Source organism: Xenorhabdus sp. TS4, assembly GCF_014467265.1.
GTDB lineage: Bacteria > Pseudomonadota > Gammaproteobacteria > Enterobacterales > Enterobacteriaceae > Xenorhabdus > Xenorhabdus ehlersii.
The window spans coordinates 1-57,671 of record NZ_NKHQ01000054.1 but is presented as its reverse complement, the minus strand read 5'-3'; the positions used below and the strand labels follow the sequence as shown (position 1 = coordinate 57,671).

The 57,671-nt window shown below is 43.5% G+C and carries 42 protein-coding genes, 4 pseudogenes and 1 CRISPR repeat array (1 of these 47 running past the window's edge); of the genes and pseudogenes, 21 read left to right on the top strand and 25 right to left on the bottom strand.

Annotated elements, in window-relative coordinates; all coding sequences use genetic code 11:
• Positions 1 to 3,027: a CRISPR direct-repeat array (repeat unit 29 nt; unit sequence CGGTTTATCCCCGTACTCACGGGGAACAC) (it extends 1,277 nt beyond the left edge of the window).
• Positions 3,028 to 3,478: 451 nt separating this feature from the next.
• The 3 genes from gntR (at position 3,479) to gntU (ending at position 6,586) form a co-directional block, all read left to right on the top strand.
• Positions 3,479 to 4,474 carry a gluconate operon transcriptional repressor GntR gene (gene gntR / locus Xets_RS13425; protein WP_187651863.1) on the top strand — a complete coding sequence of 332 codons (996 nt, stop codon included), beginning with the start codon at positions 3,479 to 3,481 and terminating at the stop codon, positions 4,472 to 4,474.
• A 220-nt stretch (positions 4,475 to 4,694) separates the two neighbouring features.
• Positions 4,695 to 5,252, top strand: a complete 558-nt coding sequence (gene gntK / locus Xets_RS13420) for a gluconokinase (protein ID WP_099130750.1) — start codon at positions 4,695 to 4,697, stop codon at positions 5,250 to 5,252.
• The gene (gntU, locus tag Xets_RS13415) at positions 5,249 to 6,586 is read left to right on the top strand and encodes a gluconate transporter (protein ID WP_187651859.1); all 1,338 of its coding nucleotides are present in this window, start codon (positions 5,249 to 5,251) and stop codon (positions 6,584 to 6,586) included. The genes gntK and gntU overlap by 4 nt, the downstream gene beginning before the upstream one ends.
• A gap of 77 nt (positions 6,587 to 6,663) precedes the next feature.
• Here the strand turns inward: gntU and Xets_RS13410 are convergent.
• The 7 genes and pseudogenes from Xets_RS13410 to Xets_RS13380 all read right to left on the bottom strand — a co-directional run bounded on the left by Xets_RS13410 (position 6,664) and on the right by Xets_RS13380 (position 12,880).
• Positions 6,664 to 6,947 (bottom strand): annotated as a pseudogene (locus tag Xets_RS13410) (type II toxin-antitoxin system RelE/ParE family toxin).
• Positions 6,937 to 7,187: pseudogene (locus Xets_RS13405) on the bottom strand (type II toxin-antitoxin system Phd/YefM family antitoxin). Before Xets_RS13405 ends, Xets_RS13410 begins: the two co-directional pseudogenes overlap by 11 nt.
• An 87-nt stretch (positions 7,188 to 7,274) precedes the next feature.
• A complete protein-coding gene (locus Xets_RS13400) occupies positions 7,275 to 8,483 on the bottom strand; it encodes an SGNH/GDSL hydrolase family protein (protein WP_187651858.1) in 1,209 nt (402 codons plus the stop codon).
• Positions 8,470 to 9,606, bottom strand: a complete 1,137-nt coding sequence (locus Xets_RS13395; RefSeq protein ID WP_187651857.1) for an SGNH family hydrolase — start codon at positions 9,604 to 9,606, stop codon at positions 8,470 to 8,472. The genes Xets_RS13400 and Xets_RS13395 overlap by 14 nt, the downstream gene beginning before the upstream one ends.
• Positions 9,593 to 11,014, bottom strand: a complete 1,422-nt coding sequence (locus Xets_RS13390) for an MBOAT family protein (protein WP_187651856.1) — start codon at positions 11,012 to 11,014, stop codon at positions 9,593 to 9,595. The genes Xets_RS13395 and Xets_RS13390 overlap by 14 nt, the downstream gene beginning before the upstream one ends.
• Positions 11,015 to 11,174: 160 nt before the next feature.
• Positions 11,175 to 11,948 (bottom strand): protein bax, encoded by a 774-nt coding sequence (locus tag Xets_RS13385; RefSeq protein ID WP_187651855.1) that lies wholly within the window; start codon positions 11,946 to 11,948, stop codon positions 11,175 to 11,177.
• A gap of 596 nt (positions 11,949 to 12,544) precedes the next feature.
• Positions 12,545 to 12,880 (bottom strand): DUF3761 domain-containing protein, encoded by a 336-nt coding sequence (locus Xets_RS13380; RefSeq protein WP_244208648.1) that lies wholly within the window; start codon positions 12,878 to 12,880, stop codon positions 12,545 to 12,547.
• Between the two features lie 126 nt (positions 12,881 to 13,006).
• Between Xets_RS13380 and Xets_RS13375 the strand changes: the two genes are divergently transcribed.
• Positions 13,007 to 13,753, top strand: a complete 747-nt coding sequence (locus Xets_RS13375) for an SDR family oxidoreductase (RefSeq protein WP_187651854.1) — start codon at positions 13,007 to 13,009, stop codon at positions 13,751 to 13,753.
• A 128-nt stretch (positions 13,754 to 13,881) separates the two neighbouring features.
• Here Xets_RS13375 and Xets_RS13370 read toward each other — a convergent pair whose 3' ends face one another.
• The 6 genes from Xets_RS13370 to Xets_RS13345 form a co-directional block, all read right to left on the bottom strand.
• The gene (locus tag Xets_RS13370; RefSeq protein WP_099130743.1) at positions 13,882 to 14,232 is read right to left on the bottom strand and encodes a SymE family type I addiction module toxin; all 351 of its coding nucleotides are present in this window, start codon (positions 14,230 to 14,232) and stop codon (positions 13,882 to 13,884) included.
• A gap of 628 nt (positions 14,233 to 14,860) precedes the next feature.
• The gene (locus tag Xets_RS13365; protein WP_099130742.1) at positions 14,861 to 15,439 is read right to left on the bottom strand and encodes a TerD family protein; all 579 of its coding nucleotides are present in this window, start codon (positions 15,437 to 15,439) and stop codon (positions 14,861 to 14,863) included.
• Between the two features lie 52 nt (positions 15,440 to 15,491).
• Complete coding sequence (locus Xets_RS13360; RefSeq protein WP_099130741.1) at positions 15,492 to 16,520, bottom strand: TerC/Alx family metal homeostasis membrane protein; 1,029 nt, start codon at positions 16,518 to 16,520, stop codon at positions 15,492 to 15,494.
• Positions 16,521 to 16,547: 27 nt separating this feature from the next.
• A complete protein-coding gene (locus tag Xets_RS13355; protein WP_099130740.1) occupies positions 16,548 to 17,003 on the bottom strand; it encodes a tellurite resistance TerB family protein in 456 nt (151 codons plus the stop codon).
• Between the two features lie 31 nt (positions 17,004 to 17,034).
• On the bottom strand, positions 17,035 to 18,162 hold the full coding sequence (locus Xets_RS13350; protein ID WP_099130739.1) for a TerD family protein: 1,128 nt from the start codon (positions 18,160 to 18,162) through the stop codon (positions 17,035 to 17,037).
• Complete coding sequence (locus Xets_RS13345) at positions 18,162 to 18,749, bottom strand: TerD family protein (protein WP_099130738.1); 588 nt, start codon at positions 18,747 to 18,749, stop codon at positions 18,162 to 18,164. The genes Xets_RS13350 and Xets_RS13345 overlap by 1 nt, the downstream gene beginning before the upstream one ends.
• 345 nt (positions 18,750 to 19,094) lie before the next feature.
• Between Xets_RS13345 and Xets_RS13340 the strand changes: the two genes are divergently transcribed.
• From Xets_RS13340 to Xets_RS13320, 5 genes are all read left to right on the top strand, one after another.
• Positions 19,095 to 20,273, top strand: coding sequence for a phosphoribosyltransferase domain-containing protein (locus Xets_RS13340; protein WP_099130954.1), 1,179 nt, complete (start codon positions 19,095 to 19,097; stop codon positions 20,271 to 20,273).
• On the top strand, positions 20,266 to 21,039 hold the full coding sequence (locus tag Xets_RS13335; protein ID WP_099130737.1) for a hypothetical protein: 774 nt from the start codon (positions 20,266 to 20,268) through the stop codon (positions 21,037 to 21,039). The genes Xets_RS13340 and Xets_RS13335 overlap by 8 nt, the downstream gene beginning before the upstream one ends.
• Entirely contained in the window at positions 21,032 to 22,111 is a 1,080-nt protein-coding gene (locus Xets_RS13330; protein WP_099130736.1) for a cysteine protease StiP family protein, read from the top strand. The genes Xets_RS13335 and Xets_RS13330 overlap by 8 nt, the downstream gene beginning before the upstream one ends.
• Positions 22,111 to 23,034, top strand: coding sequence for an HpcH/HpaI aldolase/citrate lyase family protein (locus tag Xets_RS13325; RefSeq protein WP_187651862.1), 924 nt, complete (start codon positions 22,111 to 22,113; stop codon positions 23,032 to 23,034). Before Xets_RS13330 ends, Xets_RS13325 begins: the two co-directional genes overlap by 1 nt.
• A gap of 142 nt (positions 23,035 to 23,176) precedes the next feature.
• Positions 23,177 to 23,662, top strand: a complete 486-nt coding sequence (locus Xets_RS13320; RefSeq protein WP_099130734.1) for a tellurium resistance protein TerW — start codon at positions 23,177 to 23,179, stop codon at positions 23,660 to 23,662.
• Between the two features lie 73 nt (positions 23,663 to 23,735).
• On the opposite strand, the gene Xets_RS13315 is transcribed toward Xets_RS13320, so the two are convergent.
• The 6 genes from Xets_RS13315 to Xets_RS13290 all read right to left on the bottom strand — a co-directional run bounded on the left by Xets_RS13315 (position 23,736) and on the right by Xets_RS13290 (position 31,173).
• The gene (locus Xets_RS13315; RefSeq protein ID WP_099117792.1) at positions 23,736 to 24,230 is read right to left on the bottom strand and encodes a TIGR00645 family protein; all 495 of its coding nucleotides are present in this window, start codon (positions 24,228 to 24,230) and stop codon (positions 23,736 to 23,738) included.
• Positions 24,231 to 24,390: 160 nt separating this feature from the next.
• Positions 24,391 to 25,164 (bottom strand): 2,3-dihydro-2,3-dihydroxybenzoate dehydrogenase, encoded by a 774-nt coding sequence (gene dhbA, locus Xets_RS13310; RefSeq protein WP_099130733.1) that lies wholly within the window; start codon positions 25,162 to 25,164, stop codon positions 24,391 to 24,393.
• Positions 25,161 to 26,039: an isochorismatase family protein gene (locus tag Xets_RS13305; protein ID WP_099130732.1), complete on the bottom strand. Its 879-nt coding sequence runs from the start codon at positions 26,037 to 26,039 to the stop codon at positions 25,161 to 25,163. The genes dhbA and Xets_RS13305 overlap by 4 nt, the downstream gene beginning before the upstream one ends.
• Positions 26,040 to 26,058: 19 nt before the next feature.
• Positions 26,059 to 27,681 (bottom strand): (2,3-dihydroxybenzoyl)adenylate synthase, encoded by a 1,623-nt coding sequence (locus Xets_RS13300; protein WP_099130731.1) that lies wholly within the window; start codon positions 27,679 to 27,681, stop codon positions 26,059 to 26,061.
• Complete coding sequence (locus tag Xets_RS13295) at positions 27,678 to 28,868, bottom strand: isochorismate synthase (protein ID WP_187651853.1); 1,191 nt, start codon at positions 28,866 to 28,868, stop codon at positions 27,678 to 27,680. Before Xets_RS13295 ends, Xets_RS13300 begins: the two co-directional genes overlap by 4 nt.
• A 118-nt stretch (positions 28,869 to 28,986) precedes the next feature.
• Complete coding sequence (locus Xets_RS13290) at positions 28,987 to 31,173, bottom strand: TonB-dependent siderophore receptor (RefSeq protein ID WP_099130729.1); 2,187 nt, start codon at positions 31,171 to 31,173, stop codon at positions 28,987 to 28,989.
• A gap of 309 nt (positions 31,174 to 31,482) precedes the next feature.
• Here Xets_RS13290 and fes point away from each other — a divergent pair, with 309 nt between their 5' ends.
• The 8 genes and pseudogenes from fes to Xets_RS13250 all read left to right on the top strand — a co-directional run.
• Positions 31,483 to 32,787: an enterochelin esterase gene (fes, locus tag Xets_RS13285; RefSeq protein ID WP_099130728.1), complete on the top strand. Its 1,305-nt coding sequence runs from the start codon at positions 31,483 to 31,485 to the stop codon at positions 32,785 to 32,787.
• A gap of 46 nt (positions 32,788 to 32,833) precedes the next feature.
• Positions 32,834 to 33,088 carry an MbtH family protein gene (locus Xets_RS13280; RefSeq protein WP_099130727.1) on the top strand — a complete coding sequence of 85 codons (255 nt, stop codon included), beginning with the start codon at positions 32,834 to 32,836 and terminating at the stop codon, positions 33,086 to 33,088.
• A 43-nt stretch (positions 33,089 to 33,131) separates the two neighbouring features.
• On the top strand, positions 33,132 to 41,717 hold the full coding sequence (locus Xets_RS13275) for an amino acid adenylation domain-containing protein (RefSeq protein WP_370588240.1): 8,586 nt from the start codon (positions 33,132 to 33,134) through the stop codon (positions 41,715 to 41,717).
• Between the two features lie 47 nt (positions 41,718 to 41,764).
• Complete coding sequence (gene entS, locus Xets_RS13270; RefSeq protein ID WP_099130726.1) at positions 41,765 to 43,051, top strand: enterobactin transporter EntS; 1,287 nt, start codon at positions 41,765 to 41,767, stop codon at positions 43,049 to 43,051.
• 299 nt (positions 43,052 to 43,350) lie between these two features.
• On the top strand, positions 43,351 to 46,473 hold the full coding sequence (locus Xets_RS13265; RefSeq protein ID WP_187651852.1) for an autotransporter outer membrane beta-barrel domain-containing protein: 3,123 nt from the start codon (positions 43,351 to 43,353) through the stop codon (positions 46,471 to 46,473).
• Positions 46,474 to 47,288: 815 nt separating this feature from the next.
• Positions 47,289 to 47,450 (top strand): annotated as a pseudogene (locus tag Xets_RS13260) (branched-chain amino acid transport system II carrier protein); the annotation flags it as partial.
• 38 nt (positions 47,451 to 47,488) lie between these two features.
• The gene (locus Xets_RS13255) at positions 47,489 to 48,802 is read left to right on the top strand and encodes a sodium-dependent transporter (protein WP_099130724.1); all 1,314 of its coding nucleotides are present in this window, start codon (positions 47,489 to 47,491) and stop codon (positions 48,800 to 48,802) included.
• 369 nt (positions 48,803 to 49,171) lie between these two features.
• Positions 49,172 to 49,270, top strand: a pseudogene (locus tag Xets_RS13250) (IS982 family transposase); the annotation flags it as partial.
• Here Xets_RS13250 and Xets_RS13245 read toward each other — a convergent pair.
• Positions 49,224 to 49,385, bottom strand: a complete 162-nt coding sequence (locus Xets_RS13245; protein WP_187651864.1) for a hypothetical protein — start codon at positions 49,383 to 49,385, stop codon at positions 49,224 to 49,226. The pseudogene Xets_RS13250 and the gene Xets_RS13245 overlap by 47 nt on opposite strands.
• A 177-nt stretch (positions 49,386 to 49,562) precedes the next feature.
• Here Xets_RS13245 and Xets_RS13240 point away from each other — a divergent pair, with 177 nt between their 5' ends.
• The 3 genes from Xets_RS13240 to Xets_RS13230 all read left to right on the top strand — a co-directional run bounded on the left by Xets_RS13240 (position 49,563) and on the right by Xets_RS13230 (position 53,258).
• Entirely contained in the window at positions 49,563 to 50,744 is a 1,182-nt protein-coding gene (locus Xets_RS13240) for a DUF2235 domain-containing protein (RefSeq protein ID WP_143707547.1), read from the top strand.
• Between the two features lie 95 nt (positions 50,745 to 50,839).
• On the top strand, positions 50,840 to 51,259 hold the full coding sequence (locus tag Xets_RS13235; RefSeq protein ID WP_255430639.1) for a hypothetical protein: 420 nt from the start codon (positions 50,840 to 50,842) through the stop codon (positions 51,257 to 51,259).
• Positions 51,260 to 52,100: 841 nt separating this feature from the next.
• Positions 52,101 to 53,258 (top strand): PfkB family carbohydrate kinase, encoded by a 1,158-nt coding sequence (locus tag Xets_RS13230; RefSeq protein ID WP_099134061.1) that lies wholly within the window; start codon positions 52,101 to 52,103, stop codon positions 53,256 to 53,258.
• Positions 53,259 to 53,393: 135 nt separating this feature from the next.
• On the opposite strand, the gene Xets_RS13225 is transcribed toward Xets_RS13230, so the two are convergent.
• From Xets_RS13225 to Xets_RS13205, 5 genes are all read right to left on the bottom strand, one after another.
• On the bottom strand, positions 53,394 to 54,131 hold the full coding sequence (locus Xets_RS13225) for a class I SAM-dependent methyltransferase (RefSeq protein WP_187651851.1): 738 nt from the start codon (positions 54,129 to 54,131) through the stop codon (positions 53,394 to 53,396).
• A gap of 348 nt (positions 54,132 to 54,479) precedes the next feature.
• Positions 54,480 to 54,743 (bottom strand): PAAR domain-containing protein, encoded by a 264-nt coding sequence (locus Xets_RS13220; RefSeq protein WP_099134059.1) that lies wholly within the window; start codon positions 54,741 to 54,743, stop codon positions 54,480 to 54,482.
• A gap of 222 nt (positions 54,744 to 54,965) precedes the next feature.
• Entirely contained in the window at positions 54,966 to 55,535 is a 570-nt protein-coding gene (locus Xets_RS24715; protein ID WP_255430638.1) for a hypothetical protein, read from the bottom strand.
• A 241-nt stretch (positions 55,536 to 55,776) separates the two neighbouring features.
• The gene (locus Xets_RS13210; RefSeq protein ID WP_187651850.1) at positions 55,777 to 56,262 is read right to left on the bottom strand and encodes a hypothetical protein; all 486 of its coding nucleotides are present in this window, start codon (positions 56,260 to 56,262) and stop codon (positions 55,777 to 55,779) included.
• On the bottom strand, positions 56,259 to 57,299 hold the full coding sequence (locus Xets_RS13205) for a hypothetical protein (protein WP_255430637.1): 1,041 nt from the start codon (positions 57,297 to 57,299) through the stop codon (positions 56,259 to 56,261). The genes Xets_RS13210 and Xets_RS13205 overlap by 4 nt, the downstream gene beginning before the upstream one ends.
• A gap of 30 nt (positions 57,300 to 57,329) precedes the next feature.
• Between Xets_RS13205 and Xets_RS13200 the strand changes: the two genes are divergently transcribed.
• The coding region (locus tag Xets_RS13200; RefSeq protein WP_187651860.1) for an IS5 family transposase at positions 57,330 to 57,671 on the top strand (342 nt) is incomplete at its 3' end.

The following is a 57,671-nucleotide window of genomic DNA, read 5'->3' as shown; positions in this document are numbered from 1 at the left end:
TTAGCCGGTTTATCCCCGTACTCACGGGGAACACAAAAAAAATTAAGGGCATTACCATTGTGTTACCGGTTTATCCCCGTACTCACGGGGAACACACGTGTCATCTGAATATGAGCTCATTTCCGCGCGGTTTATCCCCGTACTCACGGGGAACACATGCTCACTTTCGTGCCCTGTGATTTTTCGTACGGTTTATCCCCGTACTCACGGGGAACACATCTGGCAAGGTTTCTCCAAACTCCATAGTGGCGGTTTATCCCCGTACTCACGGGGAACACATCAACCATGATGAGTGACAGCGCCGGATGCGCGGTTTATCCCCGTACTCACGGGGAACACATCAACGCTAATGTTGTCTGGATGCCTAGCTACGGTTTATCCCCGTACTCACGGGGAACACACGCGGCTATAAAGCTGTTTGTACTCGCCGCGCGGTTTATCCCCGTACTCACGGGGAACACCAGCGCCCGGCACAGGCAGGCAACGGGGTTTGCGGTTTATCCCCGTACTCACGGGGAACACATTACCCACCAGAGCCAACCCGATGCCGGTGTCGGTTTATCCCCGTACTCACGGGGAACACCGGGGGAAATTATTCCAATAATGTTGTGTGAAACGGTTTATCCCCGTACTCACGGGGAACACAACAGCAGCAAATGGCGTTGCTCGGCTGTCGCCGGTTTATCCCCGTACTCACGGGGAACACTTTCTACTTTGAAACGTGGTGAAGCTAAACGCCGGTTTATCCCCGTACTCACGGGGAACACTGGGTGGTGTTAATAGCAACTTGTTCAGATAGCGGTTTATCCCCGTACTCACGGGGAACACAATATTTAAAGTGTTTCGCGAATGGCGAGCGGCGGTTTATCCCCGTACTCACGGGGAACACTCGTGGTTCGCTGAATGCGTCCCCTGGCACCGCGGTTTATCCCCGTACTCACGGGGAACACGAAATTCGAACCTGGGAGCATTTCAGTCAGTACGGTTTATCCCCGTACTCACGGGGAACACATCTGTCCATTCATACACGATATTGCCTACCCCGGTTTATCCCCGTACTCACGGGGAACACTAGTCAGTCTCTTGAGGGTAACCTTAATATTTCGGTTTATCCCCGTACTCACGGGGAACACCTCATGCAGCAAGAACCGCTGCCAGTGTCGCTCGGTTTATCCCCGTACTCACGGGGAACACTTACTATGATTTCCTATTTGATCACGCAATACCGGTTTATCCCCGTACTCACGGGGAACACGAACGCATGTCATTAAAATCAAAAGCCCCGGTCGGTTTATCCCCGTACTCACGGGGAACACTTGATACAGCAAAATCATTACCCGAAGTGAAACGGTTTATCCCCGTACTCACGGGGAACACGGCTGTGATTTGGCATTTCATTTATTAAATCCCCGGTTTATCCCCGTACTCACGGGGAACACTTAACAATGGGCATCTCAGTAATGAAAAATATCGGTTTATCCCCGTACTCACGGGGAACACAATCTGTGGCAGTCCAGTTACACCACGGCTCGCGGTTTATCCCCGTACTCACGGGGAACACGGGAGTCGCCAAATGATCACCGAAGTAAAAATCGGTTTATCCCCGTACTCACGGGGAACACGAGCGGGTCAGCGGGCAGGAATATGAAATCCGCGGTTTATCCCCGTACTCACGGGGAACACAGGTGGGTGTGTTCACGTAGTGAGCGCAACCGCGGTTTATCCCCGTACTCACGGGGAACACAACCAAAATATTCGCCCCCTCAAACGGCAACGCGGTTTATCCCCGTACTCACGGGGAACACAACGTATCTGGATCTCGTGGAATGCCGGGAATCTGGTTTATCCCCGTACTCACGGGGAACACATCGAGTAATTGAAACAAAGAGGGATGAATACCGGTTTATCCCCGTACTCACGGGGAACACCAATGATGGCATGAAACAGCAAAGCATATTGTCGGTTTATCCCCGTACTCACGGGGAACACGCTGTCCTGCAAACAGATTTACGGCGTTAACACGGTTTATCCCCGTACTCACGGGGAACACCAGCAATGCCATCATTATCACAGCAAGATAGCCGGTTTATCCCCGTACTCACGGGGAACACTGTAGTCACTGCCGTATTCGGCGCTTTGATTACGGTTTATCCCCGTACTCACGGGGAACACCGGTGTCGTCCCTTCGACGATATTAGGCGTACCGGTTTATCCCCGTACTCACGGGGAACACAGGTCAAAAAACTATGTGCAGTACCGGGCGGGCGGTTTATCCCCGTACTCACGGGGAACACGCGCAAGATCACCGGCAATAAACAGGTGGATGCGGTTTATCCCCGTACTCACGGGGAACACGTTCAGGGGGTAACCAGCACCGTCAATGCACTCGGTTTATCCCCGTACTCACGGGGAACACTTGAGTTGCCGGAAGCGACCAAAGCGTTAGCCCTGGTTTATCCCCGTACTCACGGGGAACACAATGGCCCATCAATTTTATTTTCAGGCGTTGACGGTTTATCCCCGTACTCACGGGGAACACTCTGGGTGGCATAATTTCACCTCATTCAGGTGCGGTTTATCCCCGTACTCACGGGGAACACCATGATCCTATTCAGTCGGTTAACTCGGTTCTCGGTTTATCCCCGTACTCACGGGGAACACATCAAGGTGCTCGCACAGGAAATCCGCGATGCCGGTTTATCCCCGTACTCACGGGGAACACTTTAACAGACAGCGCTGAAAAAGCGCACCATTCGGTTTATCCCCGTACTCACGGGGAACACTTGTATGCTCTGGATTTGTATTATTATAATTTCGGTTTATCCCCGTACTCACGGGGAACACAAAAGGACAAGGTAACTGGGGGGGTTCGTAACTGGTTTATCCCCGTACTCACGGGGAACACAATAAAGCGTAGATCCTTTCGTAATCTGACCTCGGTTTATCCCCGTACTCACGGGGAACACGAACAGATGATCGTTTACCTCATCGAAAATCACGGTTTATCCCCGTACTCACGGGGAACACACTAATTTTATCCATCTGTTTTATAAAAATTTTTTAGAGCGGAAAAATTCTACCATTTTTTTAGTCTATAAAGTCAGTCAAATTTTCTCTTTCATTCTTCCGATTTATCATCTGTAATTCAGATCACATTTCATCCATATTTTTAACTCTTACTTATCAATTTATGAGATTCCCATTGCTGAAATCGCAAAAGAACCTGTTGGTCTTAACTCAACAACAAAGAGAGTAAGAGTCTGAAAACTATTGCATTGAGTAGCGGGGATATCCACCAACATGTTGGAATATTCACTCAAGCACGTGTAAGTCATCACAGTTTCAGCAATTGCTGATAAATAAGATGCGAGTATATTGGCATTTTTCACTAGAAAGCGTGTTGTAATGATGTATAAATATGTTAAAACCGCGAGTTATTCCTCTGTACCTATCAATAACTGATTGCATTACATTGAAAATGAAGAAAAAACGCCCAGCTTTACAAGATGTTGCTGACCTCGTTGGGGTCACAAAAATGACGGTCAGCCGTTTTTTACGCAATCCCGATCAGGTTTCTGAAGCGTTGGGAAAACGAATAGCGGAAGCTGTGGAACAACTAGGTTATATTCCCAACCGTGTGCCCGATATTCTTTCCAATTCCACCAGCCGTGCAATAGGGGTTTTGCTTCCTTCATTGACCAATCAGGTCTTCGCTGAAGTTATTCGCGGTATCGAGCATGTGACTGATCGCAATGGATATCAGACCATGCTCGCCCACTATGGTTATTCTGCCCAGAAAGAAGAAGAACGTTTACTCTCCCTGCTTGCTTACAATATTGATGGCCTGATTCTGGCAGAACGCACGCATACTCCCAAAACGTTAAAGGTGCTGCAGACAGTAGGTATTCCTGTTGTCGAATTGATGGACAGTGTATCGCCTTGCCTTGATATTGCAGTAGGGATCGATAATTTTGCAGCGGCTCGTCAGATGACGATGGCGATGATCGAACGCGGTTGCAAAAACATTATTTATCTCGGTGCACGGCAGGATGAACGAACGATGATCCGTTTGCAAGGGTTTGAAATGGCGATGTTCAATGCTGGGCTTCAACCGAGAAAAATGATGACACCAGTCAGCTCTTCCTATTCATTAGGCGCGCAGCTTTTGCAGGAATCCTGCCAGAAATATCCTGAAATTGATGGCCTGTTTTGTACGAATGATGATATCGCCATTGGGGCGATTTTTGAGTGCCAGCGACAGGGGATTAAAATACCGGAAGAGATAGCGATAGCTGGCTTTCATGGCCATGATGTCGGCCAGGTAATGACTCCCAAGCTTGCCAGCGTGCTGACTCCTCGTGACTTAATGGGACGCAAGGCAGCGGAATCCTTACTTGCTCGTTTGAGGGGGGAGAAACTGGAACAAACTCTGATTGATGTTGGGTTTACCCTTTCATTGGGTGAAAGTGTTTAATTTTTGTAGCTCGAAATGATGTTTTCCCATTTTCAATTGCGATAAGCCTCACATTTTCCTTTTTTGATGGTCCTGATTGATTGCCCACCATCCAGCCCTGCTGCTAATGTTACCGGTAATTAGTTACCGGTAACACTTGGTGGGTAATATTTCCCTGCTAATTTTTTAGTGTAAATCAAATGGATATATAAGCGGTAAGATCTGTGTAAAGGAGTTTGATATGAGTGATACCCAACAACCAAACCACGTTTTTGTATTGATGGGGGTATCCGGCAGCGGTAAATCTGCGGTTGCCAGTGGTGTTGCCCGTGAACTAGGGGCTGCATTTCTGGATGGGGACTTCCTTCATCCCCGTGCCAATATTACAAAAATGGCACAGGGCCACGCCTTGAATGATGATGATCGTAGGCCGTGGTTGAAAGCACTCAATGATGCTATTTTTGCCATGCAACGCACCAACCCTATCTCCCTGCTCGTGTGTTCTGCCTTGAAAAAAAGTTATCGGGATATGTTACGTGATGGCAATCAACACTTGTCTTTTCTCTATATGAAGGGGGATTTTGACTTAATCGAAAGCCGCCTGAAAGCACGCAAGGGGCATTTCTTTAAACCACAAATGCTAATCTCTCAATTTGAGACACTGGAAGCGCCGACCAGTGATGAAAATGATGTCCATCACATTGATATAAAACCTGATCTTGATGAAGTCATCAAAAATGCGATTAAAGCTATTGACCATATCCAATCTATTAACCGTATTAGTGAGGGGCATTCATGAGTACTGTAACTCTGGTTCTGACGGCCATCGGCTCTGTTCTCCTATTATTGTTTCTGGTGATGAAAGCTAGGTTACATGCTTTTATTGCCTTGATGATGGTTTCTGTGGGGGCGGGAATTTTTTCTGGCATGCCATTGGAGAAAATCACTCAGACGATGCAAGAAGGTATGGCAGGCACTTTGGGCTTTCTTGCCATTGTTGTGGCTCTTGGTGCAATGTTTGGCAAGATCTTGCATGAAACGGGTGCCCTTGACCAGATTGCCGTGAAACTGCTGGGTAGCTTTGGTGAAAAGCGGGCCAACTATGCATTGGGTGTTGCCGGGCTTGTCTGTGCATTACCACTGTTTTTTGATGTGGCGGTTGTGTTGTTGATTGGCGTGGTATTTGCCGTTGCGCGTCGCACCAATGGCAATGTTGTGAAACTGGCGATTCCATTGTTTGCAGGTGTTGCGGCCGCGGCCGCGTTTTTGGTTCCGGGGCCAACTCCGATGGTGCTGGCTTCCCAGATGGGAGCCGATTTTGGCTGGATGATCCTGATTGGCCTGAGCGCCGCCGTTCCCGGCATGTTATTGGCTGGCCCAATATACGGTAACTTTATCAGCAAATATGTGACACTGGATTTACCCAAAGATCTGGGCACCCCAAGCATTGGCAAAAGCCAGATGCCTTCCTTTGGTTTCAGCCTGGCATTGGTATTGTTCCCATTGATATTGGTGGGCTTGAAAACCATTGGTGCACGTTTTGTTGATCAGCAATCAGCGCTATATCACTGGCTGGAATTTCTTGGTCATCCTTTCATTGCAATTTTGCTTGCTTGTCTAGTGGCGATTTACGGGTTGGCGATTCGTCGCGGTATGAGTAAGGATAAAGTCATGGAAGTCTGCTCTGCGGCGATTCAACCTGCGGGAATTATTTTGCTGGTGACAGGTGCAGGTGGTGTATTTAAACAAGTGCTGGTGGATTCAGGTGTTGGACCTGCATTGGGTAATGCGTTGATCGGTGCTGGCCTGCCAATCGCACTGGCGTGTTTTATTTTGTCAGGCGCGGTGCGTGTGATTCAGGGTTCGGCAACTGTCGCGTGTTTGACCACGGTAGGGTTGGTTCTGCCAGTGATTGGCGAACTGGGCTATTCTGGTGCGCAAATGGCGGCGTTGTCAGTATGTATCGCCGGTGGCTCTTTGGTTCTTAGCCATGTGAACGATTCTGGTTTTTGGCTGTTCGGTAAGTTTACTGGTGCGACAGAAGCGCAAACCCTGAAAACCTGGACGGTAATGGAAACCATTCTCGGCACAACCGGCGCGATGGTTGGCATGATCTATTTCGCTATGCTGTGATGTGTTAAAGCCTTTTTAAGCCATTTTTAATGGCACCTTATTTCATTATAAGGTGCTGTTTTACACGATTTCCCTTGCTATCCACGTTTGTTAGCTGCTAAATAAATCTCCTTTCCTGCTCGCTTACCAACAGTAATCACTAATAAAACAATCACATTATCATTGATTTCATATAGTAAACGATAGCCAGAAGAGCGTAATTTGATTTTGTAGCGATGGCTTCGGCCTCTTAATCGGGCTGAGGAGACTTGGGGGTTTTCTAGACGTTCAGCCAATTTCTTTTTGAACTGTTCACGAATAGGATGCCCTAGTTTTCCTATTCTTTTAGCGCCCGTTTTTCAAATTTGAGACTATAGGTCATTGGGATTGACGCTCACAAATTCAGGCGTTTTCATACGTTCATCTGCAATGTGATTTAATTCGGCATCTTCTGCAAGTTCCAGATAATCAGCGTAAGGCTCTGGGGGACACAATAAAATACAGGTTCATTGCGGTTTAGGATGGCAACGGCACCACCTTCACCATCTGCCACTGTTCCCATTGGATTGCGTTTCAAATCGGTAATACTGGCTGCTATTGTTGTCAGAATTTGATAAGACATATCGCTCTCATTGTTGAAATTTTATTCATTTTGGCACTTTTAAAAGCTTTATTTAAAGACTTTACGGCTTGCATATAGAAATTTTAATTATTCAACTAAATCCATAAACTGCTTATAAAGCGCTTCAGCACTGCGTTCATAACCGGCTGCGGAGAGGTGAATGTAATCAGGACGTGCGAGGTTTTGCTGTTCCCAACTTCTGACAGAACATGGCCCACCCATATATTCCCGCCAATCCCAAAGCAGGGTACGCTGTTGTTTGGCGATAGTTTGTTGAACCTGAATCACATTATCAAGCAAGGCAGGTTGTTGTTCTTCACAGCTTGCCCCGGTTTTATTTTTCAGCGAATCATTCGGCCCAATCAGCAGGATAACGGCTTGTGGTATGGCTCTGCGGATGTCTTGTATTTTAGCTGTCAAATCCTTCTGATAAGCAACCAAATCCAGTGAATCGTTAAAGGCTTCATTGGTGCCATAGGCGAGAATGACCATATCCGGTTTTATCTGTGCCAGCGTATTAATCCATTGCGGTTGCCATTTATCCAGCATATTAATGGTGGCGCCATTAATTCCCAATGCAGATAACATAATGCCAGGGGTTTGACGTGTTATCAGCCAGCCGCCAATTTTCAATTGTGTATCCTGTGGATAGAGATCAATGGGGAAACTAATGCTCTGTTCTGGTGAGAAATGCCATTCACTTTGTGTTGCGGGTAAATCTATGGTGGTAAATGGCGTTCTGATTTGAGTCTCTGTATGGGATTGATAGAGTGCACTCAGCCAATACTTGCCACGAGCAGAGGAAGACTTGAGTTGTATCGCACTCCCGGCACTCTCGGGAATAGCGATAAATCCACCCAGTGGATAATCTGCCCGATTCTCCTTACGGCTGCTTGAAAGCCACCAACCGGTTTTATCTTCAGAAAATTGTATTAAGGCGTTACGCTGGCCGGGAATGCTCATTGGGGGGATAAAACCCGGCCCTGCGTCGCCATAACGATTCTGCAATAAACTGCGCAACTTACCGGTAAAGAAATCGGCTGCCGTGTGTGAATCACCCAATTGTACAAAATGGAGTTGGCGAGTATCACTATGACGTAATTTATCTGTTAATAGCGCGAAATTGGGATCACCAAAATTTGTCAATTGTTGCTGACGGTGTATGTGTGTTGTTTGGAGGCCCGATGTAGGCTTAGATTTTTCTCCTTGGCACGATAATAGGCTTATTGAGAGCGCGATAGCCAGACTTGCACCTACTATCCGATAACATCCACGGAACATGTTAAATGGTTGCATTTTCTTTAACTGGCTCCTGAGTAAATGTGATCAATGAAAATAGATAATCCGCAATGGTTTGTTGCCCTTTCAAACTGAAATGAATACCGTCTCCGGTTCGGAGTTTGATGGTGCTGCTGCCATCGCCAATATAGTCTGAATAATTATCCGACTGATATTTGAACATATCATTAACCGCAACATAGATCTCTCCCTTTTTTTCTACCTCGCTTTGATACAATTTATTAAGGTAAGACATACTGTTGGAAAGTTTTTTCTGGCGCATATTAGGTGGTCCAACCCAAATAACATCAGCTTGACGTTGGCGCGCGTCATTTAATATGGATTCAATTCTTTGGCGATAAAGATCCTCCCAGTTTTCACTGGCGAATTTCAAATAAGGCCCTCCGTGTCCTGAGGGCATATTCCACGGATCATTTGGGCCTAAAAATATCACTACCAACTTAATATCAGGGTGAGTTCTCAACGCATTGCTAATGGTTTTTGGCCAATCAAAGAAACCAGGATAAGACAATCCTGTACTTTGTTTACTTAAATTAAGGCTAGAAATGCCATATTGCTGAAAAAGTCGACGTTTTAAATGTGGGGCTACGCCCTGCATCATTGAATCACCGGCAAATAACACCTTATCTTTTAGGCTCAGATTGACATGGGTTTTCTGGGTAATTTCAACAACCGGATTTTCTACTGAACTATTTGGCGGTAAAGAAGACTGAACGAGTTTAATATTTTTGTTCAGTAGCTCAGGAAAGGTGAAAGAGAGATTTTCGATGGGATACACGTAACCTTCCAGAAAGCGCAAGCCAACCTGCAAATCAGGGAGAAATACGGTCTGCCTGTTATCAATATTCATGGCTGATAACGGGTTATCTTGATATTTGCCCTGCGCGTATGCCATAAAAGTTTTACTGGCAGCAATGGCTCCTTGCTGCACATTATTCCCCAAATCCCACCACGGTTCCCCTTTGAGAGATGTCCAGGGACTATTGCGGTGATATTTCTGTTGCCAGAAATTATCTAATGAACCCTGATTAAGCCAAATGAGCATTAAGCTGGTTAAGGCTACGATACAAATCACTTGTCCGATTTTTTTAATATTAGATATAAATTCAGAAGTTGGCATAAATAAATCCTGGCATTCCTGAAGGTGACAAAATAAATACCAAAGTAAGGATCAGGGCTAAGGGAATTGGGTAATAAACCCAGGAAATCAGGCCATGATTTTTTTCAATTTTGTTTCTGAAATTCACCAACCAGGGGTAGATAATAAATAATCCCCAGAAAACCATTAATAGAGAACTGCTGGATAACAGGGATGCAAATATTTCACCAGAGAACAGTTGATTTAATACCGCCAGCGCATCATTAAATGTCGGGCTACGGAAAAAGATCCATGCAAAGCAGACAAAATGGAATGTCACCACACGAGATAAAAATAATACAATCGGGCTGCTAGCTTGTGGTTCCTTCTGTTTCTTTGAAACAGGGAACAGGGCATTTTTAATATTTTGCAGAATTAACCCTAATCCGTGAATAGCACCCCAGATAATAAAACTAAGGCCAGCGCCATGCCATAGGCCAGAAATCACCATAGCGGTGAACATATTCAGGTTTTTGCGGAATACGCCTTTTTTATTACCACCTAATGGAATGTAGACATAATCACGGATGAATGTTGACAGGCTGATATGCCAGCGTCGCCAAAATACCTGTAAGTTTTCAGCCAGATAAGGGGCATCAAAATTGCGTGGCACTTTGTAGCCTAATAGCAGGGCGATACCTGTGACAAGGTCGGTATAGCCGGAAAAGTTAAAGTAGATATTCCAGGCATAAGCATAAATTGCCACAAGAACTTGCCCTGCATGATGACTAATTGGATCTTCAAAAACAGGATTCACAAGATACTCAGAGAGCGTAGAACTGAGCAAAAAGAGCTTTATGATAGCGAGAGCAATCAATAATAGTGCCTTCAATGGTTCCTGCATAACTCTGGATGTTGCCTGAATCTGTGGCAGAAAATCTTCGGCTCGATTAATCGGTCCGGCGACAATGCTGGGAAAAAAGCAAAGATACAAAATGACATCAGGCAATGGAGCGGCAGGCCACTCTTTCTTGCATACCGATACAACATAGCTGACCGAATGGAACGCATAAAATGACAGACCTAGCGGCATCAGCAATTCAAGGACAGGGAGTTCCACGTTGATCCCAACATTAGCCAATGTTTGTTGAATCGACTCTTGAAAGAAAGAGTAATATTTGAAAACAGTGAAACAGCCGAGGAGTCCGAATGTCAGTAGTATAAATATGACCTTATTGGATAAATAACGACTAAGAATATTCGCCAAAAAGTAAATAAATAGGGTATAGGCGAATAAAATGTAGGCGAAATTTGCTGCGAAAGAGAATACAAATAAATAACTCGCTAAAATTAATACGCCATTCTGTAGCCTGGGCGCTTTTTGTAAAAGCCAATAGACAACCAGCAGAATAACAAACGATCCAAGGAACTCAAAAGAGAAGAAATTCATATTAGGCTCTGGTTAACCATTTACCGTTGGGAGAAGGAATGTAATTCTGAAGTGCATTATAGTATGGAATTTGTCGATGTTTACAGTAGATAATACAGAGATAGATTATAAAAAAAGAATCCACTTTGTAATTAATACAATGTGGATTGTTGGGAGAGTGTTATTGGATAACCAATTCTTGCACTTGTGAAATCAGATCCTTGTTGCCATTAAATACCCGATGTAAATAGCGATTATAGTCAGATCCCAGTTCAGAATAACCATTGAGATTATCAATCAGCTTACCGATATTCAGCGGCTTCTGTGTTGTTCTCTGCTTTGCACGTGAAGAACGCAGTGACTCATAAGCACGGTGCGTATTCAGGTTTTTCATATAGGCAACGACGGAAGCATCAATGGTAGCGTAAACTGAATAACCTTTGACTTTTCCTTTCGTTTTGCCGCAAGAGCTACAACGCATTCCAAACAGATTATTATTTTTTTTGGCAAGTTCTGACGTTCCCCAACCCGATTCAGCCGCTGCTTGAGTGGCAACAAAATGGGTGGGAATAATATCAACCCGACTTAATAACTTATTCCAATTAACCTGTCTTGGCGAATTGCAGGTCATTTTGTAATCCATGCAGATCTTTTTTAATCGGTGACTATCCTGTTCAGACCAATGATGATTCTTTTGGTGTGACAGGAGCCATTTGCGGTCTTGCATAATCTTTTGATTATGTTGATCAATTACAGGGACAATAATATTTAAAAACGCTTTCTTCCGAGGTGTACCTGAAGGGTATTGTCGCAAATCAGGCAAACTTACCTGCATGTCATTGTGAGAATACTCTTGCACTTTTGAGGTACTGGTCGAGGCATGGCTCAGACCGATAAAGATTAATGAGATAAAGAAAGCGAAGACCGCACTTGTCCTCATCATTAGAGAGGGCATTGCTTCTCCTCTTTTTATTACTCTGGATAAAAATCAGACGAATATTAGCAGAGCAAACAATATATGGCTACTGTTATTCGTCATTCATAAGTTTAGTTTCTGTAACGAATATTAGCACCCTACTGACAAATATCTATATTTTTTACTTTGTATGGTAAATTAGTGTAATAAATATTATGATTTTATCTGGTGAAGAATGTTATTTATATTATATTTTATGGTGTTCTTTTGCTTGTTTATCCAACTTAAATTAATAACTGATTTTTACTTAACTGCATGTTATTAATTGAATATTACCTAATTTAACTTAGCTATCGTCGGGGGAGTGAATTTTTGCTTTATTGTAGTTATTGTAAATTATTTTGTTGTTCATTCTTGATTATCTATTTTTCTGGCTTGTTTTAAGTTTTTTATCTGAATTTCAGTATTAGAAAATGACATTAATATATCATAAAAAGTAATATTTTTTTGCTGAAGAAAATATGTCAATTAACATCATGATGGTGAGATTATTTTCTGGTTGGGGAATGAATTGTTTTAAAAGAATTAGGGAGCCGAAGCCCCCTAATTGTGCATGATGAAAAATCAACGAAACTTTATAGCCATTTAGCAACACCACCGTGGCGAGAGCAGGCTCCTTTACGGGATTTACTCTTGCTATAGCTACCATCTTTGCAAAGAGCCGTATTAGCGCTTTTTTTGACTGAGCTATTTCTATTTTTCTTCTTTGATATTTTTGTTTTTTTTGCCTTTTTGGTAACTTTTTTCTCTAATAAATTAGCTTTGTTTTTTGCTGACTTAACATTTTGTTCTATTGCCGTTGCTGTTTTTGAGGCAGCTTCGGCGGCGGTTGATACTGCTGGCGCTGCAAGTGTTGCACTTGAAAACAACACCAGTAATGCTGCAACTGATAACTTCAAGCTTTTCATCATATAGTTCCTCTGATTAGAGTACTGAAACTCGAAATCTACTCTTGCAGTTTGGAGTATAGTTTTGAATGTTATGATTTCAAATTTAACATAGGGAATAAAAAAATAACGCAAATATGGGGTGGCATTGTGAAAAAAGTAACGATCATTACTGGTGGTTCCCGTGGTATCGGTAAGGCCACAGCACTTTGTTTAGCAAAACAAGGGCACCACATCTGCATTGGCTATCGTAATCGCGAAGACAGTGCTTATGAAGTGGTGGATATGATCCGTGCCCTTGGGCAGTCAGCAATTGCGGTTCAGGTGGATATCGCGGATGAAAAGCAAGTGATAGCATTGTTCCAGAGGGTAGAAAAAGAGCTGGGGTATATTTCTGGATTGGTGAACAATGCCGGGATCTTAAAGCCTCAAGCTACCATTGAACAGTTGACGGCAGAGCGGCTAAATGAAATTTTTGCCACTAATATTACGGGGACCTTTCTTTGTGCGCGTGAAGCGGTTAAGAGAATGGCTTTGCGTCACGGTGGGCAAGGTGGAGTCATCATCAATGTTTCATCTGCTGCCGCTCGACTGGGTTCTCCCCATGAATACGTTGATTATGCGGCATCGAAAGGGGCTATTGATACGTTGACAATTGGGTTGGCGCAAGAGGTGGCTGCACAGGGAATCAGGGTAAATGCTGTGCGCCCTGGATTCATCTATACCGGAATGCATGCCGATGGTGGAGAGCCTGAACGCGTTGAAAGAATCAAAGATTCCTTGCCTATGAAACGGGGTGGACAACCGGAAGAAGTTGCTCAGGCCATTGCATGGCTGTTATCTGATGAATCGTCGTATGTTACAGGCAATTTCATTGATTTGGCGGGTGGGAAATAGGTTATAGAGTTCGCAATGCCGTTTAAATAAGGTGGTATTTAATATCAGATAATATAAAAGCCGGAATTCTTTTTAATATTTCTTTCCGGCTAATTAATGGAAGGCTATTTTTGTAGTGACAATTGATTTTAAGCTAATATTTCCATCAATTTAGGTTTTAGAATAATTTTGTCAGGTTGTATTTCAATGTTAATAGGTTGTTCCACTAAATTGCTAATTGTTAGCCAGTCACCGGCAATATAAAGTTCACCATTTTCACGAATATTGTCGATTCCTTGGTATGGATTATTTTCCACTTCATTGATTAAACTGGCTAAATCTGCGTTAGGATCAACAAGAGAAATAATAACGCCATTGGAAAACTGTGAGATATGAAATAATTCATTTGCGGTAAATCCAGCATCGCTGAGTGCACTGCCGTTCAGTATTAATTCAGGGAAGCCAATGTCAGAATAGCGAAATGAAACATGAAGGCTCATTTGTACGTTCCTTGTGTTATGGATATACTGCGATACTCTATCAGCACTTCGCCCGCACTGCACCGCGAATTCATACGTGTTTTTCATCTAAATAGTATTCATTGTTAATAATCGATACCTACCCTAGCGGTTAGTTGGCTAATATGCCATCGGTAATGTTGCTCTTTGCGAAGCAACTCGCAAAAAATGACTGGATATTTATCCATTTTGAAATGCATCTCTGAAGTTAGAACAAAAAATAACGCTGTAAATAATTATGTAATTTTCTGTGTTATCAAAGAGATGAATAAAAGATCTTAGTCTGTGGTTTCTTTGACAGATTATATTTTTTATCCTGTACCTATTTATAAATATTGACATTATATGTCGTGGAAATGCTAAAGAGTTTTAAATAGAAATATTAAAATGAAACGCATTCCAAAATTTTTTCGAATTAAAATGGCAGAAATATCCGTATGATAACCCCAGATTTCCAGTGATCAATTTCTGGCTCAGGCTCTGAGGAATGAATTATAAACAAATAGGTAAGACAACAAAAAGCCCTACCGATATTATCAAGCAGGGCTTTTAATTTCAGTGCACCGAATTCAAGCTTTACACTGAAATGCTTAATTGAATAACACCCAAATTAAGCAGCATTAATACCATACTGGGCACAAACAGAAGCCAGACCGCCAGCATAGCCCTGGCCTACTGCGCGGAATTTCCATTCTGCATTGTGGCGATACAGTTCACCGAACAGCATAGCGGTTTCGGTAGACGCATCTTCAGTCAGGTCATAGCGCGCCACTTCAACTTGTGTGTCATCGTTAACCAGACGGATGAAAGCACCGGAAACTTGACCGAAGCTCTGGCGACGAGCTTGTGCTTCATGGATAGTTACTACAAACACCACTTTTTCTACGTCAGCAGGAACTTGATCCAGTTTGATTTTCAGTGATTCGTCATCGCCATCCCCTTCACCGGTACGGTTGTCGCCAGTGTGCATGATGGAGCCGTCAGATGATTTCAGATTGTTGTAGAAAATGAAATCTGCATCACTACGTACTTTGCCGTTTGCTGCCAGCAGGAAAACTGAGGCATCAAGGTCAAAGTCTTGTCCGTCAGTAGCACGAGCGTCCCAGCCGAGACCGATCAGAACGTTTTTCATGCTTGGCGCTTCTTTGCTCAGAGAAACGTTACCGCCTTTAGAAAGAGATACACCCATTGTTATTTCCTCACTATTATTACGTCGTATTAGTTATCTAGATTTTACGGATTTAGCTTGCATTTTCTTTTTGCGGGAACAGCAGGCTGGCAAGAATACCGGCTGCCAGTACGCCAATCACCACAAATAAGCTACTTGTAGCTGAAATTGAATAGCCGTGGTGGAATATATGTTCAGAAGCATTTAGACCCAGTTTTATGGCAATAAAGAACAGTAAAACGATTACTGCCTTTTCCAAATGCACCAGATACTTTTTCAATGCTTCAAGCACAAAGTAGAGCGTGCGCAGACCCAAGATAGCAAACATCATGGCGCTGTACACAATTAATGGTTCCCGGCTGACTGCAATTACCGCAGGTACAGAGTCAAAGGCAAACATCACGTCAGACAGTTCAACCACTGCCAGACACAGCATGAGTGGCGTAGCATAAAGTGCAGCTTTGCCCGCCCGGCCCACTTTCACATCGGCGTTTTCTGGTTTAGCCAATTCCTGATCCACTTCCTTTTGGTTCAGTACAAAAGCATGGCCGTGCAGTTTCGGCCAGATTGGGAAGAAACGCTTCACCAGACGATAGGCAAGGTGCTGTGAATAGTCTTCGATTTCATCGTCATCATCACCGCTTTTCAGCATCATGACCGCTGTCCAGCCAACGATAACCGCAAATATGATTTCAACCCACGGCCCAAGCGTCAGCAGGCTTGTCCCAATGGCAACGAAAATACCACGGAAGACAATCGCGCCGATAATCCCCCAATACAAGACTCGGTGGCGATAGCGGTCTGGGACGGCGAACCAGGAGAAAATTGCCATGATGACAAACAGGTTATCGACGGAAAGGACTTTTTCCAGTGCATAGCCCGTGACAAACAGACTCGCTGCTTCCGCACCATGATGGACATACAGGAAGCCCGCGAAAACAAAGGCAATTGCGATCCAGAAAATAGACCAAAGAGCGGCACTACGCAGCGAAATTGGTTTATCATGACGATGCATAAAGAGGTCGATAAAGAGTGCACCAACCGACAGAATAATAAATACAGCAACGGTTTCCATCGGAAAACCAATGTGCGTGGATACCATGAAGTAAGCCTCTTAAATTATCTGCGATTACAGTTCGAAATCAGCCGATGCAAAGCCAAGGGCTAAGCAAATTTCACGGGCAGCCTGTTTTTCGTCGTTATCAAAGTCACCATCACTCTTGGCGACTGCAATGCCGACGCGCAAAGCAAGCTGCGCCGCTTCCGGCTGCTGTTTCAGAGCCATAATGAATTTCATGGCTTCACCTTTACCGATGTCAGCATCAAACTCATAGCTGCTGACCAGTTTGTTAAAGAATTCGATAATCTCAGAGGTATCGAACACTTTCAGCTCAGGGGAGTTTTTGATGAACCCGATCATTTTCTGCTTTTCTTCTGAACTGACGCCGTTACTCGCCATGGCAACGTGTGCACATACTGCTACCGTACCTTCCATGAACTTTCTGTTCTTGAAGCGACTAACTTGGGTGGTGAGTTCTTCGCGGCCTGCGTTGAACGCTGATTTGATTTTGTTTAAAAAGGACATCAGTCCCTCCGCTTATTGGTAAAATAGAGAGTTATTTCTTGCCGGATGTCCAGCTAAAGCCCCAGCTAAACGCCCTGTCCATCTCTTTATGCCCGCTGAAGTATTGATTGATGCGTTCTACTTTGATGGCGCCGTTTTCATTGACAAGGCGGGCAATGGCACACATGCCTTTGTGGTTGTTGCCTTCTGTCATCCGCGTTTCAATCGGGGGCTGGTCAGGGACATAAATTGTGACTATACCGTCGGTTTTGTCCCAGCTAGGTACGCCCTTGTAGATAAAGGCGTAGATCAAAACTTCACGGATGTTTTTCCATTCAAACCCATTAACGTGGAGCCATTCACCGTCACGCACTTGACCGGTGCGATCATCCCCCTGTAATTCTACATACGGTTCATAACGGTAATCGCCAAAGCGATTCCCCAATGCCTGTACAACGTCTTTCTCTCCATCTTGCAGTCGAACGAATGCGCCGAGATCCAAATCCACGTTTTTGTTTGCACCGAACATGCCTTGCAATAGGCCTTTTGAGGAGGAGGCATTTTGACTCCAGTTCAGATTGATGCGAATTTCACCGTAGCTGTCGCGTTTGCTAAGGCTGATAGTCGGTTTTTCTTTGGTCAGAGAAACCTTACTCAAATTAACGGTATTTGGTGCTGGCTCATCATCAATAATATCTACGCCAAAATGCTCAGCCAGTGGTTTGAGACCGCCATTAAAGCCTTGGGCAATAAAACGGAATTTCCATTCACCGTTCCGGCGATACAGTTCGCCGAGGATCAAGGCAGCCTCTGGACGGCCTTGTACTTCAACATCCCCCTGCAAAATCACGCTGCTGTTCAGTTCAACCCGAATGGAAAGGTTACGCAGATTGGAAATCGTTTGGTTACCGTCGCAAGTCGCGGTGAACGCGACTTTCTGGACATCCTGGCTCAATGCAGGCAAGTTGACACTGAAGGAGGTATTGATATTACCGCCAGTCAGGCGGATGGTGTTGTCATCATTGACCGGCTGGCCGTAGAACACCATATCTGGATCACTCTTAACTTTGCCATCTACATACAGACGGAAAGCAGAAACGTCAACGGCTGAACCTGATAGAACCCGCACAGTAAGCGCGTGGTTGGGAACAGAGGCGTTGCCCCCAGGTGTCAGATTCATTAGCGCACCACCGTTTCAACGATCTGTGGATACATCGCGTCAATAGTACGTCCAAGACAAGGGACGCCGTGAGCAGTGAAATCCCACTGACCACCGTTGCGGCGCAGGGAAGAGATGATAATGCCAGTGTGGGCACCTTGTTCATTCAACTGATAGCGAGCCAGCTCTTTGCCGTTTTGGTCAACGACGCGACAGAAGGCATTTTCAACGTCATTGAAAGTTTGTCCACGGAAACTGTTAACAGTAAATGCGAGGTATTCGACATTGGTGGGAAGTTTGATTAGATTGACGCGGATAACCTCATCATCTCCATCACCTTCACCAGTCAGGTTGTCGCCAGTGTGTTGTATAGAACCACATTTTGATTTTAGCTGACCAAACCACACTGTATCGATGGCATTGCCAGATTTATCAAGCAGAATGCAGCTCGCATCCAGATCAATTTCATCATTGCCACCGCCGAATAAACTCGCCAGAAAGCCTTTCTTCTTGGTCACAGGGTCCCATCCCAGACCAAAATCCATTTTAGCCAGTGATGCGCTCTGTTTGGCGAGCGAAACTGACTGATTTTTGCTTAACGAAACCATTAATGACACCTCTATTCTGTTCGTCGGTGAATCACGGTAATTTCACGTATTAAAAAATCATAATATGACAAATAGATAGCTTAAATCTGTCATATTATGACTCCCGTAAACAGGTATATCTGAATATTAACTGTATGATAGACAATAGCCTGGTTTCGTTTGGTATGATTTCTTTTCCATGCAGAAAAGTCAAACAAATTTTAATCTAAAGAATCATAATATGATTGACATGTACTTATTTGAGACTCTAGACTGCGACATATATTTCACCAAATTAAAAACAAATGCTGAAAGTTATCCTATTGGTTCAGGCTGAGATTTTTTTGAAAAGGCGTCTCCATGACAATGTTGAGTGACATCGATGTTGATAAAAAACAAACTGATAAAAAACAGGTTTACCAAAAACGGGTTTACCAAAAAAAGTTAAACAGTGGGACATTGACGGTGACGGCATCGCGTGGCACAGCATGTCTGGAAACCCTGTTTGATATTGCTGAACGGCGTAATCCCAAAAGAGCATTCCTGTTTGTCAGTAAAGTCTTGGGACGGCATATTCCGGTCAAGCCATCGATCATGCGTTCGGTTTATCAACAATTATCTGCACGGTTCCCCACTAATATTCCCGGCCCAGTCCTATATATTGGCATGGCAGAAACGGCTGTCGGGCTAGCAGCAGGCGTATTTCAGGAAACGAAACACAAAGTCGATAAGCCAGTATTTCTGACTTCGACACGCCATCCGGTTGATGGAGATTTATTGTGTGAGTTTAAGGAAAATCACAGCCATGCTACGGATCATCTGATTTATTGGCCAGCAGAAAACCGTCTGCGCCAACGGGTGATAAATGCCCGAACTTTGGTTCTGATTGATGATGAAGCAACCACGGGTAACACGTTCCTTAATTTGCTGGATGCACTGCGTCATGCAGGGCTTGGGCATATTGAACATATTGTCACCGTGACATTGACGGATTGGAGTGGGAAGTCGGTTGTGAAACGCAGCCCATTGCCGGTTTCTGAGGTTTCTCTGGTTGAAGGGAATTGGCAGTGGGAAGCAGATATCTCTGCCCCAGTGCCGGTGATGCCTCAGGTCAATGTTACGGCTCGGGGAAAAATCAACATCATAGGTCAACAGAGCTGGGGGCGGTTGGGATTGGATGAAATCCAGTGTGATATTGGTGCAGCAATCAATGCCAAAGTAGGCGAAAATGTATTGGTATTGGGTTCCAGTGAATTTGTCTGGCAGCCATTTCTGCTTGCTGAACGGCTTGAGCAGGAAGGGGCATCGGTGGTATTTGGCTCGACAACCCGCTCTCCAATTTCTTGCGGTCATGCCATCCAATCTGTCATGGCTTTTATGGATAATTATGGGCTTGGCATCCCGAATTTTATCTATAATGTTGCGCACCAGAAATTTGATCGGATATTGCTTTGTCTTGAAACCCCAAAAATGTCCGCTGATCCGGCGTTGATGGTGCAGCTTGCCCATATTTCTCCAGTTGTTGAGATCGTTGGATATGATTAAGCCTGTATTTTTGACTGATCTTGATGACACATTATTTCAATCTCGTCGGAAGCTGAAAGAAATATCTTTTCGTGTGGGTGCATTGGATCGAAAATGTTTTCCCCACAGCTATATGACGGAAAAACAATCCATGTTGGTTGATTGGTTGTTGGCTCATGCAGAGGTTATTCCAGTCACCGCCAGAAATACAGAACAGCTAAGCCGCGTGCAGATCCCTTTCAGTTCCTGGCGTATTGTTTCGCACGGTGCGGTGATCCTCACATCAGAAGGTTCTGTTGATGAGCTTTGGCAATCGTGCATGTTGTCAGAATTGTTGTCATATCGGGATAGATTGTGTGAGTTGGAACGTCTGAGCCAGCGTTTGATGACATCTTATGGTATAGATGCCTGGGTACGCATTGACTATGAGTACGGAGATGTACCTGTTTTCTTGATCATCAAGCACCGCAATCACGATAGGTTGAATGAGCTTAATATACTGGCTGAAACTTTGGCTCAAGAAAGTCATTTCCATCAAGACTTTTATTTTCATCAAAACAATAACAATCTTACTGTGTTGCCAAAGTGTGTTGACAAGGGATTGGCAACTCATCACCTTTTGCAAAGGCTTCGTGCTGAGAGAGGCGTTTTCCCGGTTATTGGTCTGGGAGATAGTCTGAGCGATCACCGGTTTATGCAATTGTGTGATTGGTTTGGTATGCCTCAGCAAAGCCAGTTTGCTGGCACATTAATGACTGCCTTATTTGGAGCTGTAAATAATGAATAGCTTTCCCCCTTTCTCTGGGAGTTATGCTTCTGATGATGTTCAATTCCTGCTAAAACCCGTTCAGATTGAGATGACGCCTGTGGATATTAAGGAGCAGTTGATCCAGTCTGGCGCCCGCCATTATTCGGATATGTTAAGCCAGGAGCCAGAACCCACGTCTTATCACCTTGAACTGTTTGATAAAGCGCTTGGACAAGGGGCTGTTCGGTTGGCAGCGGAAGTTGTGATGCTCGCCAAAGCTCTGGTATCCCGCTTTGGTGATACGCCGATTGTATTGGTCAGCTTGGTCAGGGCTGGTGTTCCTTTGGGGGTGATGTTGCATCAAACGCTCAGGGAAATGGGCAAGCTTTCTTATCATTATGGCGTCAGCATTATTCGGGATCGTGGTATTGATAATACAGCGCTATCGTATATTGAGCAGAAACATGGAACGGATGGCGTGGTATTTGTTGATGGCTGGACAGGCAAAGGCGCGATTACCACAGAACTGTCGCGATCTTTGGCGGAGCGGAATGGTTATTCAGGTATTCCACGTCTGGTGGTATTAGCTGATCCTTGTGGCTGTTCGTGGCTGGCAGCCAGCGATGATGATTGGTTGATTCCTTTCGGTATTATGGGAGCGCCGGTATCGGGATTGATATCACGTTCAATCTGGCATGAAGAAGGGTTGCACGGTTGCGTGCAGTGTGATCACCTGCTCAAGTTTGAATGCAGCCGCTTATTGGTGGATACTGTCGCTGATTGTCGTAATCGATTGGATTGGGCTGCTATCCCAGAAGCGGTTTGGTTGCCGCAGGAAAAAACACTTTTGCAGCAATTGAGCAAAACGGTGATTTCTAATCTTGCTGAAAAATACCAGATTGACAGTATTAACCGTATTAAACCTGGTATTGCAGAAGCAACTCGTGCAGTATTACGACGTGTGCCAGAACATGTACTCGTACGTTCCCAGGATGATCCTGATGTTGGCCTGTTGGTTCATTTTGCTCGTCAGAAAGATGTTGTTATTACGGAAGTCGGTGATCTAATCGGTCAATATCGTGCTGTAACTATCATTAAGAAGGTAGCGTGATGAAACCAATCCCTTCTCCGCATCGACTCGGCGCAACTCTGTATATGCCAGCCACCCGCCAAGACATTGCAGAAATTGTGTTACAGAATAAGCTCCCCGATCTGCGCTCGCTGGTTATTTGTCTGGAAGATGCCGTCAGTGAGCAGGATATTCCCATTGCCCTCGAAAATCTCCGGGAGGTTATGCAAACATTGGCAGCAGCAGATATCTCTTCTTCCAATATCGACCGCCATCGTCCTCTGATTTTTATCCGTCCGCGTGATGAAAAGATGGCGAATTATCTGGTTGCTAATGTGGATCTCAGTGCCATTGATGGGCTGGTTTTGCCCAAATTTACCCATGCTTCGTTGTCTGGCTGGTGGGATGTGATTAATTCAACCCATCTGTGCATTATGCCAACATTGGAGAGTGAAGAGGTGTTTGATGTTCGGAAAATGAACCAGCTTGCGGACATTCTCAAAAAACACCCTTGCAAAGATCGCATTATTGCTTTGCGTATTGGTGGTAATGATCTGATGAATGTCATGTCTCTGCGGCGCTCCCGTAATTTCACTCTGTATGATGGGCCGATGGGATACGTTATTAAGATGTTGGTTGCCGTTTTTGTTGCGCGGGGATTTGCCTTGACTGCACCAGTTTGTGAACATATTGATGATTTGAGATTACTTGAAAAAGAGCTGGAATTGGATATTGCTCACGGTTTGGTGGGAAAAACGGCCATACACCCAAGACAGATTACATGCATCCAGAGAGCGCTGATGGTTAGTGCTCATGATCATGCTGAGGCGCTGACCATTCTTAATTCCAGTAAAGCTGTTTTCAAATCGCAGGGAATGATGTGTGAACCTGCCACCCATCAACGCTGGGCAGTGAATATTCTCGAACGAGCAGAGCATTATGGTATAGAACCTGAGGCAGCGTAGGATCTTAAACGGACGAAAATATTGCTAAGGCTTTTCATTCGTTTTGATATTGATTTACCTGTGATAGTAGTTATGCTGAAAGTTATGTTGTAGTTAACAGTAGAGGGCTTGGGGTTTGTTATCCCTGACTTGGTAATAAAAAATGCTACTTAGTTCCAAACAATTTAGAAATTTCAAATTAACCTTATTACTTTCACATGGTAAACCGGTTAGTAAGGTTAGGATCATTAGGGAACTGAATTGTTCGGAGCCAACGTTAACACGTGCATTGCGGGAATTGAGAGATCTTTACTGTGCAGATATCCAGTTTAGCAAAATGGGAAATACTTATCAGTTAGTTGATAAGGGAATTCTGACTAAGAAAGATGTAAGGAGGATTGAAGAACTCCTTACTCAGCATCTTAGTTTTAAATCCGAAGAAGCCACCAGCCATGTTTTTCTTGATAAAGAGAAAAAAAAGCCGGTTTCCCTTTCTCTGAGGATGTCTGTTATCAGAAAAATTGATAGTTTGGCTAATCACTTGGAGACAACCAGAAGTGATGTCGTTGAAATGGTCGTGGATAAGTTTATTGAAAAATTGTTAAAAGAGGCCGTGAAAGGAAGTTCATCAAAGCGAAGGATCCCGTAATGCCAGCCGATTGGGTTCAACTGGCATCAGGGCGATGATTGTTGGTCTGCTTGTTCGCTTACTGATTGATCGTTTAGTGATTGTGGCGCGTAAGTTTATCCAGATATCCCATCACAAATGCGGACAAAACAAAGGTGAGGTGGATAATGACATACCACATAAGTTTATTGTCCGGCACATTCTTGGCATCCATAAAGACGCGCAGCAAGTGAATGGAGGAAATGGCAACAATTGAGGCTGCAACTTTATTTTTGAGTGAGGTCGCATCCATTTTCCCCAACCAACTTAATTTCTCTTTGCTTTCGTGAATATCCAGGCTTGAAACAAAGTTTTCATAGCCAGAAAACATCACCATTACCAGCAATCCTCCAACCAGAGCCATATCAATCAGGGAAAGCAGCGTCAGGATTAAGTCGGATTCTGTAATGTAAAGAAGATTCGGCAGGATATGCATGATTTCCAGAAAAAATTTAACTGCAAGGGCAAATAATGCCAATGATAAACCGAAATAAACCGGTGCAAGTAGCCAGCGAGAGGCATACATTGTGTTTTCGAGAAAGCGTTCCATTGTGTTTTTTATGTGTTACAAAAGGGGCGATAGTATAGATCAAGAGTGTGAAAGCTATGAAATACATATCACAGCTAAGTGTTCAATGATGAACTATACATAGGCAGGCACTGTATGATGCAGGCTTGTTATAATAGCGAGCCTGCATCTATCCTGTTACTTACCAACCCAAGGTTGCTCCACCATCAACAACAATATCCTGCAAGGTAATATGACTGGCGAGATCTGAGGCAAGAAAAAGAATTGTGTTTGCAATTTCTTCCGGTAGGGCAATTTTTTTCAAAGGAATACCTAACTTAAATTGGTCAGGAAAACCATTAATGATATTTTGCCTGATAGCATCGCTTTGCCACATATCATTTTGCCACATATTGCGTAGCATAGGCGTATCCGTTGAACCAGGAGAAACCAGATTACAACGTACACCGTAGGGAGCCAATTCAAGCCCAACACTTTGGCACAGGCTGCGCATTGCAGCCTTAGAAGCGCCATAAGCTGACATTTCAACTCGTGGAACATGAGCAGCGTTAGAGCAAACAGAAACGATGTTTCCACTGCGTTGTCGTTGAAATTGTGGAATTACGGCTTGAAAGAGGTTAAAAGCGCCACCAGCATTGACATTGAAACATTGTTGCCAATCTTCCCAACTCAGGTTTTCTGTTAGTCCTGTTCGCAGGATACCAGCACCATTGATCAATACATCCAGATGAGGCTCTGCCGTGAGTAATTCATGGCAAAGCTGACTTACGGCTATATGGTCACTGATATCTAACTTATAAGCAGTAAAAGGAAGGGCAGAATCAGGAAATACCAGATCTAATCCGATGACTTTCGCTCCGGCCTGACTGAATCGGCTGGCAATGTGATAACCAATACCACTTCCGGCTCCTGTCACCCAAACATGTTTATTGCTGAAATCAAAAGCTATGTTCATAGTTTGGAGCCTGAGCTAGCAGTCAGCAAATTGAGCCAATTTGCCAACGTTGGGGTTTTCATTAGTGAGATAAAATCAACATTATGGTTTTCATAGCGCCAGCGTGCTGCCAGTGACATTATTTTTACCGAGTCGAGACCGTAATCCAGCATGTTTTCATGATCATCAATATCACCACAGTCATCATCCAATAAAGGTAAAATTTCAGCTCGGAGACGTTCGCGAGTCCATTCAGGTTGCGGAGATATTTCATTGAGTAGTGTTTCTGTCGTTAGTACACGACCACAGCGGCCAGCAATATAATGCAATGCCATGATGTGCTCGTCGTGGCTGAAATCTGCCAGTGCATCAGCGACAAAAAAAGGTTGGATATCACGCATAAAAGCATCTATAGCCGTTATCATGCAACCAATATGAGCATAAATACCGCAGATAATTAATTGATCACGCCCCATGCCTTTCAATTGTTGTTCCAAATCTGAACGCTGAAAGGCACTGTAACGCCATTTTATTAATACGGTGTCATCGCTTTCGGGCGTCAGTGCGTTAGTGATGCTTTGTTGCTCAGGATACAGATTTATCCCCGCGCCCCACATATCATTTAGCAAACCACGGTTTGCATCATCCTGATGTTCAGGTTGGGCGGTGTAAAAGACGGGTATTCCCTGCTTCTTACACATTGTTTTTAGATGCAAAATATTGTTGATAACCTGCTTCACCAGCAGACTGTCAGTCTGCCAGAAATTGAGGAAATAATTTTGCATATCATGGATGAGTAGTGCGGCACGCTTGTTATCAAGCGGCCAATTCACTTTATTAGTTGGTAATTCTTGAGATGTGGGAAGAAGGTAGTCACTCAGTGTTGGAATACTCATTTTGTCCCTCTGTGATACGTTAAGGTGCAGCATGGATTAATGTGCTGTATGCAATGTGACGTAATTTCTGTTTATCGATTTTTCCGACAGGTGTCATGGGAAGGGATTGAACGTTTTCAAAGCGGTCGGGAAGTTTGTAATCAGCGATACCTTGCTCGCGTAAAAAGCGACGTAATATGGCTGATTTTACCGCTTCACGGGTAACGACATAGGCGCAACTCTTTTCTCCCATGATTGAATCAGGGATGGCGATCAAGGCTGCATGGATCACGAGTGGATGGCGTAACAGTAAATTTTCAATTTCCTCTGCTGCAATTTTTTCACCACCACGGTTAATTTGATCTTTTTCTCTACCCACAACTTTTAGATAGCCTTTCTCTGTCTGAATGACTAAATCACCCGAACAGTAAAAACCGTTTTCATCAAATACTTGATTGTTATATTGAGGACTTTGGTAGTATCCACGGAACGTATAAGGCCCACGTGTCATCAGCAGACCGGGAACCCCATAAGGTAGCGGGTTACCCTGGCTGTCGGAGATCCACACTTCATCATCATCACTAATCGGGCGACCTTGAGTAGTGAAAATAGTTTGTTCGTCATCATCCAGGCGTGTGTAGTTAACTAACCCTTCGGCCATACCAAATACCTGTTGCAGTTGACAACCTAATTCTGAAGGTATCCTTCGTGCCAGCGATTCACTCAGGCGGGCACCACCTACTTGCAATAACTCCAGACTTTCCAGTGGTGATTTATCCCCTGTCAGTGCAATAGCTTCCAGCCATAGGCTTACCGCAGGAGGAACTAAAGCAGCAACGTTAATCCGATATTGTTCAATCAACGGGAAACAGCTTGATGTACTGGGATCATTGGCCATAATCACTTGGCCTCCAGCATAAAAAACGCCTAATGCGCCTGGTGAACTCATTGGATAATTATGTGCGGCAGGAAGGGCACATAAATAGCGTGTTTGAGGATTGAAATGGCAGATATCAACACTGGCTCGAATGCTGTAGTAGTAATCATTGTGAGTTCGGGGGATCAGTTTTGGGATACCTGTACTCCCTCCCGATAGTTGGAAAAAAGCCACTTCATCTGCTGGAGTGGGCGTCGCGATAAAATTGTTTTCTTTTTCATTAATCAATGTTGTTAGGTCTATCGGGCTGTCGTTATCTCCCCGCAGAAATATATGTGTCAGTGAAGAGTAATGTGTATGCAGTTCGTGAATAAATACATTGTCAGAAAAGAGTGAATGGCTACGGTCTGCAATCAATAGTGATGGTTTAATTTGCTCGGCATAAGATAAGAGTTCACTACGCTGATGGCTGAATAGAGCATTGACGGGAACCACACCTAAACGCAGCAGAGCAAAAAAGGTGATATAAAATTCTGCAATATTACCTAATTGCACCAATGCGGTTTGTCCATGCTGAACACCACAGCGCTTGAGGGAAGCGGCCAGATTATCCACGAGTTGATTGAGTTGGCGATAAGTATATTGTTGATATGAGCAAATCAGAGCAGTATCTTCGTTGTCAGCATGACGCCTGAGTATGTCGCAAAGGGGAAGGTCAAGCCAATAGCCGCGCTGGCGATAGCGTTGTGATAATGTTTCAGGCCAGCGATTAAACTCAATACTCATAACACACTTTCCTTACTGTCAGATAATCCCAGAGCTTGTAGCATGGTGCCAAGTTTCACCCCTGTTTCTTGCCATTCAGCATGGGGTTGTGAGTCAGCTACGATGCCTGCTCCTGCAAAGAGTCGAATATGGTTTTCGAATAATTCACCACAACGAATGGTAACAACCCATTCACCATTGCCCTTGGTATCACACCAACCGACAATCCCGCCAAAATAGTTGCGCTCGAAGGGTTCGAGCTGAGCGATAAGTTCGTAGGCTCGTTCTCTTGGTGTTCCACAAAGTGCCGGAGTCGGATGGAGTAAGCCAGCAAGGGAGAGAACGTTAGTGTGTTTATTACGCAATTCGCTGCGTATTTCTGTCGCGAGGTGCCAAAGTAAAGGGGTGCTGAATATTGAAGGAGAGTCTGGGATCATCAATTCAGTACAATGTTCAGTGAGTGCGGTTCGGATCGCATCAATTACTAATTGATGCTCATGGTGATCTTTAGCTGAATGTAGCAGTGATTGGCGCAACGCATTATCTTCCAGGATATTGTGACTTCTGCGTGACGAACCTGCCAGTGGTTGAGAAATAAGGGTATTGCCCTGTTTACGTAGTAGAAGTTCTGGACTAGCACCAATTAATGTGCTGTTTTCTAGTGGAATATGAAAGTTGTAGCTATAAGGGTTTTGGGCATTAAGTTGCATAAAAAGCTGGATAGAGTCAGGTTTCCGATCAAATTCAATATCCAGTAGACGCGAAAGGACGGCCTTATCAAGCAAGCCATGATGTATGGCGTCAACAGCTTGCAAGACCATCTGACAAAATTCTTCTTTTTTCGGCCATAAATGCCATTGCTTTATTTGCAACGGTGGCATAGAAGATCGAGTGGAAAAATGTGCGGTTTCCCGTTCCAGCCAACGGTATTCATAAGGTATGTAGAGGGCGGAAGGTTGGCGTTTATCAAAAGGGATTGCCCCGACTGCAATAGGATTTTTAATTCCGGCTTGTTCAGCTTGAAGGAATAATTGAGATAGATGGTCACTTAATAGGTTATCAATATCACCATAATGATTGGCGGGAGTTGTTACTTTGGCAAAACGTCCTCGTGCATGTAGGCTCTTATTTGAAGATAGGAACACAAAATCATCACAACTAAAATCCAATAATTCGGATGTGTGATATTCAGTCGTTAACTTAAGCACGATATTTCCCTGTTACTATTTAATAAAAAAGTCATTTAATACGTATTAATGTTGATAGACGCAATTCACAGTGGCAAAAAGCTTTTGCCTGATGCCACTGGAGTCAATGAGTTTTGCTTTACCAGTTATATTCCACTGTGGCAACGATGCTGCGCCCGCTACCATAGAAGCAGGCTTCTACATTCGAGCACGAAGCGACATAACGTTTATTGGTCAGGTTATTCACATTCAGTTGTACACTGGCACCTTTTAATTGCGGGGAGGCTTCGCCAAGATCGTATTTCGCCATCAAGTCATAGAGGGTATAGGGCTTGACGTGGAATGTTTCTTCATAATCACCGGAAGTCGATCCGATATAGCGTACACCTGCTCCCAAGGTAAATCCTTTTAGTGCAGTTTGTGTGAAGCTATAACTGCCCCAGGCAGATGCTGCATGTTCAGGCACTGAAGGGACTCTTTGACCAATACGTGAGGTATTGCTATCGTCTTTAGTTTTAGTATCTGTGTAGGTATAGCTTGCCATCAGGTTAATTTCTGGTGTGATTTGGGAATGAATTTCGGCCTCTGCTCCTTTTGAACCAATTTTGCCAATTTGCTCGCTAAAGCGGGTGACTGGGTTACGGGTGGTTACGTTTTTCTGGGTGATATCGAACAGGGAAAGTGTTAACAGGGTATCGTGATCTTTTGGTTGGAATTTAATACCGATTTCAGTTTGTTCACCTGTTGTGGGTTTGAATGCCGGTGTACCCGGTGCCCCTTGAGACAGGTTAGGTTCAAAGGAAGTGCTGTAACTGATATAAGGCGAAATGCCGTTATCAAAGGCATACAATAAACCGGCACGTCCTGTAAAAGCTCGGTCTTTCTGTGTTGTTGAGCTGTCTTTGATAATGTCTTGTTGCTTGGTTTCAGTCCAGTCATAACGCCCGGACAGAACTAAATTCCAGTTTTCCCAACTGAGTTGATCTTGTACGTAAGCACCTAACTGGTAAAGTTTCTTTTTATCATTTAAAGAAAGAGATAACTCATTTTCATTGACGGGAATACCCCAAGCTGGATTTGACCAATCAAAGTCGTATTGACTGCCACTTTTATGCCATCTTTTGTTGTGACTATCCGCCCATTTGTAATCGATTCCACTGATGACGTTATGATCAATGTTACTGGTTGAGAATTGTGCCTTAAGCTGATTATCCACATTAAATGACTGCGTTTTGCTGTATTCCCTTTGTGGGCGGCGTTGGATACTGGTTGGTAGGTCTTTTACATCCGATACATAAACGAAAAGCTTAAAACGCTCATTTGCTTTTGAATAACGCAGGTTTTGTTGGAAAGAGAAGACATCATTAATGTCATGCTCAAGAATGTAGCCGATAGAGTATTGTTCCCGTCTGGACTGATTAAAAGAAGGTTCACTGAGATTCATTTTGTAGGGAATATAGCCTACATTGGGAACCGATGTTACGGTGCCCTTTTTAGGGTAGAAATTACGGAATCCCGCTTTGGGATCGTACTGATAACTGGTCAATAATGTAAACGTCGTATTATTGTTGGGGATCCATGTCAGCGCAGGAGCGATGGCAATCCGCTCTTTTTTATAGTCTTTGACGAACTGCTTTTGGGTGCTGAGTACACCATTTAAACGATAGAGAACGGGAATGTCATCCCCCAAAGCACCACCAAAATCAAAAGCCAATTCACCAAGGCTCCGATTGCCCGCTTTCATCTGTACCTTGTGGATAGGCTGGTCAGTCGGCCTTTTGCTGGTCATATTAATCAAGCCGCCAGGGCTGACCTGACCATATAGCACAGATGCCGGTCCATGCACTAACTCCACACGTTCCAATAACCAAGGATCGAGCTGATTACCATAACTCAACCCATCAAGGAATTTAGGGGCGTAACGAAAACCACGGGTAATCACTTCGTCGTTACGATTGGAAGAGCCGCGGTAGTTAGTCACAACACCACTTGAATAATTCAGTGTGTCGGCAACGCTCATTGCGCCTTGTGCTTCTATTTGTGTGCGATTGATGACGCTGATTGACTGGGGAGTCTTAATAAGCGGAGTGAGGCTTTTGGTGCCTGCGGCACTGTCTGATTCTACAAAGTTTTTTTCAGAATACCCTTCCATCTTGCCTGTGATGATTAAGGTATCTTCGTTGTTATTGGCAGTCCCATTATTGGCTGAGGCATAGGGAGATAGCAGTAAGATAGAAGTAAGCGATAAGAATAATTTATTATAGTTATAGTTTCTATTTGTTCTTTTTGCGGTTTTCAATGTCTTATTCTTGATAGGCAGTACCATAGATTTCATCTCTCAATATAGATATTTTTAAAATAACTTTTTAAAAATCAAATTGATAATTAAGGCGACACCATTATGGCTAAGCTGAATAGTGAAGGCCTCCTGCCTCGTTACTCCTGATAATGCGCCATTAATTCTGTTAGCCAGCGGTTAAGATTAATAAAATAAATTGGATAATATTGCAAACAAAAATCATTATCAATATCATTGGCGAATGATAACCGTTTTTATTTTCTGAGATCGTTGCTGGTGTGGTGTATCAAATGGATATGTCATTTGTGAGCGGATTTTTTTGAAGGGGATAAAGGGATGACGTTAGTATTTCAGCCACTAGGTACGGTAGATAATTTATTATCTGCCCGTCATGTTGGCAGTGAGTTGTGGTGGGAAAATATTGCTATTTTGGGAACTCCCATTATAGAAATTGCAAATAATCATCAAGTTAAAACAACCTTCTTTTGGCGAGATCCTAATGGGGACGAACAAAATTCACCTTTTCGCCAAGTCTACATCGATATCAATGGCATCACTGATCACCACCGTCCACAACCCCAGAGCCTACAACGATTGCCTGAAACGGATATCTGGTATTGGTCAGTGAATGTTGAAGATAACTGGAGAGGAAGTTATCGATTTATACCTGTTACTGACGCACATTTGCCCCCCCAATTTTCCGATGAAATCAAGCATCGCAATCAACAGCAACGTGAATGGTGGATTTCACTCTTTCCATTATCCATTTCAGATCCTTTGAATCTACAGGGTTGTCATCGTAATGGGCTTGGTTTGCCTTTATCGGCAATTCATATGCCTCATGCTCCTGCACAGACTGCATGGTCACTCGTTGATGGAATCAGCCCACATCATGCTGCACAGCCAGATAAACGAGAACCTTTGCTTTTGCATTGGCACAGTGAGCGGCTTAACAATCGAAGGCGTGTTTGGCTTTATTCCACGGGGGAAGAAACTGCTCACCCTCGCCCTCTTATCATCCTCTTGGATGGGTTGACTTGGGCGGAGAGAGTGCCGGTTTTTTCTGTGATTGATATAGCGACTGAAAAACGGCAGATACCAGAGGCGGTTTGGCTGTTGATTGATGTTATTGATATGCCGCATCGAGAGCGGGAGCTTCCCTGCAACCCAGATTTTTGGCAAGCGATCCAGGATGAATTGTTGCCGCTTGTCGCACAGTATGCGGCTTTTAGCGATGATCCTGAACAAACAGTGATAGCAGGACAGAGTTACGGTGGGTTGGCGGCATTGTATGCCGCACTCCATTGGCCACAACGTTTTGGCTGTGTTCTCACACAATCAGGGTCTTTCTGGTGGCCTGATAGCAAAATTGTTCGACAGTTTATGTCATCTGCTGAGCATAACCTTGGTTGGCTGACACAGCAGGTTCTTGGGCACAAAGTTATTCCTTCGTCATTAAAAATCTTTCAGGAAGCGGGTTCCCGTGAAGCAGATATCCATTTTGTCAATGATCAAATGCATGCTGCGTTGCAAGGGGCAGGGCACAACGTGAATTATCGCGTGTTTAATGGTGGGCATGATGTGTTGTGCTGGCGTGGTGGGTTAATTGATGGCCTTAGTTGGTTATTGGCTAAGAAATGATACGACAAACCGATTATTGAAATCCAAGAATTGATGAGAATTAAAAATGAATTTGGAACAAAAGAATCCTTTTGATGATGACGAAGCCACTTTTTATGTACTGATAAATAATCAACAACAATATAGTCTTTGGCCGGCTTTTGCCGCACAACCCGCCGGTTGGGAGCGAGTTATTGGCCCAGATTCACGGGCTGCCTGTATCGCATACATAGAAGAGCACTGGGAGGATATGCGCCCGGCTAGTCTGCGTAATTTCGATCCGCGTAAACCATCTGTGCAAACCACGGATAAATCAAACTGATAATGCTGATGGTTTAACCTGTCGATAAGAAAGGAAATCAAACGTGCCCAATGTATTGCCATTTTCTGAAATTAAATCAGTCGATCTAACGTTGCCACTAGTAGCTGCTCAGCCTGGAATTTGGGTGGCTGATCAACTTGCCAACCACCGTAATGTGTTTACCATTGCGCATTATATTGAAATTAATGGGAGACTGGATCGCTCCCTATTTGATGCCGCTATTCGCCAGGGATTGGCTGAGGCCGATACCATTCACGCGCGATATTTTATTAATGAAGAGGGAGAGCCTGTACAGCAAATTCCTGTTTTCCGTAATGCGCAACAGGTAGTTGCTCCTGAGTGGTTTGATTTCTCTCATGGACAGGGAGAAAGCAGAGCTCAGGAATTAATGCAGACAGATCTGGCTGCTGAGTTACCCGCCGATGGAGAACGTCCTTTATATCGACACGTGATCATGAAGGTTGATGCCCAGCCAGAGCGCTGGTTCTGGTATCTGCGTTTTCACCATCTTATGTTGGATGGCTTCAGTTTTGATGCTCTGACTCGACGTATTATTGATATCTATAATGCGTTAAGCGCAGGTCGCCAGCCAACTGAAAATCCTTTCTGTTCCTTTGAATTAGTCGTCAAAGAGTATCAGAGCTGGGAGCAATCCTCTGCGAAAGCAGAGTCAGCCACGTTCTGGCAAAAGCATACCTATGAACGAGGTGTTGCTGTTTCACTTGCTACTGAAAATATTGTAAATAATAACAATATATTACCGCTGCATTATCATTGTCATTTTCCCCTCACTCAGTTTGTTTCATTAAGAGAAGATGATTTACTGCGGCAATTCCAGCCGGCTGAAATTGTGATGGCTGCACTCTGCATCTATTTCTATCGCATGAGTGGAGAAAAACATCTGTCGATTGGTTTTCCTTTTATGCGGCGCTTGGGATCTCAAGCGCTTTGTGCGATGGGGCCAGTAGTTAATCTCTTGCCACTGCACATAAAACTGCAAGACAGGATGTCCCTGGCAGAAGTAGCAAAAGCGTTTGTGGATGAAATGAAGCAAGTTCGTCGTTACCAGCGGTATGAAGCCGAACAACTGCGTTGTGATCTGGGATTATCCGGTGGCAACAATGCGCTTTATGGCCCCGTGTTTAATTACAAAATCTATAATGAGGCGTTGAAATTAGACGGTAAATCCATCAAGACGCATACACTCGCGATGGGGCCCGTGGATGATTTAGAATTTGAATTGTGTTGTTATGATGAGCAGCTTCATCTGACACTTATCGCGAATCGCAAAAAGTATAGTGAACAAACGTTACAGTGGCACAGTGAACGGATCAGCTATTTGTTGAATCAATTGCTCATGCAGCCGCAGCAATCTATTGCGTTCATCCCACTTATTCCGCCACAAGAACAACAACGGCTTGATAGCTGGTCATGCGGGCCGAGAACTCAACCGTCTATAGATAGAGTTTCTGTACTGGATCTCTTTTTGCAACAGGTTGAACGGCAGCCTGATGCTATTGCTATACGTTGTCACAATGAACAGCTTACTTACCATCAATTGATGGTAAAAGTGATGCAACTAGCACGTTTCTTGCTATTACAGGGAATGGGAGCCGAGGATGTGGTTGCCATTGGCATTCCTCGTTCAGTGGATTCAATTATTGCTATTTTGGGTGTATTAGCCAGCGGTGCGGCTTATATTCCTCTTGATCTCGATTATCCGCGGGAGCGTTTACAGTTAATGTGTGATGATGTTCAGCCAGCCTTGCTGATCACCCACCTGAATACACTGGAACAAATGCCCGAAGCTCTCAAAGTCATCTGTCTGGATGATCCGCAGGTAGCGACGCTGTGTTCCCGTTTATCCCCGTTACCTGTCACAGACGAAGAACGACGCGAAAAACTGCGTGGTGAACACTTGGCTTATATGATCTACACCTCAGGATCTACAGGTAAGCCAAAAGGTGTGATGAGCACACATGGCGGGTTGCTGAATTTATTAACTTCCCATGCAACGCATTTATTTGGGCCTGCCATTGAGAATTTTTATCAGCAATATGGCCGACGAGCACGTGCAGGACATACTGCGTCTTTCTCCTTTGATTCCTCTTGGGAGCCACTGTTTTGTATGATCTTAGGCAGTGAACTCTATATTTTTGATGAGGAACTGAGGCGGGATGCATGGGGAGTGGTACAGCAGATGAATCTGCTACCGATTGATATCATGGATATTACGCCTTCCTTCTTGATCCAACTTATCGATAGTGGGTTGTTGGAAAAAGGTAATCACCAACCTTCGTTTATTATGATTGGTGGTGAGGCTGCTACGCCACGGTTATGGGAATTACTCAAACAGCAGCCGCAAATGGATATCCACAACTATTATGGCCCTTCCGAATATACTATTGATACGTTGGGGGGGAGTATTCGGATGGCTGATCAGCCCGTAATTGGGCGTCCAGTTGCTAATACCGATATCTGGCTTTTAGACCGTTACTTACAACCCGTGCCAATCGGTGCAGCGGGAGAACTGTATCTCTCTGGCGCGGGTATCGCCCGTGGTTATTTGCATCGCCCAGGGATGACAGCAACACGCTTTGTCGCCAATCCATTCCGTCACGGCGAAGTGATGTATCGCAGTGGTGATCTTATGCGTTGGCGCCCTGATGGGCTGCTTGAATTTATTGGTCGAGTGGATCATCAGGTTAAAGTGCGAGGTTTCCGTGTTGAGTTAGGTGAAGTAGAAAATGCTCTGGTTGATTTACCAGAGGTTAGTTCTGCGGTAGTCATTGCTGAACCTGTCGGTGCAACATATCGGTTGGTGGGGTATTGCGCTGTACCGGATGAGCAACAACGTGCTTTACCCAATATCTCGGCTCTGCTGCTGGCTGCACTGGCAAAGAAACTGCCTGATTATATGGTTCCTTCCCTCTTAATGGTATTGGAAACCTTACCTATTTCGATCAATGGCAAAATTGACCGTAATTCATTACCCAAACCACAGCAATTTCAATTGCCAGTGGGCAGAAAAGCGGAAAGTGAGCAGGAAAAATCTATTTGTGGGGCATTCTCCAGCTTATTAGGTGTGCAAGAAGTCAGTGCCGATGATGACTTTTTTGCGTTGGGGGGAGATAGTATTTCTGCGATGGCGCTAGGAACGCAATTACGTCGCCTTGGTTGGCAGTTACGTCCGCGGGATATTTTCAGTGAACGTACACCTGCGCGCATGGCGTTAAAGATGACACCTATTGCCATGGTTAAGCCTGTGACTACACGCATTCAAAAAGGGACGATTGATAGCCTGCCTATTTTACATTGGTTTGCTGAGTTTCATGGAATTAATACCCGTTTTGTTCACGGTGTATTTATACATGTCCCCGCAGAATTGCAGCCACAACACTTATCACAAGCATTGGTTGCCTTAGAACACGCGCATCCTGTACTACGCGCATTTACTCGTGATGATCGCTTGGTTTTAGGTGAGTCGATTTCGGTATCTGAAGCAACTCATTACAGTCTATGGCAAGATTGCGCAGATATTGAAGCCTGTGCCGAGCAAGCTTTCCATGATGCGGTTATGCGTTTGGAACCGGCGAGCGGTCAGTTATTCCATGCTTGTTTATTGCAACATGGAGGAATATCTAAAGGATTAGTGCTTGTTATTCACCATCTGGCAACAGATGGCGTTTCATGGCGAATATTATTGGATGAATTGCGTCAGGGAGTAGAAGCAGCAATCGCAGGTAAGCCCATAGTCTTACCCACAGAAGAGTACACTCTATACGATTGGAATGATTATCTACGCCAAAATTTACCACAACGTGTGGTTGAATTGCCTTTTTGGCAACGAATGCTAAATGAAAAAACGCCTCTTTTAGGGCAGCGTCCGCTGGATGTACAGCGGGATCGCCAAATAACCTCCTGCAAGGAGCGAACATTATTGAGCGGCGAGCAAACAATCGCGTTATTAGGAATATTGCCAAAGCAATACCACGCTAATATTGAAGAAATGTTATTAACAATATTGGCAATGGCTTGTTATCGTCATTTTAACGTCAATAAGTTACGTTTCCAGTTAGAATCTCATGGTCGCATTGAATTAGATCAAACAGGCGACTTAGCTCGCACGGTTGGCTGGCTAACCGCTGAGTACCCAATAGTGGTAGGTTTGCCACTAACAGGAGAGCACCAACCTGTTGGGATGGTTATTGTTGAAATAGTTAGGGCGGTGAAAAGTGTTTTGCGCGCAGTGCCTGATCGCGGAGTCGGTTATGGCTTGCTGCGCTACCTTGATCAAACAGGGCGGAAAATACTGGCAACGCAAGAAACACCAGAGATTTTATTTAATTATCTGGGGCGCTTTGTCGAGACAGATCACTTATGGGCACCACGGCGAACTAAGAATCTTTTCCAAGATGCTTTTGCGGTTTATCAAGATCCCGAAATGTCCCTAAGCCACAGCTTAGAAATCAATTTGTTTGTGGATGAGCAGGGCAACACTCCACAGTTGGTGGTTAACTGGCAATGGGTTGATGGTATTTTCAGTCATCAAGATATTGCGGAATTACATCGCGGTATGGCGTGGGCGGCTGATTGCTTAATCCAATTTGCCAGGCAGCAGCCCTTACGGGCTATGGCAACTTTAGTCGCTGCAGAAACTGGGTTATCAGATATTGAGGAGAACGATCTCACTCAGTTGACTGAACGTTATGGCCCACTATCCGCGGTATTACCGTTACTGCCACTACAACAAGGGTTATTATTCCATGCACAAACAGCCACCGAGCATGGCAGCTATAACTCATTGACGCGCCTTTCCCTGTTCGGATCATTGTCTGTTGTTAAGCTACGTCGGGCGCTGTCAGTTTTAGTACGGCATCATCCTCAGATAGCTGCAAAATTTGATACTGAACAATGCGTCTCTCCATTGCAATTGATCCCCCTCATTTCTGATGACAAAGATTATTGGACACTTGATTGCCATCAACTACCTGAGTTGACAGCGGAAGAGGGAGAGATAGCATTACGGGAACTGGAAAAAGCAGAACTCACGCGGAACCTCTTTCAACAACCAGCAGCGATGTTACATGCATTGCTGGTGCGTCACGGTAGAAGTTTACACCATACGCTATTGCTAAATGCTCATCATCTGATCGTTGATGGCTGGTCAACCCCTATTCTAGTGCGAGACCTTTTGACCTTGTTGAATCAAGGCGAGCAAGCCTTGCATAAACCCGAGATACATACACCTAAAATACGTTATCAAGATGTAGTTCAGCAATTATTGGCGCGTGAAACGGAGCCTTCTCGTCAATGTTGGCAACAGGTATTGAAAGGTGTTCAACCAACATGTTTATTTGGTGAACAACTCCATACTGGTGAGGTTAAAGAGCTTGAGATATTACTCGCACCAGAGATGGAACAGGCATTAACTGACTTGTGTCAGCAACGTGGTTTAACGCTCAATACTCTGATGCAAGGGATTTGGGCGCTGTTATTGAGTATACAAAGTGGCTCATCTGATGTTGTTTTCGGCTCTCCTGTATCGGGGCGGTTTGGGCAGATTGATGGGTTGGATCAGCATGTCGGGTTGTTTAGTAATACCTTACCCGTTCGCGTTATTCTGGATATGGAGCAACCTCTATTGCCTCAACTAGAACAGCTACAGGCACAGCAGATCCAATTGATTGAACATGACAATATTGGCTTGGGCGAGATTCAGCGAATTGCAGGTACTGGCACGCTTTTTGATACTTTATTGGTAGTTGAAAATTATCCTAATGTGGAGCAAGACAAAGGAAATAAAGAAAATATTGAAGGCATTCTCTGCCAAGGAATCAATAACCGTGGTTATACCCATTATCCTTTGACGTTATTGGTATTGCCGGGTAAGCGTCTGCGCTTATTAATGGAATACCGTGAAAGCGTTAAACAGCCTGAACATTTGGCACAACGCATACTGTTCTTGTGCCAACAATTAATCGAACGGCCTGAGATTGCTCTGCGGGAATGGGGGTTACAATCAGTCGATGAAGCCGCATTCATTGAGGAAGTTAATAACACTTATCGTGATATTCCAGCCAAAACACTTCATCAGATTGTGGTTGAGCAGGCAGGCAAAACGCCGGACGATTTGGCGTTGTTGGATTGTCATCATCGTCTGACCTACCAGCAAATGCGCCTGCAAACTCGGCTATTGGTTGATCGTCTAATTGAAGCGGGTGTACAAGCGGGGGATATTGTTGGGGTTGCATTATCACGTTCGGTTCGGCTAAGTCTGGCGTTACAGGCGATTCTGGAAGCAGGGGCGACATGGTTGCCTCTTGATATCGGCTATCCTGATGAACGCTTGACCATCATGCTGGAAGATGCTGAACCTCGATTAGTGATGACAGAAAGTGAGTATCAGGCCCGTTTTGCCAGTCAGGCTTCTCTATTATTATTGGATAAACTGGCAGATGAAACACAACAACCTATCCATTCTGCCGCCAATGTAACGCCTGAACATGCTGCATATATTATCTATACCTCAGGTTCTACAGGGCGACCAAAAGGCGTGGTGGTAAGCCACCACGCCATTGTTAACCGTTTATTGTGGATGCAGGATACTTACCCATTGACTACAGATGATGTGGTATTGCAGAAAACCCCCTGTAGTTTTGATGTTTCTGTATGGGAGTTTTTCTGGCCGTTGATGACCGGTGCTCAGTTAATGATGGCGCCACCGGAAGCGCATCGCGATCCCACACGTCTTCGACAACTTATTGATGATTACCATGTCACGACCTTACATTTTGTGCCATCAATGCTGGCAACATTCATTGATTCTTTAGCGTTACAAGGACAAGAAGCGCCTTTCTGCCGTGGTTTGAGACGTGTTTTCTGTAGTGGGGAAGCCTTGTCCTGTGAACTGGCACATCGCTACCAAACGCTGATCACTGCACCTTTGCATAATCTTTATGGGCCAACAGAGGCGGCGGTGGATGTGACATGGCAACCTGCGTTTGGTGAGGCATTACAGCGTTGTAGTAGCGCTGGTGTTCCTATCGGCCGGCCGGTATGGAATACCCAATTGCGTATTTTAGATCCTTGGTTGCGCCCTGTTCCCATTGGCGTGGCGGGTGATCTTTATCTCAGTGGTATTCAGTTAGCGACAAACTATCTGAACCGAGCTGATTTGACAGCCAGCCGTTTTGTGGCCGATCCGTTTGCATCGGGTAAGCGGATGTACCGAACGGGGGATATTGCATGCTGGTCAGAAAATGGTGAGGTTGAATACCTTGGACGCAGTGACGATCAATTAAAAATACGTGGTCAGCGTATTGAGCTGGGTGAAATTGAACAAGTTTTACTAGAACAACCAGGAGTGGCTCAGGCTGCGGTTGCTGCACGTGAGTTAGGTAAGTCAAGTCAGGCAATTGAGAATGTTGATGCGCGTCAGCTAATTGCTTGGGTAATCCCGCAATCAGATGTGACATTGAATATTGAAGCACTGCAACACACGATGATGAAACGATTGCCTGCTTATATGCTGCCGGTCAGCTATGTAATACAGGAAAAATTCCCGCTAAGTGCCAATGGAAAATTGAATCGCAAGGCACTCCCAATGCCAGAGAAATTAACGACTGGCAGGTTACCGCAGGCGGGCTTGGCAAGTCAGCTAGCTAAGTTGTTTGCGGAAATCTTAGAGTGCGACATTGTTTGGGCTGATGACGATTTCTTTGCTTTGGGCGGGCATTCGTTGCTGGCAATGCGTTTGGCAGCCGAAATACATCGACGCCTTAATCTTCGTGTTTCAGTCGGTCATATTATGGTCGCGCGAAGTGTAGAAAAATTGAGTGCACTACTGGTGGATGAACAGAAGAAAAATTCGGACGAAAACAGTGGAATAGGCGAGGTTTTGCCGTTGAGGGAGGGAATCGGGCCGGCACTGTTCTGTGTGCATCCGGCGTCAGGTTTTTCTTGGCAATACAGTGGGTTGCTGCGTTATCTGGAGGGAGACTGGCCGATTATCGGATTACAATCTCCTCGTCCTCGCGGTGTCATTGCTGACTGCGACAGTCTCGACGCAATGTGCACACGCCATTTGGCGACTTTACGAAATATCCAACCTCATGGGCCTTATTACTTGCTGGGTTATTCTCTGGGAGGAATGTTGGCTCAGGGAATGGCTATCCGTTTACAGCAAGAAGGTGAGGAAGTGGCTTTCTTGGGATTGTTGGACGCTTATCCTCCAGAAGGTCAGGATTGGGGAGGGTTAAGCGAAGAAGAAGCCAAACAGGAAATTGCCCGTGAACAGGCAGAGTTTATGGCGGCTACAGAAGATGAGCATGATCCGCAACTGCGTAAGGAAAAGCAGGCAATGTTTGAAGATATTGTGGCTAACTATCGAGACGCTGTCCGCAGTTTATTATCCGCTGTTAACCAGAAATATGATGGCGAAGCTACGTTGTTTGTGGCTACGCGGACGTTGCCACCGGAATTGGATGTAGAGGAGACATGGGCACCTTGGATTCGCCATTTAAGGGTTTATCGGCAAGATTGTGAACATGCAGATATCCTTTCTCCAGATTCGTTGGAGCAATGGGGGCCACTGCTGAATGGCTTGTTGAAACGACACCGTAATTAAGCTACCGCAATTGACTTTATCGTATTTAACGCATCGTATGGAACATTATGGCTACTTCATCAATTTTTTTGGATTTTAGTTTACTTAAAAATAATGCCCATTTTCGCGCTATCTTTATTGCCCGTATGTTATCTGTCTTTGCATTAGGAATGCTGACGGTTGGGGTTCCTGTCCAAATGCAGTTTCTGACAGGATCTACCTTACAGGTGGGAATTGTGGTTGCACTGGACGGAGTCGGTATGTTCATCGGCTTAATCTTAGGGGGAATACTGGCTGATCGTTATGATAGGCGTAAACTCATTTTGTTTGCCCGTGGTACTTGTGGTATCGGTTTTGTCGCACTGAGCTTTAACGCATTTTTAGACTCTCCGTCCCTGTATATGCTCTATTTTCTTTCTATTTGGGATGGTTTTTTTGGTGCGTTGGGTATGACGGCATTAATGGCAGCCATCCCCAATTTAGTCGGGCGGGAAAATCTGGCTGCGGCAGGCGCCTTGAGCATGATTACTGTTCGCATAGGTGCCATTATTTCACCGGCATTGGCAGGTATTATTATTGTTGCTGGTGGACCGGGATGGAACTTTGCTGTTGCAGCAATCGGTACATTAGCCACATTGTTACCCCTGATGAGGCTTCCTGAAATGAAGCCTCAGCCAAGTAAACAAGAGCATCCAATCAGTGCGTTGATAAGCGGAGTGAAATTTGTTTGTCAGCATAAGATTGTGGGCAGTGTCATATTGGTGGGGATGATGATCAGTATAGCAGGCGCTGTTCGTATTCTGTTTCCTGCATTATCTCAAGAAGTATACCACCAAGGGCCGTCAGCAACGGGCTTGATGTATTCCGCTGTTCCTCTGGGAGCCATGCTCGGAGCCTTTACCAGCGGTTGGATAGGACGAAGTAACCGGCCTGGTGTTCTGCTTGTTATATGTGCTCTGTGCTCTTTTATCACGTTATCTATGCTAGGGATCGTCACCAATATCGTTCTGGCATTACTTGTGTTGGTTTGTTATGGATATTTGAATGCATTCGCATCCTTACTGCAATTTACCCTTGTTCAGAGTCATACACCGGATCATTTATTGGGGCGAGTGAACAGTTTTGTCACTGCTCAAGATGTTACTGGTGATTCTTTGGGGGCATTGGGATTAGGTTTTATGGGACGTTTGCTATCTCCGGTAATCACCGTCTTTTCGTTTGGAACTGTTGCTGCACTTACCTGCTTGTTGCTTGCAGCAGTAGTAAAACCTTTACGTCATTCTACACTGCGTGACCGCATGCCATTATCAGAAACAAACACCTTAGAACATGGGCCTCAGCAAAGTGATAATTAATTGAAACCATAGTTAACGGAAATAACACCATAACATGATGTGTTATGGTGTTGTTAAATATTATTAAAATAAAGGATAATAAAATGTGGCATTTTATGGTGTGCATTGGTGATGTAAATAGTGTAGGTGATGGCTTTGATTAAACCCGCTTTATTTTGATAACAATCTAAAAATCAGCACGCCTTTTTAATCTGTCTCTGCTTTTTAGACAACTATCACCTTGATGGTTTCAAGCTGCCTACACAATAAAAAACATAAGAGCTGGCATTTTTGCAAATCAACAATGGATGGTGACTAAAATGAATAAGAAATACAGAATACCTTGGAACCCTCTGACGTCCACACGTTTATCAGTCAAAACCCAACCACGAGTACTTTATCACGCTATCGCTTGCTGTTTGACCGCGGCCAGCGCAGGAGCCTATGCGGAAAATTATGTTGAGAAAGGGCGGAGTGGCGATCCTGCCAGTTGGCGTTCCAGTGAGTTTTTGAGTCAATGGGGGCTTAGTGCAATTCATGCTGATGAAGCTTATGCCAGAGGTTATACCGGTAAGGGGATCAAATTAGGAATATTTGATCAGGTAGTTTATGCCAAGCATCCTGAGTTTATGGGAAAAGGCAAGGTCACTAACTTAGTGACTTCTGGGATACGTGAGTATACCGATCCCTATATTCCGGTGAAGAAAGGTGATCCATTCACCTATGATGGCACGCCGTCCGTGGATAGGTACGGGACGCTAGGAGCACATGGTGTCCATGTTGCAGGCATAGCGGGGGGTAACCGAGAGGGCAAAGAAATGCATGGTGTGGCCTATAACGCCCAAATACTCAGTGCGGATAACGGTGATCCTGGTCCTGAAGATGGCATTATCTTAGGCAATGATGGTGGTGTTTACCAGGCTGGTTGGAATGCGTTGATAGATAGCGGTGCTCGTATCATTAACAACAGCTGGGGAATTGGTATTGACAGGGAGCTTGAGAGGGGTGGGAAAGATCCGAACGCAGCCCATTTTACTTTAGCTGAGGCCCAGAAGCAGTTTGATGCAATAAAACCGATTTTGGGTACAAAACCTGGTGGTGCATATCAGGGCGCAATTGATGCGGCTCGTAGCGGCATTGTGACAATTTTTGCTGCTGGTAATAGTAATAACTACAGTAATCCAGATGCTATCGCGGGCTTGGCTTGGTTTGTACCAGAGATTGCACCAAACTGGCTGACAGTCACTAGTTTGCAAAAAGATCCAAATAGTACCAATAGTGTGCCTTATTCCATCAGCGATTTTTCCTCCCGCTGTGGCTATACTGCCAGTTTTTGTGTCAGTGCACCTGGTAGCTGGATATATAGCTCAGTTATTAAGGGAACAGGAATAGACAATATAACTACCGGCTATGACAGTTACAGAGGGACTTCAATGGCTGCGCCACATGCTGGTGGTAGTATTGCGGTATTGATGGAGCGTTTCCCATATATGACCGGCGATCAAGTAGCTTCCGTGCTTCGCACTACGGCTACTGATATGGGAGAAAAGGGCATTGATGCGCTTTACGGCTGGGGATTGATCAACCTCGGTAAAGCAATAAATGGCCCTGGCATGTTCTATACCGCAGAAGATATCCCTGAAAAATTCCGTATTCCAGATCCTGACGGAGTGGCCTACGGCAAGGGTCAGTTTATTGCTGATATTCCGGGTGTTGGTGCTGTGCTCGATAAGGGTAAACCAACTGAACGTGTCTGTGATGCGGGTCAGTGTGCTCAGGATCAATGGAGCAATGATATCAGTGGTCATGGTGGATTAACCAAACAAGGTAGAGGTGGGCTGACTCTCAGTGGCCAAAATACCTATTCTGGCCCAACGCTGGTCAAACAGGGATTACTAAATGTTAGTGGTAGTGTCTCTTCTACCATTTCAGTAATGGAAAGTGGCATTCTTGGCGGGAATGGTACGGTGGGGGCGCTCAATGTGCAGCGTGGCGGTACTGTAGCACCAGGTAACTCTATGGGTACGCTTAAGGTTGCCGAAAAAATTACCTTTGAACCCGGTTCTCATTACGCGGTTGAAATCGCTTCCGATGGGCGCAGTGACAAAATTCAGGTTGAAAAAAGTGCGCAGATTGATGGAGGAAAAGTTACCGTTTCTCTTGAGAATACGGGTAACTTGCTTTCTTTTGAAGACGTGCGAAGCCTGACTGGTCAGCAATACACTATTCTTAGTGCGAAGCAGAATATCAATGGTCGCTTTGATGATGTTGTCCCGAATTATCTCTTCCTTGGCACAGGATTGTCTTATCAGCCTGGAGAAGTCACTCTCCATATTGGGCGTAATGAGACTGCTTTTGTCGATTTTGCTAAGACACAGAATGAACGTGCAGTAGCTGCTGCCGCTGATACCCTTGATAGGGGTAATCCGGTTTACGAAAGTATCTTAGCCAGCAGTTCTGCGGAGCAAGCTCGATCTGCGTTCCGTCAGCTTGATGGGCAAATCCACGCTGATATCGCGTCTCAGTTGGTTAATGACAGCCGTTATTTACGTGATACTTTGAATTCTCGTTTGAGTCAGGCTGAAGGCCGTTCATCTTCGCCCGATATTCATGGAGACAGGAACGGTGCATGGGTTCGGCTACTTGGTGCATGGAGCCACGCTTCTGGTACAGCGAATGCGACGGGCTATCAGGCTTCCAACTATGGTTTATTCCTTGGTGCGGATGCTCTTATTGATGAATACAGCCGTCTTGGTATCGCAACTGGTTACACCCGTACTTCCCTTGATGGCGGCAACAGTGCTACTGCTGACAGTAATAACTATCACCTCGCTCTTTATGGTGATCGTCAATTTGGTGACTTTATTTTGCGTGCCAATAGCGGGTTCACGTGGCACCGTATTGATACCAAACGCTTTATCAGCTATGGCAGTCAGCGTGATAGTGAGAATGCCAAGTACAGTGGGCGGACAACACAATTATCCGCTGAACTTGCTTACCATCTGCCGACAGGGGCTGTGAATCTGGAGCCATTCGTTAACCTGGCTTACGTCAATTTCCGCAATGAAGGTATTAACGAGAACGGTGCCGCAGCCGCACTTCACGGTAACAGCCAACATACTGAAGCAACTCTCTCCACATTGGGATTGCGTGCCAATCATAGCTGGCAGGCTGCATGGGGTTCTTCAATTACCTTAAATGGAGAATTAGGTTGGCAACACCAATACGGTGAGCGTGAACGGGCAACAGGTTTATCGTTCCGTGGCAGTAACACAACATTTGTGACTCGTAGCGTGCCTGCCTCTCGTGATGGTGTGGTGTTAAAAGCTAATGCGGAGATGAATGCAAGTAATAACGTCTCATTCACGCTTGGCTATAGTGGATTGCTCTCCAGCAGTCATCAGGATAATAGTATGAATGTCGGTTTTAGATGGCAATTCTGAGGATGGGCGGGATGTAAATATTCGATAAAATATGTGGAGTCAGTCATGCTGGCTCCACAATATTTGTGTGGTGAATATTTTTTATGGTTTTATTGTGGGGTATTAAATGCCGTTTCTATTAATGTCCTTTAATTTTTACCCACTCAGTTAACTCCATAATTGAAGGGTCTCATTTTTACTTCGTGTTGGTGTAACTATTTTCAGTAATACCAAATATAGGTATTACTGAAAGCTGAAGTGAAAACTATATTCATGTCTAATCAGGTTATTTAACACCGTCAGTTTTTTGATTGTTACTCTAATTATCTTTATTTATATTACGGCTAGGAATTTGTTTTTCCTTACTTCGTGTTGTTTTTTAGCAAGGCGGGAGCATGAATGTTTACTTATTATCCAAGGCTTGCATGTGAACTTTTCATAAACAAATTGAGTTCAAAAAAATCCTAAAATAGATCTGTCGTTTTCAAAAGGCAATACCACAGCCTGTCAGAACTCAGTAGCACTCGATTGCTGAAGTTGTGTGGCTGGTGGTTTAAGCGGCTTCTAAAAATGGATCATACCGATTCAAGATTGGCGTCTTGCGATGGGTCGTTAAATATGCTCAGCAAACTCTTCTCCGTTAATGCTTCAGGTTATAACGAAGATAATATCTTTGATGTTACCACTATCATTCTGTATCTTGCGAATATCAGTGAATATGATGCTTATCACTGACTGTTAAATCAGAATCCAGTTTCGTCAATGGAAATTCAAGAGATTGTGATGGTTACTATTACATTTGCAATTATTTTCACAACAATAAGTTAACAATTATTATGACATACCGTTTATCATCTAAAGATATTTGGGCATTGGGCTTTATGACCTTTGCCTTATTCGTCGGGACAGGAAATATCATCCCGCCTATGGTTGACCTGCAAGCGGGTGAGCATGTTTGGAGCGCTGCTGCTGGTTTTTTGCTTACAGCTATGGGCCTAGGTACATGTGCTAACACTGTATTTATTCGGGGGTTAGCATGAGTCAACAATGGACATCCCGTCTGGGGCACATATTAGCCGCAACCGGATCTGCCGTTGGCATTGGTGCCATCTGGAAGTTCTCGTATGTTTCAGCAACAAATGGTGGTGGTGCATTTCTGGTTGTATTTTTATTGTTTAGCTTTGTGATTGGATTAGCGGTTCTGTTAGCTGAAAACATGCTGGGAAGCAGTACGGGTGAAGTGGCCGTTAATGCGTTTAAAAAATTACTTGGTAAACACTGGGGGTGGGTTGGCCTTATAGGTGTATTCAGTTCATGGTGTATCTATAGCTTCTACAGTGTTGTCGGTGGTTGGACCATAGGCTACACGGTGATGGCAAGTACAGGAAAGTTGAATATTACAGACATCTCTCAACTGACATCTATTTTCACCAATTTCATCAGCAATCCATGGTGGCCGATAATCGCACATCTGGCATTTTCAGGGCTAACCTGTTTCGTTGTATTATCTGGTGTGCAGAAAGGTTTGGAAAAATCAGTTAAGGTCATGATGCCGCTGTTATTCTTGATCATGATAGTGTTAATTATTATCGGCATCCGTTTACCGGGCTCATCAGAAGGGCTAAAATTATTCTTATACCCAGATTTCAATAGTTTGACCGGAAAAGGTGTTTTAGATGCATTAGGGTTGGCATTTTTTTCACTGTCTATCGGTTTAGGTATCCACATTACGTACAGCTCCTATTTGCCTAATAACAAAGGTATTGGTAAATCGAGTATCTGGGTTGTAATCCTCTCCTGTTTGGTCTGTATATTGGCTGGTCTGATGATTTTTCCTGCTTTGGCTGCTGCTGGTTTAAAACCAAATGCGGGCCCCGGATTAACGTTTATGACGATGCCAATTTATTTCGCCAGTCTTCCTGGTGGCTCAATCTTAGCAGTCACTTTCTTTTTATTGTTATTAATGGCCGCGCTGACCTCAGCAATTTCATTACTTGAGCACATTGTTGCTTATGTTCAGACGCGTTTTCAATGGTCACGTCGTAAAACAAGCTTAATAGTCACGGCATCGATTATGTTAATGGGGATCCCTGTTTCCTTATCTTTTGGCCCCCTAAGTCACGTCACATTAGGTGGAAAATCCATCTTCGACATGCTGGACTTTATTACTTCCAATGTTCTCATGCCATTATTCGGGATTATCATTTGCCTTGTATTTGGTTGGTCACGTAAGGTCAATGCACTAATACCGGATAATATGTCATCGCGGAAACGTCAGTGTTTACGGTTTGTATGGCGATATGTCGGACCTTTATGTATCGGGGTGATTTTGGTACACGGACTTATTTGATTGTGTTAAGTATCATCTTTCATTCATTTTTATTTGATAGAGAATGATGCTGCAATTTTGTAACACTGCTACATTTTAGGTAAAAATTTAAACGGGCGAGTTTATCCACCAAAACCGCCCGTTAACCATCATAAAAATGCCTCGAACCGATTTTAATCCTCCAATTTTCCTAAGACACTCAAATGTTTGATAGAAAATTTCATATGGAGTTTGGATTCACATAATGAATGTTTGACTAATCAAGTCGCTAATAACTGATTAGCGAAATTAAGTTAATTAACCCGCATTCTGGATAAGAAATTGACGTGAAGCCTGTTCCAGGAGCCATGTTTTGGTACATGCCGAAACAGCTCCGGGAAGGAACAGGTCATGGACAAGTTAGTTGAAATTTTTTGTGGTGTCGACGATTTTTGCCGTTTTTTTATCCCGAAGTGGGAGCAATTTTGTCTCGATAACGGATACCTGCTTCCAAAAGTGCGCAGATGTACCGCAATGCTTGCTCTCCCTTGCAGGCTACGGGAGTTTTTGTTCGCCAACCGAAGGCGATCCTGGCATCTTTATTTTTACCTGAATTTTCGCGCATATTCCGATAATCCCCCCATATTCCGCCAAAACCAGCCAAAAAGTGGATTTAATTCGTTAATTAATTTGATTGATTGATGTATAGAATAAATGTGCTTTGCTGTTCAGCTACGCATTTTATCTCGCTGGTATTCAGCATAATACCGAAGCCCAATTGATAAAACATAAGTTAAATTCAATGAAAAGCGAAAAGGAATCGCTTTATCTAAAAGAGCGCGCTTACCTGCGAGAGCTGGCTGAGCACATCGCGAAAGAGTCGCCGCATCTGGCTGAATTTCTGGTTTCCTCTCATGACCCTGATATTGTCCGTGTTTTCGAGTCCTTTGCGTTTTTGATTGCCAATCTGCGGGACAAGCTGGAGGATATCCAAAAAATAAAGATTGAGCTAACAGAATCACTGAAAAAGATTCAGGATAATATCAGATGTCTCCAGTTTGATATTATTGGTTTTAGTCGGGGAGCAGCGGCTGCCCGCCATTTTGCCAACCGGGTTTTTAATCGTGATCCTATTCTGGTGCAGGCCTTAACTGATGGTTTTAATCAACGACGTTACCTGAATAAGTCCACGTATCCTACAGGGAAAAGCCGTTTTCTGGGTATTTTTGATACCGTTGCGGCGATGGGTACACTCAGAAATGGACTTAACCCTCATACCGCTGATACGGGCGATGTTTATATTTGTTTACCTGATGGCATAGCAGAGCATATTTTCCATATTACGGCCATGAATGAATGTCGTTATAATTTCTCTTTAAATAGCATTAAGCCTGATTACCCGGAATTGATATTCCCCGGCGCGCATTCCGATATTGGCGGGGGCTATAACCCGATGGAAACAGAACGGTTATTTATCACCCGGCCACGTAGCCTTACCGTGGATGAAAGTACCCCTAATAACGCCACCTGGATATATAGAAAAGCACAGGAAGAATTATCTCAGATAAGAAGCTATCCGGCTATTGCCCCGTTATTGCACAACAACGAGGTGAAAGTAGAAACGTGGCAAAATAACCAGTTTTACCCGCGTAACGAGCTGGAACGTTTTCAAAAACAAGTAGCATCGGCGACAGTGCTGTATCGGGAAATCACCAATGACTGGTCTAAAGTAGTCATGCTGGTCATGCAGGATGCCGCACAAGAGTCTGGTGTGATTTTTAGTAAACCCAGCGATAAAGATGACGATTATAAACTACCCTCAGAGCTTACTGCATTGGCAGAAAAAGCAATCAATCAAGGGCGTGCTGTTCGACAAGGCCAGTCATTAATTCCTTTTAACGCAGAAGAGTTAGCCTTGATCCAGACTAAATACGTCCATTGCTCATCACACTGGAATAGTGTCGGGGGACGCTTTCAGTTCTGATGCAATAATAAACGCCCCTTTTTTCTGGCTGCCGGACAGTAATTTTTTATCTCCATTGGGTTTGATGATCTGCGCGCCGGTGATTTTTTTATCCAGTGTTGTCAACGGCAATAAAACCGAATTATCAGACAGTACAGCAAAATCCTGATGGAGTAAGGCTCACCGGTACTGATGAGACCGGGCAACAGGCTGAACTGACCTTGACGGTTCACACCTGGTTTGAGCGCTCGGGCCTGACAAAAGACTTTTATTCTCATGCGAAACAGCTTTGCCAATCACTCGGCAGCCGGATTGCCTCCAAATATGTCCTCGAACGGCTCTATGAGGAATGGGGGAACTTTTATCTCTATGATGGCTGGGCGCGGGAATTTTACGTGACCTCTACGGATTACCTGGCGGCCAGCCCAGGTTCCGCAGAGCATCAGGCGAAATGGGCGTTTTGGGCAGAAACAGACCGGTGGATGCGAAATGCCTGGGCGATGACGGCATTTGCGTGTGGTAAGCAGCAGTACTGAATAGCATGTTCCATTATTTTACCTATAAGAGAAATGAGCGGCTGTTTGGGCAGTCACTTGAAACGCCGCTATTTTTTCTTTGTTTTGAATGCCTTTTCTTGGATACGGCATCACATCCAGTGGTGATCCTGATTCAAGCACAGGTTCCCCCCCCAAAAAAAAATTATTATCACTTCAAGTAGTTATCTCTTTGGGACAACAAATTTTCTCGAGTAATCCGTCTCCATGCATGACGTTTTTTTCATCCCTGAGCTGACAGATATCAATCGATTGATGGGGAGTTCTTAACGGATTATTCCCCCTCACTAATAAAAAAGGTAGTTAAATATAAATATTGGTTATTATGATGAAGGGAAATATTTCATTTATATAAGTAATGTATTAATAATTAAAAGCACTCATGGTGACGACATAGTCAAATAAATTTAACGGTATAATAAAAAACCTTATTCAATATGAAAAATATTACACCGCAATAAAATCGTGGGCCAATATTTCATATCGGTGAAAGTGTGTTAATTATCACATTTTAATGTAATTGAGAAATCCCCATTTCATTTGCAGAATAAAATTAAAACAGAAGAAAAGACAAGTGCTAATAATAATGCGGACATAATGCAACCATTTGTTTTGTATGTAAATAAATTGGAATAAAATATGGTTACCATGCTAAGTGTTTTAAAATTCCGTCAATGGGTTATTTTTCAGGTAAAAATTCAAGAGTAAAATCACATTTTTAACGATAAATAATATATCATTGAGTTTTCGATCGCTTTCTCACTACCAGCATAATGTATAAAAATACGCTTTACTGTCATTAATCAATGGAATAAAAACAACTATGTTTAAAAACAATAAAGGGCATGATATGAGAAAAATGGATAATCTGGAGTTTAGAATATTACAACTTCTCAGGAAAAATCCTTTTCTCGCCCAAAAAGAAATCGCTGATACTATTGGCATTAGTCGTTCAAGCGTTGCAGGATATATCCTTAACCTACAAAAAAAAGGGCATATAAAAGGAAAAGGATACATTTTTTCCAGTGGAAATTATGCCGTAACGGTGGGGGCTTCCAACATGGATATTACCAGCTTCGCTTCGACTGAATTATTAAAGAAAGATTCCAACCCAGGGAAAACAAAATATACGCTAGGTGGTGTCGCCCGAAATGTGGCGCATAACATTGCCGCGTTAAAGAATGACAGTTATTTAATTTCTGTTTTTGGTGATGATTCATATGGAAAAAGATTGTTTAGAGAAACCCGGTTAGCCGGTGTTGATCTTAGCCATTCTCATAAACTCAATAATGAAAGAACTTCGATTTATCATTCAATAGTTGATAGTCATGGTGAACCGCACACTTCCGTGAGTGATATGGATATTTTGAAAAAACTCACGCCTGAGTTGCTAAATAAATCTAAAGCGCTTATTGAGCGGGCCGGCATACTGAGTATCGACTGCAATTTGAAAGAGGATGCTCTGGAATGGTTATTTAAAAACTCAGGTAATGTGCCCATATTTGTTAATCCTGTCTCGTCATATAAGGCGGGCATAGTACGTAACTGGTTATCCTATATTCATACTATCAGACCCAATCGGCTGGAAGCAGAAAAAATCAGTGGCATTAAAATTAACTCAATAAAAGAGGCTAAGTGGGTCACATCATGGTTTCATGAACAAGGGGTACAGCGGGTAGTTTTAAGTATGGGCGCTGACGGTGTTTACTACAGTGAGTTAGATTATATATCGGGTCACTCTCCGGCATTTCCTGTTGATGTTGTCAATAACACGGGTTCCGGTGATGCAATGATGGCAGGGTTAGTTCATTGCGCGTTGGCAGGTATGGACTTTAAGGAAAGTGTATATTTCGCCCAACGTTGTGCTGCACTTGTCCTGTCTACTGAATTAACACATTCACTAACCCTGTCTCCATTTGCTGTTGATAAGTTACTGCTATTAGATCCAATAACAATGATGAATAACCAACAAATATCATAAAAATAAAAAATGAGAATGTTAGTATTGTGGCTAGGGCCGGGCTGGACCCGGCATTTTTTCAAAGTCCATTCATGTCAATGTTTATGTCTGATTGAATTTAATCCAATCGTCATGTGGAAGGAATGGGGAGTGAGCTTAAAACTGGCAAACAAGTCCGGTATGGACACAATTTTGTAGGTAATTATCCCAAAAACCTTGAGGATAACGCACTAAATCGCTGTCCAGGACCGTAGGTCTTTTCCAGCTAAAATGATCGAATCCTGCTTTTTTAAGCGCTTTTTCATAGCTTTCACGGCTCCAACGATAAAACGTAAAAGGGCTTGGGGGGGTTGACAGAAATTTTGCCTGGTGACGGAAGCCATTTTTCCAGGGCTCTTCGCTCAAAATCTTAAAACCATAATTCTCACAGTTTCCGCTTTCTAACCGATAATCAGGTGATGCCATATAAGCAATTAATTTGCCGGAAGGTTTTAAATGATCAGCGGCTGCCTGAAACATCGTTTCCAGTTCTTCTGTGGATTCTGCATAGTGGAATAAAAAAGCGGCGATGACGATATCAAATTTTTCATCTAATTTCATCTCACATACATTTTGTACATGGAACTCAATATCATCACCATACAGTTTTGACTTGGTTTTAGCGAGTTCAATCATTTTTTCAGAGATATCGACGCCAACCACTTTTGACGCCCCACGGCGGTGAAATTCCCGCCCAAAATAACCATACCCGCAAGCTAGATCCAGCACTGACTTTCCTTGTATCTCACCGACCATGTTGAGTATATCCTGAAGTTCAGACTGTCGTTGGGCTACCGTATTGGAAAATTGTTCGTAATGTTCTCCAATTGAATCATAGCTTGCTTGCTCTTCCATTATTATGGCTCCTGATAAAAAATAAAATAAGGGTACTATTTTATAAGGATAAAGTATCATGGAATAATGAGATACAATTATTTTTGTAATGTGATTAATTTTACACGATAAACAATCTGTTTAAATTAAATCAGGAATAATCAGATGTTGCTCTATTCAAGCGCATTGCCCCATTTTAAGCTGAGAACCCCTTGTCTGTGATGAAAACTGAGTATAAAAAATAAGTCGCTGTCAAGGCGCATTTCCCCGAACAGGCTCAAATAGAGTTAGCTGGTGAGAAAATGTAACATCAATGAGAATCAAGCGGAAAGTCAGACTAACTTCCGCTCATATAATTTCGTGTTAGTGTCAGGCACGCAGTTTATTTTGACTGGCAATCAGTTTTGCGCCGCAAGCTGTGCTCATACCTTCCAAGGCAACCTGTTTGCCCTGATACTTTAAAGACTCACTCCCTTCTATTATCGGGAATGTGTCTTCACATTTTGGGCAAACAACTAAATCACCTTTTCCAGCAATGGGAACTCCTTGATAAACATAACCATCAATGGCAGTGATCACTTTACCACCATGATCGGTCGTATCATTTAACCGGATAACTGGTTTATTTGACATATTTATCTCTCTGTAATCATCTGCAATATTTTCATTCTATTGAAGATAGTATTTTTAAATAATCTTTGGTTTTATTTTCTATTTCTATGATTAATGAATCAACATCAGAATGATATTGTTTTAACAACCTTTCATTGAAATGAGGAAAGAAAATATCCTGATCGAATTGATGTCCTAATAAAAACATTATTAATGTTAAAAACGCTGAATAATTGGCATTTTTTATGCATGTTGATTGAATTTTTCAACACCAAATTGAATGAATTTATTGATATTATCTTGTTTAATATATCGATATTTTTGTGGAAAAAGAGAATTTAATAGTGAGTCTACATTACTTTCATAGGTATTCCATTGAACATTTAAGCGTTCAATATTGATATTTTGAAATTTAAATATACTGGTTTTCAGATATTCATCTTGTTCGCCATGCACTTCATTAAAATATCGAATGATCTCATGATAAAGTAAACTTGTTCTTTCTAATTGCCCAAGGCAGGAGTGATTATCTAGGATCGTCTTTATCCATACATATTGTGGGTCAGTTTGAAATTCGGTACCAAATAAAATAAGCATATCAATATAAAACTGAACAGTACCGCGTTGATCAAATCCATCGTTTTTCGATTTTTCTATTGCGTTTTCCAGCGCTGTCCTCAATTTATCTTCACCTAATTTTATTTTAAGATAGGGATAGGATTCATTACAATGTACTACCAGTTCATCAATAAATGAATTGAATGAATGTTTTTTTAGCATATTCCATTGGTCTTCATTAATTTCTATTGTCATATTTATGATATCTCCGGTCACAATAACTAACGCTATAGTTGCTGGTAAAATACGTTTTTAATAGAATTTAAAATCCAACAACTATGTCTTTGTTTAATTTATTGTTTGTATGAATCAATCTTGCCTGCAAGATAATCTCTATATATTAGAGTGTCTTTATTATGTTTATGCCATTCATTTTCTCTGTAAATAGAGTCGAAATGGTCGTACACATACTCATTTCCATATTTTCTTCTCATTACTAATAGTTCATATTTTTTTCTTTATAAGGAAATTTAATCAAAAAAAAGTCTAGCACTGGCTTTAATGATTCTTCATCAAATTTTGTGTATATGTATTCATAATTCATTTTATTTTGCATTAATTGCAAGAATTTTATAGCTTCCATATCTTTTAATACATTTAATTCGGGGAATTTTATTGAACTATCAATTTCATCCTGTAATGTCATTGTGATACTCAGCGTATTCAAATTTTCAATAGGAACTAATTTCTTATTAATCAAATAAGCATCATGAACTTTAATATACTGCGAAGATTTCAGCCATTCACTGGCATCGAACCAGACCTTTTTACTAGGAAACTCAGACGAGTTTACATCATATGAAGTTACCCTAATATACATTTGAAATTTTTGCATATACATATAATAAGCACCTGAAAAAAATAAAGTGAAAATTGTCAAAATTGCTATCTTAACAATAAGCTTTTTTTTAAGTAAATTCATAAAATCCACTCTATTGGATTATAATTTTGCAGACCACTTTTTAGTCCTTTTGGCGAATTTCCTGTTCCCGGTAATCGCCAGGTAGCATTCGGTGCAATAGGGCCTCCACCGTGGTCTTCGTTGTATTCTCTTGCCTTCAAACCTTCATTACGTTTTTTCATTATGTCATAATCTTTTGGTTTTTCTGGTGGTTTGGCGTTTTTGTTCCCTTTACTCAATTCATAATTATAAGCTCTGCGAGCTGCTTCATATTTGTCAATTACTTTGCTATATTCTCTCGCCTCTTTAATCTCCTTTCCCGTTCCATAAACGATGTCATAGAGAGAGCGCATCTCAAATGCTTTGACCCCAACATCCCAGGCATTAGCCATTCGCTGTGCCGGGCTTTTATCCTGCCCCGCATTTTTTCCTGTAAAATCGCTACCATCCACCGAAATTCCTGCCCGGCAAGCGTAGGTTGTTATTTTAGCATCAGAATCAAATACCGACTCATACACCTTTTTAATTTCGTCTGGCCCAAATTTCCCTTCTTCCACATTCTTTCCCTGATAATGAAAGGTGGCACAATCAATCACGCCATGACAGAAAAACACCATCTCTTTGATTAAGCGTTTCTTTTGTTTTCTTTCATTTATAATCCTAATGAACATCGGTACATCTGTTACATAGCGGACACGGGCACCTAATTTTTGAGCATAGTCATTTATTCTTTGACGATCCATGTCTGTATATCCCTGTGAAAACACAATTATAATTCGTTGTACAGCATAATCTCCCTGACTTGCTTTAGGAAAAAGCTGCAACTGATGTAACCCACAATTAATAAAACGGTATTGATTTCCCATTGATTCTTCAAACCCTCTTGTAACACCTCCCAAGCTGAAATCCCATGGCGCTGTTCTGGCACCTACCACAGTAATATAATCATAACCACTGATATAAGGCTTCTCTGTAGTTGGATTATTTATATTTGTAATCAGGCTGATTTTTCTTTCTTCTAGGCTGTGTCCCTTAATGTAAATTGATAGTATTATCATCTAACTTGTTTTCAATACGGGAAAAAGATGATGGCACGTTACGACATTCCTGATGAGGCATGGATATTGATAGAACCTTGCCTGCCCCCTATTCATTCAAAGCGGGCAGGACGTCCACATGTTGAACACCGCCGTGTGATGAATGGGATGTTCTGGGTGCTATGCTCAGGAGCTCCATGGCGTGATTTACCGGAACGCTATGGTCCCTGGAAAACGGTTTATAACCGATTTAATCGCTGGTCAAAATCAGGCATTATCAACAAAATATTTAACCGGTTACTGTCCATTCTGGATGAAAAAGGCTTGATTGACTGGGCTGAAATTTGTCTGGATGGCCGTAATATTCGCGCCAGTAAAGATGCCGCAGGGGCG

Coding starts and splice junctions, on each gene's coding strand:
- gntR (WP_187651863.1), top strand. CDS start 3,479: ATGAAGAAAAAACGCCCAGCTTTACAAGATGTTGCTGACCTCGTTGGG.
- gntK (WP_099130750.1), top strand. CDS start 4,695: ATGAGTGATACCCAACAACCAAACCACGTTTTTGTATTGATGGGGGTA.
- gntU (WP_187651859.1), top strand. CDS start 5,249: ATGAGTACTGTAACTCTGGTTCTGACGGCCATCGGCTCTGTTCTCCTA.
- Xets_RS13400 (WP_187651858.1), bottom strand. CDS start 8,483: ATGCAACCATTTAACATGTTCCGTGGATGTTATCGGATAGTAGGTGCA.
- Xets_RS13395 (WP_187651857.1), bottom strand. CDS start 9,606: ATGCCAACTTCTGAATTTATATCTAATATTAAAAAAATCGGACAAGTG.
- Xets_RS13390 (WP_187651856.1), bottom strand. CDS start 11,014: ATGAATTTCTTCTCTTTTGAGTTCCTTGGATCGTTTGTTATTCTGCTG.
- Xets_RS13385 (WP_187651855.1), bottom strand. CDS start 11,948: ATGCCCTCTCTAATGATGAGGACAAGTGCGGTCTTCGCTTTCTTTATC.
- Xets_RS13380 (WP_244208648.1), bottom strand. CDS start 12,880: ATGATGAAAAGCTTGAAGTTATCAGTTGCAGCATTACTGGTGTTGTTT.
- Xets_RS13370 (WP_099130743.1), bottom strand. CDS start 14,232: ATGAGCCTTCATGTTTCATTTCGCTATTCTGACATTGGCTTCCCTGAA.
- Xets_RS13365 (WP_099130742.1), bottom strand. CDS start 15,439: ATGGGTGTATCTCTTTCTAAAGGCGGTAACGTTTCTCTGAGCAAAGAA.
- Xets_RS13360 (WP_099130741.1), bottom strand. CDS start 16,520: ATGGTATCCACGCACATTGGTTTTCCGATGGAAACCGTTGCTGTATTT.
- Xets_RS13355 (WP_099130740.1), bottom strand. CDS start 17,003: ATGTCCTTTTTAAACAAAATCAAATCAGCGTTCAACGCAGGCCGCGAA.
- Xets_RS13350 (WP_099130739.1), bottom strand. CDS start 18,162: ATGAATCTGACACCTGGGGGCAACGCCTCTGTTCCCAACCACGCGCTT.
- Xets_RS13345 (WP_099130738.1), bottom strand. CDS start 18,749: ATGGTTTCGTTAAGCAAAAATCAGTCAGTTTCGCTCGCCAAACAGAGC.
- Xets_RS13340 (WP_099130954.1), top strand. CDS start 19,095: ATGTTGAGTGACATCGATGTTGATAAAAAACAAACTGATAAAAAACAG.
- Xets_RS13335 (WP_099130737.1), top strand. CDS start 20,266: ATGATTAAGCCTGTATTTTTGACTGATCTTGATGACACATTATTTCAA.
- Xets_RS13330 (WP_099130736.1), top strand. CDS start 21,032: ATGAATAGCTTTCCCCCTTTCTCTGGGAGTTATGCTTCTGATGATGTT.
- Xets_RS13325 (WP_187651862.1), top strand. CDS start 22,111: ATGAAACCAATCCCTTCTCCGCATCGACTCGGCGCAACTCTGTATATG.
- Xets_RS13320 (WP_099130734.1), top strand. CDS start 23,177: ATGCTACTTAGTTCCAAACAATTTAGAAATTTCAAATTAACCTTATTA.
- Xets_RS13315 (WP_099117792.1), bottom strand. CDS start 24,230: ATGGAACGCTTTCTCGAAAACACAATGTATGCCTCTCGCTGGCTACTT.
- dhbA (WP_099130733.1), bottom strand. CDS start 25,164: ATGAACATAGCTTTTGATTTCAGCAATAAACATGTTTGGGTGACAGGA.
- Xets_RS13305 (WP_099130732.1), bottom strand. CDS start 26,039: ATGAGTATTCCAACACTGAGTGACTACCTTCTTCCCACATCTCAAGAA.
- Xets_RS13300 (WP_099130731.1), bottom strand. CDS start 27,681: ATGAGTATTGAGTTTAATCGCTGGCCTGAAACATTATCACAACGCTAT.
- Xets_RS13290 (WP_099130729.1), bottom strand. CDS start 31,173: ATGGTACTGCCTATCAAGAATAAGACATTGAAAACCGCAAAAAGAACA.
- fes (WP_099130728.1), top strand. CDS start 31,483: ATGACGTTAGTATTTCAGCCACTAGGTACGGTAGATAATTTATTATCT.
- Xets_RS13280 (WP_099130727.1), top strand. CDS start 32,834: ATGAATTTGGAACAAAAGAATCCTTTTGATGATGACGAAGCCACTTTT.
- entS (WP_099130726.1), top strand. CDS start 41,765: ATGGCTACTTCATCAATTTTTTTGGATTTTAGTTTACTTAAAAATAAT.
- Xets_RS13265 (WP_187651852.1), top strand. CDS start 43,351: ATGAATAAGAAATACAGAATACCTTGGAACCCTCTGACGTCCACACGT.
- Xets_RS13255 (WP_099130724.1), top strand. CDS start 47,489: ATGAGTCAACAATGGACATCCCGTCTGGGGCACATATTAGCCGCAACC.
- Xets_RS13245 (WP_187651864.1), bottom strand. CDS start 49,385: ATGCGCGAAAATTCAGGTAAAAATAAAGATGCCAGGATCGCCTTCGGT.
- Xets_RS13240 (WP_143707547.1), top strand. CDS start 49,563: ATGAAAAGCGAAAAGGAATCGCTTTATCTAAAAGAGCGCGCTTACCTG.
- Xets_RS13230 (WP_099134061.1), top strand. CDS start 52,101: ATGTTTAAAAACAATAAAGGGCATGATATGAGAAAAATGGATAATCTG.
- Xets_RS13225 (WP_187651851.1), bottom strand. CDS start 54,131: ATGGAAGAGCAAGCAAGCTATGATTCAATTGGAGAACATTACGAACAA.
- Xets_RS13220 (WP_099134059.1), bottom strand. CDS start 54,743: ATGTCAAATAAACCAGTTATCCGGTTAAATGATACGACCGATCATGGT.
- Xets_RS24715 (WP_255430638.1), bottom strand. CDS start 55,535: ATGACAATAGAAATTAATGAAGACCAATGGAATATGCTAAAAAAACAT.
- Xets_RS13210 (WP_187651850.1), bottom strand. CDS start 56,262: ATGAATTTACTTAAAAAAAAGCTTATTGTTAAGATAGCAATTTTGACA.
- Xets_RS13205 (WP_255430637.1), bottom strand. CDS start 57,299: ATGATAATACTATCAATTTACATTAAGGGACACAGCCTAGAAGAAAGA.